Consider the following 52,622-nt stretch of genomic DNA (forward strand, 5'->3'; position numbering starts at 1 on the left):
AGGCCGGTCGGCGGTTGGAAGCGCGGCGACAGACCGAAGAGGCCAAGGTTGCCTTCTTTGAAAGACAGCTCGACGGTGACGCCGATCCGTTCGACGGTCGCCGTGACTGGGCCGAGCAGCAAGCGGGCGTTGACACTGGTTTCCGTGTCGATCCCCTCTTCGCCCACGTTGATGCCGATGTGGGCCGCATCCAACTTCAATGGGCCGACGGCCTGCTGCAACGGCAACGTGACGTGGAGTCCGCCGCTGCCGGAGAACGACAGTCCCTCTCTGCTGCTCCAGCGCAACGTGAGATCGAATGGAGCCTGGACAGACTCGCGCCCGACCGTGCCTTGGATGAAGTTGTCTGCCTCCGCGAGCGAGAGGTCGAAGCGGAGCCCCAGCAGCGCAAGCTCCACGAACGTCTCCATGCGGGTGGCCGAGGAGGCATCGAGGCCACCTGCGACGGAAAACTGTTGATACCGTAGGGCCGACCCTCCCGGTAGGCGGACCAACGGCTTGAGTTCGCCGATCGGTTGGCCGTGCCGCAGACCCAGCGTGAAGCGACCGTTGAGAGCATCGGCGAGCCCCGCTCCCTTGCGCAGGGTGAGGTCCTGGTCCGGCCTGAGGATGACGGCCAATCGCTTCAACACCTCCACGTTGCCGGACCATTCGATGCGGGTGTCTTCCAAACGGGGAAAGGGGACCGTACCTTCCGCGCGCCCTTGAATGATGGGGGCGAGGCCGAGTCCGGCATCACTCGCGCCTATCGACGTGGGAGCGGCGCCGAAGAGCGAGAGGCCCAACCGCACCCCGAATGCTGAGCCGCGTTCCTCGTGCAGGAAGGTGATGAGTTGCGGCGGTGCGTTGGAACTCGATTCAGCTCGTCCCAGCCAGGCCTCTTGCGCCGGCGGACTCAGGGGTTGGATACGACTCCGTAGCCCCAGTGTTTGCAACAGCTGGCTCAGCCTGGTGAGGAAGGTCATCGATTGGAAGTCGGGCGTATGCCAGCCGTAGGCCTCGGTAAAGAGCTGATCGGGGCTCGTCACCGCCACTTTGAAGAGGTGATAGTTGATCGTGGCACGCACATGTTCGACTTGGAACTTTGTTGGATCTGCGGCGTAGTAGGGGTAGTCGATGATGTTCAGCAGGTGCAGGGCGGCGTAAGTCAGCGGCGAGGCCTGCGCCAGAAAATTCGCGCCGAGAAAATCGAACAGCCGTCTCGGGAGTTGCTTGTGGATCTGCGTGCGATCTACGTAGTCGCCGAAGGACGCCAGTCTGCCGGGCAGGGTCTGCGCCAAGTCGTGAATCTGACGCGTGAGGGATTCGATCGCAAGCGCGAGGTCGGCGATGCGGCCAGCCATGGCCAGGTCGTCGTTCCATTCAGCATCGGACGCGCCGAGGACCGTGTCGAGCTTCGTCAGGAAATCGCTGAGGTTGAGTGCGGCCAAGCCGATGTCGTCGAGGCCTGGCGGCAGATCCCAGCCCAACAATTTTAGAAACGCACGCGCCTCCTCGACATCACCCTGGACGATGTCGAGGTGCGACAGCAGCCGCCCGATCCCGGCGGTGGCGTTCTGCACTAGATGATCGGCCACGGGAGCAGGTCCTTCTTGTCGTCGACCTTGCAGGTCTTGAAATCGAACTTCTGCGCCTTATTACGCAGGGTGGACGTGCGGATCTTGAGCGCCGCCAGATATTCCTTCGGGTCGGTCTCCGGCTTCCAGGGCAACAGGTGCGGCGCATGGCCGGCGGGGGGCGCCTGTTCGTTCTTGATCGCTTCCACATGCCGTATGGCGGCGGCGTCCCAATCGGCGACCCAGGTCGTGGCAGCGGGATCGGCCGGCAAGGTCTTGAGGTTGTCCGGCAGCGAGCTGAAACCTAAGTGCTCCTGCCACAACTGGTGGCGCAAGGCCTTGACCACACCGTTCTCCGGCAGGCCGGCGATGCCGCTGTACATCACCAGGTTGAGCTCCACGCTGCGCGACGGCTGACGTGAGCGGCTGGGGAGGGCGTGCCGGGCGGTGCGTGTGAAGACGTCGGCAATGAGTTGGGGAATGTCGGCCACGTCGCCCAACGTTTCGCGGATGGTCTCCAGCGTCTCCTTGAAGTCGAAGATCAGTTTGTAGGCGACGAAGAGCAGGACGAGCAGCGTCTTGAGGTCGAACAGGATCTGCTTGAAGACGAAGAAAAAGAGATACCAGAACAGCTCCCAAAGAAATTTGCCCGGATCGTTGGTGAGTTTTGCCTTTTCGATCGCGCGGTCGAGGATGGAGCCGGTGATGATGAGGCCGATCTCATGGTAGTTCATCGAGGTGCCGTCGAGGTTCGCGCTGCCCGCCGTGGCCCACACGTCGTCGATGATGGCGACCTTGCTGTGGACGTACACCGGCATGACGTCGTAGCGCCGCGGATTCCCCGCGCCGCCGCTGCCTGCTTTCTCCGATCGACTCCAAAGGGTGTAGACGCCCAGCTGATGCCCGCCCGCTTTGGCGGCGCTGCGGAGTTGATTGACGTTGTCGATCTGGCGATCCGGGTAGCCAGGCAGGTCGGGGCGCAGGTTCAGGACCAGGATGATCTGCAGGCGCGGCTTGGTGGTGTCTTTCATTCTCGCGATGAGCGCGTCGACGATCTCGGGCGAAGTGAAGTACTGGTTCTCGATATAGATGTAGTGTTGCGCGTTGGCGATGGCGCGCTCGTAGGCTTCGAGGATGCCGGTTTCACCGTAGGGCAGGTCCTCGTCGCTGGGATTGACGCGTTTGATCGAGCCGCCGGGCAGCGTGCGCAGGACTTGCACCGAGGCCACGTCGCCGTTCGGCGTGACAGGGAGGTCGGGAAAGGTCTTTGGCGGAGGGATGAGCATGGGCTTGCCGGTCGCATTCCAGATGCTCGCGAATGTCTTTTCGATGTGTGACACCGCCGGGCCCTTGAGGTCGGTGTTGACGTCGTGCATGAGCGAGCCCTTATGGCGCGCGTCGCGGATCGCATGGCTGGTGTCGCTGAAGTAGTACTGTTTGAGCGGCGATCCCATGAGGATGGCGTGGTCCCCATCCACCACGATGGCCTTGGCATGCAGCAGGGCGAAGCCCTTGTTGAAGGCATTGGTGCGCACGCCAGGCGTCTGCGCGAAAAATTCCGCCACCTCGGTCACGGTGTCCTCCGCAGACAACGGCAGGTTCGTGACTAGGATGTTCACCGGCTTTCCGCCCTTGTTCTTGAGCACCTCTTCCAGCGAGGGCTCTGCCGCCTGTTTGCAACCGGTGGAAGGCGGATTCAAGGGGTTGAAGCTGCTTTTGAATTTGGTGAGGAAGCCGTTGTCGACGTCGAAAAAGAGGGTCATCAGGTTGATGGATTCGGTGGCGCCCTCGGCGGCATCGGTCACCGCGGGAAACATCTTGGCCCCGTCGATCAGGTGGGTGATGCGATTGTGGTGATAGAGTGCGACCGGATTTCCGACGGCGGGATTCAACGTGGTGTGGGTGACGAGCCAGCCCTCGATGTTGTTGCGGTGGATGGTGATGGTACCGACCTCGTGGTTGGAGTCGGTGACATCTGTTGCTTCCTTGGTTTCGTGCAGGAGGCGAGTACCGAAAAGCGCCGGGTCTGTGTGGATGGGGCCGAATATCTGCGCGACGAGGTCGGGATTCCGATCGACCTTCCAGGTGCGGTAGGCGTCCGGCGAGTAGGAAATGAGAAAGGTGCCGTCGCCTTCTGTCTTGCCGACGCCCAGGACATCGTCTTCGCTGAAAAAGGGATCGAAGTCGAGAGCGCGAACGGTCAAGCCGGCAATGCCGGCCCCCTGCTCATCGATGACGCGCCCGTGGATGCTGATGTTGGCCATAGGTTCCGTCAGGTGGACGAAACCTACGCCGCTCGCGCGACCCTGTCAACCACTCAGACACGTGTGAATACGTGTATTTATGCGGGTCTGGAAACGTGGGGGGTATGTTGAAACAGGGCGCGGGGTGAGGGACACATTCGAATGGGCCCCATCATCCCGATCCCGGTCTCATCATCGGTTGTGACCGATCGCCCGAGCAGATCATTCGACAATCAATAAGGGGCAGTCAGCTGCCTGCCGTATCCGTTTGCCCAGGCTATATCGACGACTCGTTCGCTGGATTGCGCGACCGACATCTGCTCATCGAAGAGCGCGGGGTAGGACGCGGTCATCGTTGTTTGAAAGTCGGGCCAGCGATCTGCGGACACACCAGCTAAAGCTGCGAGCGACGCCAGATATTCCCCCTGACCGCGAGCAATATCCGCGCGGAGGTTTTCGTGCGTATGCGTCGCGAAGACGGTAGCTCGTTGTTTGGCTCTGAGAAGACGGCCGTCCGTCAAGGAGCCCGGTGTGGTGCTCGACGTGAATTCGGTGGTCGGATCGAGAAATTCCTTTGTGGCTCCGGTCGTGCCGTTGGTGAGTTGCGTCGTGGCATCGAACGGCGCTTTCGTCAACTCAACGGTGGCGTCCGTCATGCAACCGCCGAGGGTGAGCAGCAATCCGGCAATGAGTGCAACGCGTGCAGTGATCATATGAAGCCTCCTGGGTTCGCCCGATGTGTACAGACATGAAGTACCACATCGAATGCCAGGGCCGACCCTAGGAGGAGCCCTAGTTGGGGAGAGAATCGCACGGAGCTACAAATCGATTCACACTGCAGGCGGATTAATTGCCAGGAATGGAATGGCCGGTTTCCTCGGGTGCTTGAGTTAGGCTTCTCGGCGTGGCCCAACTCTTATCAGGATCATCAATTTTTAACTTCCGGATGCCTTCGGGGAATCGCCCCTGGATTTTTTCATACTCACTCCATACCTCGCTGTTCGGGTGTTTCCAGTCATGGATGTAATAGACCGAACGGATTTTTGCCTGCAGGAGTTCCTTAGTGCAGCCGAAACAAGGCCGCATGGTGGTGTAGACAATCCCACCTTCGACCGCGATTCCAAATCTCGCCGCCGATAAGAGAACATTCTGCTCTGCGTGAACGCAGATGCACACGTCATAGGCATTTCCCGAACCATACTTGTCCCTATTCAAGCAGCGATCACATCCACCTTCGTCGCAGTTTTTCATGTCTTCCGGAGTGCCGTTATATCCCGTGGAGACGATACGATCGTCCAAAACCAAGATGGCGCCGACTCGACTGCCCAGGCAACTTGCGCGCCCTCTCACCGCCATGGCGATGGACATGAAGTATTCGTCTCTTTCGGGTCTGCGCTTTGTGGTCATGGTGCTTCCAATCCTCAGACTTTATATTGGCATGTATGGAGTGATGGTCGAGTTTCGAAGGAGAAACGCCGCGTGTATCTGTTACCCTTCCTTTTTCGTTTGTGCAGACCGCCGATTTTGGAATCGATCGAATGGACGGCCAAACCATCCTTTCTCCGCCAGTCCAGCCTCATCCATCAGCGCGTCGTAAGACTTCTGGACCTGCTTTAGGAATTCTTTCTGATAAGGGTTGGTCGGGTGAAAGTAGTTCAGGAACTGTTTCTCACTGGGCTCAGCCGAAGGATTTTTGTCTATGTCCAGGCCAGATGACCTACGGCATCGGTCATACCAGTTCGTATCCTTTTGATAAAGGGTATCTTTTCTTGCCTGTTCCCAACGGTGTAGGACGGCCTTGAATTCTCCTACATGCATTAAGTAGTTCTTGCGCTCTTTGTAAAAATTTGAATCTTCATCCACATCCTCTGGCCTCAGATATCCGTAATTTTCAAGGATGGTTTTTTCGGCGGCTTCATTGTTCTGCCGAAATATACCCTCCATCGCAGTTACCCAGATATTCAATCGGGCTGGCCTGCGCGCTTCGTATTGCAAGATATCTCTCACGATATTCTCTGGCGTCTCCGGGTCACTTTCTTCATGGGTTTGCGTCCCATTCTCTGGCCTCTGAGGCGCATTTTCTCGTTTGATTCGATCCCGCTCTTCTTGCGTGAGAATGCCACTCTTGTCCTTGAAATTCTTCCATATGTCCTGGTTTGCCTGAAGACGGCCCAAGACTGGGGCATAGAACTTTTCAAGTCGTTCTTTTGCCCTCCTCTTCTTTTCCGTGGGGAGATCAATAAATAACCACCTACCAATTAGAGTTATTACAGAGGCTCCTAGCCCGGATAGCATAACTTCAGATAAGCCCATGTGACTGTCTTGGTTCGGGCTGAGACTGTCAACTTTCCCTTCAAGCTTTGTAATGTTGTCCTGAAGCTTTGAGATAGTTTGGGTCACGCCGGTGGCGGGTGTGTCCCCTTTAATCGTGAGAGCCAGTGCGTCGACAGTCGCGGTAAGGTGAGTGACATTACCGCCGAGACCCTGCACTTGAGTTTGTAGTGTGGCGACTTTTTCCGTTAGGCCTTGGATTGTCGTCTGCAGGTGGTGAGATTGGTGGGGGGGCTGTTTGAGGGTACGACCTTGAATGTCTTTTAGTGTGTCGATGGTGCTAGCAATGCTGGCGATCTCCGCGGAAAGGGCTGCGATGCTGCTTTGCAACTGTTCATATTGAGGCGAATGTTTGGGGGAATCTGATAGCCCTGCAGGCACTGGAAAGATTAGGATCCATGAGAGGAAAGTGAGAAGTAGGATCTTCGCTGCGAAAGCTGACAGGCGGCTGTGCTGGTTGATCGGGTGCACTCCCAACCTCAACCGTATTGGAAGAGTCTTATTCCACCAGGTGCTAAAAACGCAGTTCTAAACCGGACTGAGTTGCGCCGATTCTAATGCGAAGTTTGGTCATTCACAAGGGTATTATTGCGCTGGCCCGCATCGGTGAGCAGGCTCCTACACCATTTCCTTCGGCTGTGTTTGGTTTGCTTGGTTGATGGAGGGCGGAGTGCAATGTTCAAGCGCACTCATGGAATGGTAAGAAGCGAGAAGCGCTATTCGCCAACAGGCACAACTCATTGAAGCTGCCATGGGTAAAGCGTATTGTTCACGAACCGTCGTGACGCTATTGGGGTCAGGTCTTGAAATATGCAGATTGATGGCGTAGACTCCGCCGCATGGCCAGACCGTTGCGCCTGGAATATGCGGGGGCGCTCTATCACGTCACTGCCCGAGGCAATGCCCGCCAGGACATCTTCCTCGACGACGAGGATCGACGGCGGTTCTTAGGTGTGCTGGAGCGGGTCGTCGCCCGCTTCCATCTCGTGCTGCATGCCTACTGCCTGATGAGCAACCACTTCCACTTGCTGGCGGAAACACCTGAGGCCAATCTGTCCAGCGCCATACGCCAGCTCAATGGCGTCTATACCCAAGCCTTTAACCGCCGTCACGACCGGGTGGGCCATGTCTTACAAGGCCGCTTCAAGGCGATCGTCGTGGAGCGGGACAGCTATCTCCTGGAACTGGCCCGGTATGTGGTGCTGAATCCGGTGCGCGCGCGCCTCGCTCGCAAGCCGGAGACGTATGCCTGGTCGAGTTATCGGGCGACCGCCGGGCTCACGCCTGTTCCGCCCTATCTGACCGTGGAGTGGTTGCTCTCGCAGTTTGGGCGACAGCGGGCTGCTGGGGAGCGGAAGTATCGGGCCTTTGTCGCCGCGGGGATCGGGCAGGATGCTCCGTGGGAGCAGGTGCGGGGGCAGGTACTGCTTGGCAGAGAACCATTCGTCGAAGGGCTGCGGTCTCACTTGCAGGACAAGCAGGCGCTCACAGAGATTCCGCGCGCGCAACGCTTTGCTGCCCGTCCGACACTCAGTCAACTGTTTTCCGTGCGGCTCCACGCTAACCGTGCCCAACGAGACGCGGTCATTCGCCGGGCCTATCTTGAGCATGGGTACAGCCTGTCTGAAATCGGCCGCGCGGCGGGAATGCATTATTCGACCATCAGCCGTATCGTGAGCGCTGCGACCGGCGGGCATGCGCAGAACAAGATCTGAGCTCATTCGATCTCACGTTCTTCGGGTAGCTGTATCGCGTCACCACTCGGGTTAATATCGGCCACGACATAGCTGGAGAAAGAAAGGGGGCAGGAGTCCTTGTCTGATGAGCGCCTCTGTCAACCTGATCGTGTAATGACGAGTTGCCGGCCCAGAATTCAAAGGTCGGCCTGTTGAGGCCGTGGTAACGGAGATCCGTCAGTAGTATATTAAGCGCCGAGCGTGAACGGCTGCAGGGTGCTATCGTGATGGCCGTACTTGGAGGGATAGGGATGGATTGGAAACCCTACATTTCGACCGACCCGCAAATTATGCATGGCGCTGTGTGTTTTCGAGGCACGCGCATACCGGTATCGGTGGTGCTGGACAATCTCGCTGCAGGCGAAACGCTTGAGCGTATTCTCGATCAATACCCCTCGCTTCGGCCTGAGCATATTCCCGCAGCGATCGGCTATGCAGCGGACTTGGCGCGAGAGCGTATCGTTCCCATCCCCGCTTAAGCGTGTAGGATGCCCATCCGATTTAAACTCGACGAGAACCTTCCTCGCAATGCTGCAGTCTTAGATCGGCAGGCCGGTCACGATGTCCATACCGTACTTGCCGAGCAACTAGCCCGCATTATTCATGACCGCTTCTGCTCCAATCGCCGATCCGCTGCTGCAACGAGCCTTCGGCCGACGGGCTCGCCCCTCGGTCCCTCGACGTACTGCACGAGTACGCCTCGGGCCCTCACGGCTCCGCGCGCCGGTTTCGCGACGCGGCTCGACGATTTCGCGACGAACCGTCATGAATAATGCGGGCTAGGAGAGAACCCCGATCCACGGGTGTTTAGCGTCTCCCGAGCAGAGAAGAGAATTCTTGTCACATTCGATCTCGATTTCTCCGATCTCCGCGTCTATCCCCCCGCAAGTCACCATGGAATCTGGGTATTGCGTCCACACACGCAAAGTATCGAAAACACGCTGGCGTTGCTGCGATCCGCGTTGCGGGTTCTTGAAGCTGAACCTCCCCAAGGGCGGTTGTGGATCATCGAACCTGAACGGGTTCGGATTCATGAATAGCTGAGTACTGCTCACTCCAGCAAGGCACAAAGCAGTCCATTCTGTGGACATTTCGAAAAGCCCCCCCGTGTAAGAGAAGATCGCCATCGCCGTACTGTTTTGATCCTGGGCGATTCAGGAGGGCACCCCCTATGTCTTATCCGGCTGAGCGTGCTCGATGCGAGACGCCGTGGATATGCGAGAGGCGGTAGGGCGATGAGGGAGAGGCCGTGATGGCCGCATGCAAGGGCCGAGGACCGGCCCTTTTATCGCTTCCGGTGTGTGAACCGTTTGAGTGCTTCCTGATAGACCGCGAGATCTTCCCGTTTTCCAATGGCGACGACTTCAACCAGGATTTCTTGGTCGATGATCGGTACAGCATGCGGATCGATGTCTTCGCTGCCTAGCCCGCATTATTCATGAGCATGTCTGCTGCAATCGCCGACTCACTGCTGCGACGGGCCTTTGGCAGGCGGGCTCGCCCCTCGGACCCGGGTTCCTTCTCTTTCTTGCGTGCCCGCTGCGTGACCAGGCAATGGACCTCCATGTGAGATCGCAACCGGCATCGCTATGCGGCTCTGATCCTGTCCGCATACGTGTCGCACTGAGTTCGTACTCGGAACGCATTGAAACGATCACGATCATGGCGTATGGTTCACGAACCGGAGCGGCCTGTTCTGCGGGCTGACATTGTCGACCCCGGCTCTTGTGCAGGTCCGTCTAAGCATAGTGAGTTAGCCTTGCGGGGCTTGAGATGGGATGGCACTCAGCTTCTCAGTGATCGACACGACGATGCCTTGACGCTCGGTGCTCTCGATCAGGCTGAAGCCACAGTCGAGGGGGCCTTCGTGTGGACCCTATATCGTGAGTTCGCAACGGTCAGTCATGACCGAGAGGAACTTGCGATTGGAGTCATTGGCTATGACTGAAGTAGGCTGGTTAACGACCGAGTGCAGCGGACGTTCCGCTGCGCGGCCCGCCGCTGAGTCGGGGCTGTTCGCCGACAGAGGTAGTGCAACCCATGCTTCACCCTAATCAATTTACAGTCAACGATGCCTGGATTGGTTTTCGGCTCAATGATGCGCCTATTGTCACGGAACGAGACGGCGACTTTGATTGCCTCGCCTTGATGGATGCGGCCAGTTGCTACATTGTCGGTATGGAAACGTATTCCGCCCGCGCTACGGGTCCGTCCAAGGTAGAGTCGCGCCGCCTGTTGCAGCAAGGGCATGGCCGCGCAGGCACATGGCCTTCAAAGCTGTTCGTGGCGGAAGGACAGATTCCAGACGCGTTGTGTCAGGAAGCCGCTCGCCTCAACATCGAGGTGGTCATTGTTCCGGAGGATGACCTGCTCGTGTTCATCGGCGACGCATGTGATGGGTTTAAGGAACGGTTTGGACGAACACAGTGACGCATAACAATCCGTTCGAGCGGCGGGGGAATCAGGGACGGTGCGGTTGTGTAGAAGCGTGACGTGATCGGAAGTTCGCCGTGCGATCTCAGGAGGAGGGGCCGCCTGTCGGTAGATGCAGCGGAAAAGTGTCAGATGTCGGTGCGTTTTGAAAGAGCCTGCACCCTTGTCCCTTGGCGACGTATCGCAAGGTGACCAAGAACAACTCAGCGCGTGAAGCAACCCTGGCAAGCGAGGTCGGTTTGCTAGACATTGGGCTCGAATGCGATTAGCATGACCCTAGTGCAATTGTGATGAGGAGCGTATGACAGAGCTGATCTTCATAGTTGAAGAGGCGCCGGAGGGTGGTTTCGTTGCTCGATCCCTGGGGCCATCGATTTTTACTGAGGCCGATACACTCGCCGAACTTCCAGCAAAAGTTCGCGATGCGGTCCGCTGTCATTTTGAGGAAGGAGCCGCTCCCAAGGTGGTTCGTCTCCATCATGTTCGGGAGGAAGTCATTGCCGTATGAGGCTTCCTCGGGATTTGTCGGGAGGCGATCTCGCCCAAATTCTTCGGAAGGTAGGTTATTCAATCACCCGACAAACCGGCAGCCATCTTCGACTGACGACTATTGAGCATGGCGAGCACCATATTACGATTCCGCAACACAGTCCTCTTCGCATTGGAACACTCTCCGCAATCCTCGCCGAAGTCGCGGCACACTTCGAACTGACTCGTGAGCAGCTCACCCGGCAACTCTTTGAGTGACGAGCATGGGTGTGGACGAGCTTCTCTTTCGCGGCATTAACGGCGTGGCCGGGCAATCGAGCCTGCTCGATTGGGTTGGCATCGAATTAGCCAAGCCGGGCAATCTGCTGTATCCGATCCTGCTGGCCGCAGCCTACTGGGCCTGGGTCAATTGGCGCGAATGTGTCATCGGCGGGGCGATGTTAGCCGGGGTGGTCGGCGCGACGGATGCGCTGGGGACGCAGCTGAAGGGGTTGGTTCAACGCCCGCGCCCATGTGTGACGCTTGCCGATGTGCATCAGTTGCTCGGCTGCGGCGGGGCCTTTTCCTTTCCCTCCAATCACGCTGCCAACACGGCCTCGGCCGCGGCGTTTTTTCAAGTCCTGTATCCACGATCAGGTTGGATCAGCTGGCCCTTGGTGGCAGCGATCGGCATTTCTCGGGTGTACATCGGGGCCCATTATTTCACGGACGTGTTGGGGGGCTGGCTCGTGGGCGGGGTGATCGGTGCTGGCGTAGCCTGGTTCCTGCGCCGCTGGTCTCGCTTCCGGCCGGTTACTGTAACGGCGTCTCGCCCGGGGGCCGAAGCCGGCTCACTTTCCTGACGCAGCTACTGCGCCAGGCAGGCGAGGAGGGAAGCCCGCCAGAGTGCCTGGTCGTACTCGCGTCCGATCAACACCAGAACATGGTCCGGTTCGTCGAGCAGCATCACCGGGGCGATGGTGCTGGTGCGGGGCGGAAAGAACTGAAACTCCTGCAGTTCAGGTTCACCGGCAAAGCGAAAAAATCCCTTCGCGCGTTCTATTCCCTCCGGCAAGGACTTCGTCCATTCCATGAACTTTGTGCGATCGAGCGGCTTCGGTAGCCGCACCGTGGTCACCATCGGGTGGTGCGGTGCGCGCGCTTCGTGCCTCTCGTCCGCAGCGAGTCGTTTTCCGAACGACACGTTCGTCGGGACGGTACGTGTTGCGGGTGCGGCGAGCAGGGTTGTCACGTCGAGCCGGGCGTGATTGGTTTCCCATAGCCGGCCGTAGGGATTCAGGCGTGTGATGTTCTCGCGGAACTGTTCCCAATGACCGGGGATGTAGAGGTCGCGTTTGTTCAGGATCAGATCATCCGCATACCGGATGGCGTTTCGCGTGACGAGCTCCGCCATGCCGGTTTCCGGCAGCGGCACTGGGTGCAGCATGGCAAAAATCCGTTCGAGTTTCGCCATGCGTGAGACATAGACGTCCGTCACAGCGTCCACGACCTCCGCCGGGTCCGCCATGCCGGAGCATTCCAGCACGATCACCGTGGATTCGTAGTCCTGTACCAATTGGGCGATGCTCCAAGCGAGATCGTCTTTTGTATCGCAGCAGATGCAGCCGCCGGCCAGGTTCAAGACCTGTTCCGCGATGGTGCCGGCTCGTGGGCCGTCGATGCTGACCTCGCCCGCTTCATTCATCAACACGCCGACCTTGTGCCCCCGGCTGTTCCAATGTTCGAGCAGGCGCATGAGCAAGGTCGTCTTCCCGGCGCCGAGCGATCCGCAGAGGATGTAGAAAGGGATGGGTAGAGTCTGTGTCATGCAGCCCATTGTAGCCGCTGAGATCGCGTGACGGCTAGGTGGTGGACAAGGGGGAAGGCGGCGGATTTTTTCACCATCCGCCTAGTGGTGGCTGTGGAGAAATTCGGGATGCGAATGTTGGTCGTGGAGTTTGGAGAGATCGCAGTGGACGGCTTCGGGATGGCAGCATTCCGTTTCGAGTTGGATGGTCAGGTGTTTGATCTTGAATTCACTGGTCACCCGATGCCGGATCGCCTGGAGCAGGTCGGTCGTGAGGGCTTGGTCTCCACCGTCGACCTGCACGTGTGTGGTCATCATGATGAGGCGTGGTTCGACGGCCCAGATGTGGAGGTCATGGACGTTCTTCACACCGGGGATGGATTCGATGGTGGCCGCCACGAGCGCCGGGCTCACGCCGGGCGGGGTGGACTCCAATAGGACTTCAAGTGATTCTTTAAAGAGTGGCCAGGCCCCCCGAACAATCGCGATGACGACGAAGAGGCTCACGAGGGGGTCGAGTATCGACCAGCCGGTCAGCATGATGATGCCGCCGCTCACCACGACCCCGAGTGAGACCCAGGCATCGCTCAGCATATGCCAAAAGGCGCTGCGAATGTTCAGGTCGTCCTTCGCGCCATGTTGCAGCAGGAGGGCAATGGAGAGATTCGCCGCGAAGCTGATCAAGGCGATGAGCATGACCCATCCACCGGGGACCGGGACTGGAGTCAGAAGGCGTTCGAGGCTCACGAGTGTGATGCCGCCGGCGGTGAGGAGCAGGATGAACGAATTGAGAAACGCGGCGACGATCCCGGCCCGGTGGTAGCCGAAAGTGCGGCTGTCGGTGGCGGGCCGGGCCGTCAGGACATGCGCATACAAGGCCAGGAACAGGGAGCCTTGATCGACAAGGTTGTGCCCCGCGTCTCCGATCAAGCCGATGCTGTTGGTGAGAAAGCCGCCGGCAAATTCCGCGACGACGATGACGGCGTTGATCGCCAGCGCGATTCTGAGTTGGGAACGGAGTTCATGGTAGGTGTGAGGGACCATTGGCTTCAGTGTCTCACGAGAGGCCGAGGAGGGCAAGCCGGGGCGGGCTCTTCATGACCCCGGTGCGGATCGGCGCGTGGGATCGGTCAGGCTTGTTATGGGCCAGGGGGGGATGCAGGGACTGGTGTGGGGTTACTGCGCGGCTGCGAGGGCTTTGAGTTCCTCGCCGGTGATCGTTTCTTTTTCAAGCAACATCTCAGCGGCATGCCGCAGGGTGGCCTCCTGGCTCTTAATGAGGTCGCGCGCGCGTAGGTACTGCTCGTCGATCAGGAGCCGCACTTCGCAATCAATTTCCCGCGAGGTCTCTTCGCTGTAGTCCCCCGGCGTTTGGGAGGGACCGGTTTGCAGAAAGATCGACTGACGGTCCCGCTCCAAGCTGACCTGCCCCAGCTTCTCGCTCATGCCATAGGCCTTGATCATGCTCTTGGCGATGTCAGTGGCCTTGCGCAAATCGTCCTGGGCCCCGGTGGAGACCTCGCTGTAGATGACTTCCTCCGCCGCGCGTCCGCCCAGGAGGATGGCGATGCGGTTCTTGAGTTCGGATACGGTCATGAGGAAGCGGTCTTCGGTCGGGAGTTGCATCGTGTAGCCGAGCGCGGCAATACCTCGAGGAATAATTGAGATTTTGTGGACCGCGTCGCCGCCTGGGATGGAGAGGGCCATCAACGCATGGCCGACCTCGTGATGGGCGACCCGGGCCCGTTCCATTTTATTCAGGACCCGATTCTTCTTTTCCAAGCCGCCGATGACGCGCTCAACCGCCTCCTGTAATTCCGACATGCTCACTGTGTCCTTACCGCGCCGCACGGCCAGCAAGGCTGCTTCGTTGAGGAGATTCGCCAGGTCGGCGCCGACGAAGCCGGGTGTCATGGCTGCGATGGTGTCGAGGTCCGCCTGATTGGCGAGCGTAATGGTGCGCGCGTGGACTTTCAGGATGGCGAGGCGGCCGATCTTATCGGGACGGTCCACGAGCACCTGACGGTCGAAGCGGCCGGCGCGAAGTAATGCGGGGTCCAGGATCTCCGGTCGGTTGGTGGCGGCCACCAGAATGACGCCGACGCGGGAGTCGAAGCCATCCATTTCGACCAGCAGCTGGTTCAAGGTCTGTTCCCGTTCCTCGTGGGCCATCGGTCCGACCCCGCGGGCCTTGCCCAGCGCGTCGAGCTCATCGAGGAAAATGATGCAGGGTGCCTTGCCCTTGGCCTGCTCGAACAGGTCGCGGACGCGGGCGGCGCCCACGCCGACGAACATTTCCACAAACTCCGACCCGCTGATGGAAAAAAACGGCACGCCGGCTTCCCCGGCCACGGCCTTAGCCAGCAAGGTCTTACCTGTGCCCGGGGGGCCGACGAGCAAAATGCCCTTTGGAATCTTGCCGCCGAGACGCCGGAACTTTTCCGGCGTCTTGAGAAATTCGATGATCTCTTCCAGTTCTTGCTTCGCTTCGTCGACGCCCGCCACATCGGCGAAGGTGACCTTCACCTCGTTCTCGACATAAATTTTGGCTTTGCTCTGTCCGACCGTCATGAAGCCTTGGCTCTGGCCCATGCGGCGAAGTAGGAACCACCAGACTCCGAAGAACAGGACGATCGGCAGGATCCAGGACAACACGTCCCGAAACAGGGTGCTTTCGATCATGCCCGTCACCTTGACCTGGTGTTGCGCGAGGCTGCGCAGGAGATCCGGGTCTTCGATGCGAATGGTATGGAAGACTTTATCTTCCTTCATCTTGCCGTGGATGACTTGCGGCGAGACCGTCACCTCAGTGACCTTGCCCGCCTCCACGGCGCCTTTGAATTCGCTGTAGGGGATTTCAGTGGGATTAAAGAGCGTGGGCAGAAAGGTCTGGATCAGGATCAGGACCCAGAGGGCAATGAACATGTACCAGATGGAGAATTGTCGTTGTTTCGGGTCCATCGTCCTTCAAGCTGGTCGGGTGTGGCGCTTCGCAGATCCGATGATGCATATCCGATTCGCTCAGTGCGCCGGATCTCCTGTCACCACACCATGAAAGCACTGACTCAGTCAATGGGGGTCAATTCTTTCTGCTTCTGAGTCGTTCGGAGAGCACCGGATATTGAGCGGTTCCCATCCCGAAGTTGCCGGTCGCGACGTCGGCCGCGATCACGCGTACCGAGATGCCGTCGGGCGCGTCTTTGGACAGCGGCACGAAGAACGGCGCCTCGAACCGGCTCTTCTCTCCGGCATAGAACATCTGCAGCCGCTCGACGATGCGGTCCCCGATCAACAGTTCGGCATAGATATGAACTTTTCGGGAATCCCAGTCGCTGTGTGGTCTCACCAGGGCGCCGGAGAGGGTGCGGACCGAGGCCCGCAGCATGACATCTTCTTTGGCAATCAACGGTTCCCCGGGTTTGGGTGATTCGACTTGGACCAGATAGCCATAGAGGTGCAGCACGATGCCGTCGTTGGTCAGATCGTGACCGGGAATCAGCAGCACCGTTTTGCTTGCGCGCTGCAGGGCGTTGGGGTAGGCCAGCGGTCCTTCGGCGGTGATTTCCACCAGGGTGGGTCGTGCCAATTCGAGCGTCGCGCTGAACGCGGCGGCGGGGCGGCCGCTATAGAGCGGTTCGTCCATGAGATGCGGGGTGCGCATGATTTGCGTTTGATCGCCGGGTTCTCCCTGCTGCAGGCCGGAGGCGAGCAACTGCCCGGTCGCCACGTCGGTGATGGTGACGCGCGCGCCGCCGACGTCATGCCCCAGGACCAGGGATCGGTGCGCCACAACGCGCACCAGCACGGTCGTGGGCAGGGGATCGTTGTAGTGGGATGTACTCTCGATCTCGGATTCGGAGGGTTCCGGCGTAAACGCGGCGCTCACGCTGCTCAACAGCACGAGAAAGCCGGTGCCGATCAGCCGGGTGAGGGAGCCGTAGTTCATTTCACTTTGGTGCCGGGGTCGACGTCTTCGACAAACGTGGCGAGCCCCCGTACTTCGCTGTCGCCTGCCGCGAGGACCATGCCCTGCGATTCGATGCCCATGAGTTTGGCCGGTTTTAGATTGGCCACAATCACGATGGTTTTCCCGATCAAGGCTTCCGGCTCGTATTTCTTGCCGATGCCCGCGACGATCTGCCGTTGCTCGGTACCGAGGCTGACTTGCAGCTTGAGCAGCTTTTCGGATTTCGGCACGCGTTCCGCTGCCAGTACCTTCGCGGCTTTGAGCTGCACCTTCATGAAGTCGTCGATGGTGATCTGCGCCGGTTGCGCAGCGGCCGGGGCGGCAGTCGCCGGAGCCGGGGCTTGTGGTGCAGCGGGGGCTGTGGTCGGGGCAGCGGCAGTCGGTTGCGGGGATGCGGGTGTCTCACTCACGGGTTTGGCTCCTTGTGGTTTGGATTCGATGCGGGGGAACAGCGAGGCGCCTTTGTGGATTATGCTGCCGGCTAGCGGCGCATCCCAAAGACCCGCATGTGGTGCCAGTGGCTGGGAAAGGTCCAGCGACAATCCCAGTTGATGGATCATCTGCGCCGAGGCGTTCGGCATGAACGGGTGGAGCAACAACGCCAGCAGTCGAAGGGCGCGAGCGGAGGTGTTCAGCACCGTGTGTAATTGCGGCCGGGCCTCCGGTTGCTTCGCCAATTTCCACGGCGCGCTCTTGTCGATGTATTCATCGCAGAGCCCATTCAGTTCTTCGATTGTCAGCAGCACGTCGCGGAACAATAGGGCGTTAAAACCGGTCTCGGTTTTCTCGGGCAGCTGATTGGCTAAATTCTCGATCCGTTGTTCCAGTTCGGGCAGCACGGCCGGGCCCCGGTCGGGGATCACGCCGGCGCAGGACCGTTCGATCATGGTGAGTGTGCGGCTCAGGAGGTTGCCGATTCCGTTCGCGAGTTTGGCGTTGACGGTCGTGACGAGAGCGCTGTGCGAAAAATCTCCATCCTGCCCGAACGGCACTTCGCGCAGCAGAAAGTAGCGGAAGGCGTCTGCGCCGAACTGGTCGACCATCTTGTTGGGATCGACGACATTGCCGCGGCTCTTGGACATCTTCTCGCCATCCACCGTCCACCAGCCGTGGGCAAAGATCGAGTGCGGCAACGGCTGTCCAAGTGCCATCAACATCGTGGACCAGTAGACGGCATGCGTCGTAAGGATGTCCTTCCCGACTAGGTGCACATCGGCGGGCCAGTAACGCACACCGGCCGGTAAGCCCTGGGGCAGGTATTCGAGCGCCGAGATGTAATTGACCAGCGCATCGAACCAGACGTAGGTGATGTAGTCCTTGTCGAACGGCAACTCAATGCCCCACGACAGTCGCGATGTGGGTCGCGAGATTGAGAGGTCGCCGAGCTTTTGCGTTTGAAGAAATCCCAGGACTTCATTGCGGCGTGATGCGGGACGAATGAACTCTTCGTGCTGCCGGATGTGATCGATCAGCCGGTCCTGGTATTGGCCCATCTTGAAAAAATAATTGTGTTCGCTCAGCTGTTCGATGGGCCGTTTGCAGTCCGGACAGAGCCCGCCGACGACATCTTTTTCTGTCCAGAACCGTTCATCGTACGTGCAGTACCATCCAGTGTAGTCTGCCTTGTAAATTAACTGCTTATCGTATAGCTGTTGAAGGTATCGTTGAACCACGGCTTGGTGGGGTTTGTCGGTGGTCCGGATGAACGCGTTGTGGGAAATGTTCAACCGTTGCCAGAGGTTTGTGAACTGCGGCGCGAGGCGGTCGCAGTGGGTCTGCGGATCGACGCCGGCCTTGGCTGCGGCCTGTTGCACTTTCTGTCCGTGCTCATCGAGGCCGGTCAAAAAAAACACGTCGCGTCCGCGTAATCGCCAGTAGCGTGCGAGGACATCGGCGGCGACCGTGGTGTAGGCGTGACCGATGTGCGGCACGTCGTTGACGTAATAAATCGGTGTCGTGATGTAGAAGGTGTTCGATGTCGTCATGTGTTGTGAATCGAAGATAGCAAGATGCTGATGCTCAAAGCTAGCTGGCCGTTGAGAAAGGCCGCCAGCGGCGTTCTCGGTTGTGCGCCTCCCTGCGACGTACCGCAAGGGTACGCCTCAGTCGCCGTGCGCCCTTTCTGAACAGCCTGTTCTATGAGGGTTCGCATGGACGGGCTGCAAAGTTATCGTGACCGGTCGGCAGTGTCGGGCGGGGTCAGGAGCTGTCGGACCCGCAGCAGGGTGGTTTCGAGGGCGATTTGAATGTTCAGGTTCCGGTGCGCTTGGCGCTCCAGTCTGTCGAGGTCCCCTATCAAATTCAATAGCTCGTCGATGTCGATGCGATCGGCCAGCTTCTGCATGTCTGCCCGCTGATCGAGGTTGAGCACATGGTCGGCGCCGGCACCGACCGCAATGAGCAACACATCGCGTAACCAGCGCAACAACCAATCGAACGCTTCGGGGCCGCGGTCTCCTTTGGCCAGTGCTTCCGCGGTTGCGAGTACGGTGGAGAATGACTGAAGGCCTTTGGCCGAAAAGATGGCGGCGAACTCCTGCTGGTTGGTGCGTGCCTGTTCGAGATCGCATTCTAACGCGCGCCCCAGTTGCCCGTCGCTGAGGACGGCGAGAAAGCGCGCGTCGGCGGGCGGGAGTTCGCGTTTGAGGATGACGGCGGCTTCGACCTGCGTTTGCGCCGGGGGCGTCAGTCGCAAGGATTGGCAACGGGAGCGAATCGTGGCCGGGAGTGCATAGGGCCGGCTCGACACGAGAATGAAGAGGCTGTGATCGGGGGGCTCTTCCAATGTTTTCAGCAGGGCGTTGGCGGCGCCGATGGTCATGCGATCCGCTTCATCGATCAGGCAGATTTTTCTATTCCCAATCAGCGGACGATAGATCATCTGATGCTCGATGTCGCGAATGGATTCAATCTTGATTTGGGGATTGGCCATTTCCTGATCGGGCTCGATCACCAGAAAATCCGGATGGGTACGTGCATCCACCTGGCGGCAGGCCCGGCAGGTACCGCAGGCGTCCGGCCCGCGATCGTCCGACAGGGTTTCGCAGAGGAGGGTTTGTGCCAAGCGCAAGGCCAGCAGGCGCTTGCCGATGCGGTCTTCACCGTGGAAGAGATACGCATGGGCCAGGCGGTTCTGCAGGATTGCCGAACGCAACAGGCTCTTGGCTTGCTCGTGTCCGATGATGTCAGCGAAGGGCATGAGGGACCTGTGCGGTGTGTGGGGGTGTGGTGCGTGGCGCGGCCGAACGGCCGTTCTGCTGTCGGAGCCGGTTCAGCATCGGTGACACGATGCGGGCGACGGCTCGGGCGACGCTATCCTGCGAGGCGCGCGCGGAGACGATCTTGACGCGTCGGGGATGGCGCTTCGCCAGGTCGAGAAAGCCCGCGCGGACTTTCTGGTGGAACCGGAGAGACTCGCGGTCGAGCCGATTCGTCTCGCTGGCGGATCGTCGCCGGGCTAGGCCGGTGGCCACGGGAAGATCGAACAGCAGCGTGAGGTGAGGCGTCACGGCGTGGGTCGCCAGCCGGTTGAGTCGTTCGAGCATGGGCACATCCAGGCCCCGGGCGTACCCCTGATAGGCGAGCGTTGAGTCGCTGAATCGGTCGCAGAGCACGATGGCCCCGCGCGCGAGCGCCGGTTCGACCACCTGGGCCACATGTTGGCGCCGAGCGGCGAACACCAGAAAGGCCTCGGTTTCGGCCGCAACCGGTTCGTCGGCGCGATCGAGCAGGGCGGCACGGATTTTTTCCGCGAGCGGAGTGCCGCCCGGCTCTCGGGTTTCCACGGTGCTATGCCCCTGCCGGCGGAGGTATTCTCCCAGGAGGCGGGCCTGGGTGGATTTCCCGGACCCCTCGATACCCTCTAGGGTGATGAACAGACCTCGTGGTGGCTGATGGCGTCGTGTCATGGTTTGGGCCTGAAAAGTTCGGAGAGAAAGAGGGCGGAATCCTATTCCAAGTGATTGAAAATAGCAAGAAAAGGCTTGCGACGACCGGCACAAGCCCAGTATCATGACGCTCTACCCAGGACCCCTCAGCCGCGCATGGTGAAAGCTTCGTTAAAACGGTATTTTCTCACCGGTTTGCTGGTGATGATCCCCATTTGGGGCACCATCCTGATTCTGAAGACGCTGTTCATCAGTTTGGATGGGATTCTCGGCGACGCGGCCGCCCGGTTGGTGACTCCAGGGTACTACGTACCAGGCTTGGGTATTGTCGCGCTCATCCTGCTCATTTTCATGACCGGGTTGTTCGCCGCGAATTTCATCGGCCGCCATGTCGTGCGGCAGTGGGAGGGGCTCCTCAATCGTGTGCCGGTGGTGCGCGGGATCTATTCCACGATCAAGTCGATGATGGACATTTTGTCCTTTGCGGAACGCGAGACCTATCGCCGGGTGGTGCTGATCCAGTTTCCCAAGAATGGTCACTACTGTTTTGCGTTCGTGACCGGCGTGACGAAGGGCGAAATGCAGCAACTGTCCCCGGACCCCCTCGTGCACGTCTACGTGCCGACCTCGCCCAACCCCACGTCCGGGTATTTCCTGCTGGTGCCTGAGCGTGAAGTGATCGCTGTGGACATCACAGTCGAAGAGGCTATGAAGCTGATTGTGTCGGGTGGACTCTATACCCCGAACCCATCGTCTGGTGTCTCCTCCCCCGGCGGCGGCAAATCGTGGGCGCCGATCAAGCAGCCCGATGCACGCGTACAGGTCGGTTGATCGCGGCTTCACTCGACAACCCTCTGCCGAATACGTATGGTGAGAATGCTATGACTCATTCATCGCACGACAACGCATTGTTTTCCTCCGTGCCCGGGCTCGGCGTCATCATCATGGCGGCGGGGCTTGGCAAGCGCATGAAGTCGTCGTTGGCCAAGGTCCTGCATCCGGTCGCCGGGCGTCCCATGGTGTTGTATGTGCTCGATATCGCCTGCGGCCTGGCGGAGCAGGGCGTGGCGGTGGTCGTCGGACATCAGGGCGCGGAGGTGCGCAAGGTCGTCGAAGCGGTCGGCGGGCAGGTGGCCGTCGCGGAGCAGACGAAGCAGTTGGGGACCGGCCATGCGGTGCTGCAAGCGCGACCGGTGTTTACGGGCGTCGCGCACCGCCGTCCCACCCGGTACCTGATTCTGAACGGCGATACGCCGTTGTTGACGGAAGCGACGGTACGGGACCTTCTCGCGATGCATGATGCGCAGGGCGCGGCCGTGACGCTGTTGACCGCCGTGCTCGCCGATGCTTCCGGCTATGGGCGCGTGATCCGGCAGCGCCGCGAAGAATGGCCGCAGGGGGCTGCAGACAATCGGGTGCAGAGCATCGTCGAGGATAAGGACGCTTCCGAGGCCGAACGGCTCGTGCGTGAGATTAACGTCGGGACCTATGTTGTCGACGGGGAATTTCTCTTTCCGGCCCTCGACAAGCTCGATCCGCGCAATGCGCAAGGCGAATATTATCTGACCGACATCGTGCAGATGGCGGTGCAGCAAGGGCGCACCGTATCGGCGTTGCGCCTGCGGGACATCGATGAAGGATTGGGGATCAACAGCCGCGTGCAGTTGGCTGAAGCCGAGGGCGTGATCAGGCACCGGATCAGGGAACGTTGGCTGGAGGCCGGGGTCACCCTGCGGGATCCGGCGTCCACGTGGATCGATGCCGGAGTAACGATCGGCCGCGACACGGTCTTGTACCCGAACGTGACGCTCGAAGGCCGCACGGTGATCGGCGAAGAGACGATCGTGCATTCGGGGGTGCGGATCACCGATTGCCGCATCGGCAACCGGGTGGAGATTCTGGACCACTGCATCTTTCGCGAGTCGCAGGTGGAGGACGACTCGCACCTCGGGCCGTTCGTGCATTTGCGTCCCGGCGTGGCCGTGCGGCGCAAGGGGAAGGTGGGCAATTTCGTCGAAATGAAAAAGGTGGAACTCGGCGAGGGATCGAAGGCCAATCACCTTAGTTATCTCGGTGACGCCACCATCGGTAGCGGCGTAAATATCGGCGCCGGAACAATCACCTGCAATTATGACGGTTACAGAAAGTTTCAGACGGTCGTCGGGGACGGCGTGTTTATCGGCAGCGACGTGCAATTGGTCGCGCCGGTGACCGTCGGGCAGGGCGCCGTGATCGCCGCCGGCGCCACCGTGACGCAGGATGTCCCGGTTGATGCACTCGTGATTGCGCGGGTGCCGCAAGTGACGCGCGAGGGATGGGCGGCGAGGCGGCGCGCATTGCAGAGCGGGCAGACCCCGCCCCCTGCGCCGAAGCCCGTGTCGCCGGTGAAGACCCGTATGAGTGCGAAGCCCGCGAAGGCGGCATCGAAGCCGAAGGCTGCGGCTCGTTCCATCAAAAAGAAGCAACCGGCAGTTCAACGTTCGAAACGGAGGTAACGGCGACCTATGTGTGGCATCGTTGGCTACGTGGGAAATCAGGATGCGGTCCCGATTTTGTTGAACGGGTTGTCGAAGCTGGAGTATCGCGGGTATGACTCGGCCGGCGTGGCGATTCAACGCGGGGAGAAGATCGAGATTCGCCGCAGCGTCGGCAAGTTGATCAATTTGCAGAAGTCGCTGGAGCAGAAGGCCGTTGCCGGTATGTGCGGCATCGGCCATACACGCTGGGCGACGCATGGCAAGCCCTCCGAGCAGAATGCGCATCCGCATCGCTCCGAGAGCTGCGTCCTTGTTCATAACGGCATCATCGAAAACTACGTCGAACTCAAGCAACGTCTCCTCAAGGACGGGTACAAGTTTCAGTCCGAGACGGACACCGAAGTCGTGGCGCATCTCATCGATACGCACATGACGAAGGGCAAGCTGTGCTTGGCGGATGCGGTCCGCGCGACGGCCAAGGAAATTCGCGGGAGTTATGCCATCGCGGTGATCTCGGAGCACGAGCCTGGAGTTCTGATTGCGGCGCGATCCGGTTGTCCGCTGGTGATCGGCCGCACGGCCGATGCGTCGTTCGTCGGGTCGGATGTGATGGCGATGTTGTCTCACACCAGGGATGTGACGTTCCTGGAAGAAGGCGATGTGGTCGAAGTCACGGCGGGAGGTGTCGTCTTTACGGATCTCGACGGCCGGGCCGTGACGCGCAAGAAGACGAAGGTGACGTGGGATGCCTCCGCGGCTGAAAAGAGCGGATATCCTCACTTCATGTTGAAGGAGATTCACGAACAGCCCCAAACGATTCTGGACACCATTCGGGGTCGCTACTCCTATGAAAGCGGCGAGGCGGACCTGCCGGATATCGGCCTGACGCCGAAACAGTTTGCCGACGTGGGACGCATCTGGATCGTGGCCTGTGGCACCAGCTGGCACGCGGGCTTGGTCGGAAAATATTTGCTGGAGGAAATGGTCCGCACGCCGGTGCAGGTCGACATCGGCAGCGAGTTCCGATATCGCGATCCCTTGATTGAAAAGAATGATCTGTTCATCACAATCTCGCAATCGGGGGAAACGGCCGATACGCTGGCCGCCGCCCGGGAAGCCAAACAAAAGGGCGCGCGGGTCGTGTCGATCGTCAATGTGGTGGGCAGCACGCTGGCCCGGGAGTCCGATGGTGTGCTGTATACGCATTGCGGTCCTGAGATCGGGGTGGCTTCCACCAAGGCATTCACGAGCCAATTGGCGGCGTTGTATATGCTGGCCTTGCACCTCGGCCGGGTGCGTGGGGTGTTGAGTGTGGCGGACGGCAAGGCCTGGCTCGATCGTTTGGTTACGTTGCCGACGCTGGTCAAACATGTGCTTGGCCGCGAGGCGGAGATTCTGGCGATTGCCAAGCGCTACTATAAGAAGCCAGACTTCTTGTATCTGGCGCGCGGCATTAACTTTCCCATCGCGCTGGAGGGGGCGCTCAAGCTCAAGGAGATTTCCTATATCCATGCGGAGGGTTATGCCGCGGGGGAAATGAAGCACGGACCGATCGCGCTGATCGATAAGGACATGCCGGTGGTGGTATTGGCGCCCCGCGACCGGTTATATGAGAAGACGGTCAGCAACCTCATGGAAGTGAAGGCGCGTCGGGCGCCGGTGATTGTGTTCGTGGCGGAGGGCGAACGCGAATTGGGGAAAATCGCCGATGCCGTGTTCACGATTCCCGACGTGCATCCGCTGCTGTCGCCCATTCTGTTCACGATCCCGTTGCAGTTGCTGGCCTATCACATCGCGGTGCTGCGTGGGGAAGATGTGGATCAGCCGAGGAACTTGGCGAAAAGCGTGACGGTCGAATGATGTGCAAAGGAGGGGCTCCCGTGCTCGCGCAACGCGCGGCCTGAGAAGGCCCTCGTTGGACGCGCGCAGTAGAGCCCCTTCCTTCGCACCGCACCCTCCAATAAGAATTAAGGAGTGTAGAGTGGAGATCACGAAGCAAGAAGTCGAAAAAGTGGCCAAGTTGGCGCGGCTGGCGTTGAGTGAGGCGGAAACCACGGCCTTCTCGCAACAGTTGAATCAGATTGTGGCCTACGTCCAGAAGCTCAAGACGTTTTCTACGGACGGCGTGGAGCCGACGTCGACGGTGCTGGGACAGACCAATGTGTTTCGTCCGGACGCCGTCGAGGCGTCGTTGTCGCCTGAGCAGGCGGTGGGAAACGCTCCCGATGCGGAGGCGAGCTGTTTCCGGGTTCCGAAAATCATCCAAGAATCCTAAGCGAGCGAAGGAGTACGAGCCGACTATGTTTCGACAAATGTTGCGGGCAAAGATACATCGGGCGACGGTGACCGAGGCCTGTCTGGAATATGAGGGGAGCCTCACGGTGGATGAAGATCTGCTGGATGCGGCGGGCATTTTGCCGTACGAAGCGATCGTCTGCTCCAATCTCAACAACGGCGAGCGGTTCATGACCTACGCCATGAAGGGGAAGCGGGGGAAGGGTGAGATTGTGTTGAACGGACCGACTGCCCGCAAGGCGGCGGTGGGCGATCAGATCATTATCTTCTGCTACGAGTATTACAGCGACGAGGAGATCAAACGGCATAAACCCAGGATCATCCAGGTCGACGGCAAGAACCGGATCACGCGTAAGGTTGTGAAACGCTGATGTCATTGATGTCGATACATAAGTTGACGCTGGCGGAGTTGCAGCGGCGGTTTACCGCCGGTGATGTGACGGCCACGGAAATTGTACGCGCCTACTTTTTGCGGGTGGCGCATGTCGAGCCCAAGGTGAACGCGTATCTGACGCAATGCAAGGATGCGGCGGTCGCGCAGGCGGAACGTCTTGATCAGGCGTTGAAGGGGTGGCGCAAAACCACGCCGATGATGGGCATGCCGCTCGCGGTGAAGGACAATATCTGCACGGAAGGGGTACGCACGACTTGCGCGTCGCGGATGTTGGAGACCTTTGTGCCGCCCTACGACGCGACGGTGGTCGCTAAATTGCGCGCACAGAACTATCTGTTGCTCGGGAAAACGAATCTGGACGAATTCGCAATGGGCTCGTCCACCGAAAATTCGGCGTTCGGGGCCAGCCGGAATCCCTGGAATGTTCAGACCGTTCCGGGTGGATCGAGCGGCGGCTCGGCAGCCGCAGTGGCGGCGGATGAATGTGTGGCGGCGTTGGGTTCAGATACCGGAGGGTCGATTCGTCAACCGGCGGCGTTTTGTGGCGTCGTCGGACTGAAACCGACCTATGGCCGGGTGTCCCGCTACGGACTGGTGGCGTTTGCCTCTTCCCTGGATCAGATCGGGCCCATCACGAAAGATGTGACGGATGCGGCGATCCTCTTGGGCGCGATTGCCGGCCATGATCCTCGAGATTCGACCTCGGCCAACGTGCCGGTTCCGGATTATCTCAAGGCCTTGCGGCGAAAAGATTTGAAGCGCCTCAAGGTGGGCGTGCCAGCAGAATACTTTGCCGACGGCCTCGAGCCTGAAGTGGACCAGGCTGTTCGCACGGCCATCGAAGGGCTGCGGGAACTTGGCGCGGACATCCGCGAGATCAAGTTGCCGACGACGGATGCGGCGGTTGCGACCTACTATGTCATTGCGACCGCAGAAGCCAGTTCGAATCTGGCCCGTTACGACGGGGTGAGGTTCGGGCGGAGAGCCGAAGAGAGCAAAGATTTGTTGGATATGTATTTGCGGACCAGGGCGGAGGGATTCGGGGCGGAGGTGAAACGCCGGATCATGCTCGGGACCTATGTGTTGAGCGCTGGCTACTACGATGCCTATTACGGAAAAGCGCAGGCGGTGCGGACGCTGATTCGGCGGGAGTTCGAGTCGGCATTTGAAAACGTCGATCTGATCGTGACGCCGGTGACTCCGACCACGGCCTTCAAGTTCGGCGAAAAGTCTCAAGATCCGTTGCAGATGTATCTGTCTGATATCTACACGATCTCGGCGAATCTGGCCGGTCTGCCCGCTATTTCGTTGCCCTGCGGATTCAGTAAGGCCGGGCTGCCGATCGGGTTGCAGCTCATCGGACGGCCGTTTGAAGAGGAAACCCTGTTGCGCGGGGCCCATGCCTACGAGCAGGCTACCAACTGGCGGGCCAAAAAGCCTGTGGTTCGGTCGGCCTGATAAGGGAGTCCCTATGATTGTCGAAGTTGCCGCTATTCTCGTGGCGATTGCCTTTGCGGTGCTGGTCGGGTATCTGGTGCCGCTCTTGATTCAAGTGCGCAAGACGGTTGCGGAAGCCGAGACGCTCGTCACCAAGCTCAATGCGGACCTGCCGACGCTGGTGACGGAGCTCCGGGCGATGAGTCAAAACTTGAACGACCTGACGGAGCAGGCCCGCGGCGGGGTCGAACATGCCGCTGTGTTGCTGCACGCGGTGGGAGAGGTCGGCGAGTCGGTCAATCACATGCATAGTTTGGTGCGAGGCTCCGGCGGGACATTGTTGGCGAATGTGGCCAGCGTGGTGGCCGGGCTTCGTGCGGCGAAACAGGTCGTCACGGAACGTTTCAAAGAGGGAGGACATCACAATGGCGGATAATCATCATGGTCCATCATCGGCGGCAGTGTTGTTGGGATTCTTGAGTGGCGCCGCGCTGGGCGCGGTGGCGGCCATCCTGTTGACGCCGCGTACCGGGCAGGAGTCGCGGGATCTGTTGCGTGGCTACGCGCGGCGGGCGGAGGACGGGCTTCGGGATCTGGTCGAGGATGCCGGTGAGCGGTTTGAAGGCGCGGTGGAAGAAGGCCGTGACTTTATTGAATCGAAAAAAACCGTGTTGCGCGAGGCCTTCGATGCGGGGCGTGACGCCATGCGGCGGGAGCGGGAGCAGTTCACCAAGGGAGAGCAGGGTTGAGCGTGGCCTACGAAGTCGTCATCGGTGTGGAAGTGCATGCGCAGTTGCGCACGCAGTCGAAGTTGTTCTGTCCTTGCGGAACCACGTTCGGTCGAACGGCCAATTCACAGACCTGCCCCGTCTGCCTGGGATTACCCGGAAGCCTGCCGGTGATCAATGACAAGGCTGTGGAGATGGCGGTGCGCGCCGGACTGGCGATGAACGGGACGATCGGCATGCGGAACCGATTTGCGCGCAAAAACTACTTTTACCCGGATTTGCCGAAGGGCTATCAGATTTCCCAATATGAGGCGCCGATCTGCGAGCACGGGTGGCTTGAGATCGTTGCGGGCGGGGCTCGTAAGCGTGTGCGTATCCGGCGGGCCCACTTGGAAGAAGATGCCGGAAAGAATCTGCATGAGGCCGACAGCGGCATGAGCCTTGTGGACCTGAACCGGGCCGGAACGCCACTGCTGGAGATCGTCACCGAGCCGGATTTGAGTTCGTCCGAAGAGGTGGTGGCATACCTGAAGGCCTTGCGCGAGCTCCTGATGTATCTCGATGTCTGCGATGGCAACATGGAGGAGGGCAGTTTCCGGTGCGAGCCGAATCTCTCGCTCCGTCCTGTCGGACAGACGGCCTATGGCACCAAAGTGGAGTTGAAGAACATCAACTCGTTCAAGTTCGTGAAGGATGCGGTTGATTACGAAATCAAACGGCAAACCAAGGTGCTGACTGAGGGGGGGAAGATCTACCAGGAAACCAGGCTCTGGAATCACGAACGTGGTGAAACGGCGGTGATGCGCAGCAAGGAGGAGGCGCATGACTACCGATATTTTCCTGACCCTGACCTGGTGCCGCTGGAGATCTCGTCTGAACGGATCGAGCAGTTGCGCAAGGAGTTGCCGGAATTGGCCGCGGCGAAGCAGGAGCGGTTTACTCGCGAGTACGGCATTCCCGAATATGACGCCGGTATCCTGACTTCCAGCAAAGCCTTGTCGGTGTACTTCGATGCCTGCGTCGCGCTGTACCCCCATCCTAAGACGGTCAGCAATTGGGTGATGGGCGAGTTGTTGCGTGAGTTGAATCAGGCCGGCATTGAGGCGGACGCTTCGCCTGTCACGCCCGAACGACTGGTTGACCTGCTGACGTTGGTTGATCAGGGTGTCGTGAGCCTGAAGGTGGCCAGAGATATATTCCCGGATGTGTATGCCTCCGGCAAGGCGCCGGCGCAGATTGTTCAGGACAAGGGTCTCACGCAGGTGTCTGACGAGGGGGCCTTGTCGACGATTATTGAGGAAGTCTTGAAGAAAAACCCTGCTCAGGTGGCTCAGTTTAAAGAAGGCAAACAGCAGGTGCTGGGGTTTCTCGTCGGACAGGTTATGAAGGCGTCCGGTGGCAAGGCCAATCCGGGCAAGGTGAATGAGCTGTTGAAAAAGATGCTGGGGTGAGCGCGGTGCCGATGTGACGGGCGATCAGATGACAGCAGTGATGATGTAGTGGGCGTATTTGGAGGAGAATACGAGCATGAGCGGAATCAGAAACGTGAAGGCGCGGCAGATCATCGATTCACGAGGCAATCCCACGGTAGAGGTCGAGGTGCTTTTGGAGAGTGGTGCGCATGGGCGGGCGGCAGTGCCCTCGGGTGCCTCAACCGGCGAAAAAGAAGCGATCGAGTTGCGCGACGGAGACAAGAAGCGTTGGATGGGAAAGGGTGTCTCCAAAGCGGTGGTGAATGTCAGCAAGACCATTGCGCCGCGCTTGTTGGGTATGGAGGCGTTGGATCAGGCTGCGGTCGATCACGAAATGATTGCGCTCGACGGCACGAAGACCAAAGGCAAGCTGGGCGCGAATGCCATTCTCGGGGTGTCGTTGGCGGTGGCTAAGGCTGCGGCAAATGAGACCGGCCAGCCGTTGTACCGGTACCTGGGCGGAACGAATGCGCGGGTGTTGCCGGTGCCGCTTATGAACATCATCAACGGCGGGGCGCATGCCGACAATCGGCTGGATCTGCAGGAGTTTATGATCATGCCGGTGGGGGCTCCCCGCTTCAGTGACGCCTTGCGCATGGCGACCGAGGTGTTCCATACGCTGAAGTCCCTTCTGAAGAAGAAGGGATTGAATACGGCGGTGGGTGATGAGGGTGGATTTGCGCCGGACCTGCAATCGAACGAAGAAGCCTTGGCCTTGATCATGGAAGCGATTGAAGCCGCAGGTTATCGCCCCGGCCAGGACATTGCCCTGGCCTTGGATTGTGCCGCCAGCGAGCTCTACGAGAAGGGCCGGTATCGGCTGGAGGCAGAAAAGAATCCGGAGCGCTCTTCGGAGGAAATGGTGTCGTACTACGGGAAACTGCTGGACCGGTACCCGATTCTGTCGATCGAGGACGGCTTGAGCGAATTAGATTGGAAGGGTTGGAAGATTCTGACGGAAAAACTTGGCACACGCGTGCAGTTGGTCGGGGACGACATTTTTGTGACCAACGTGGATATTTTTGCCAAGGGAATTGCCGAGGGGATTGGGAATTCCATTTTGATTAAACTGAATCAGATCGGGACGCTGACGGAGACGTTGGATGCCATCGAACTCGCGAAGCGCTCCGGCTACACGGCGATCATTTCGCATCGCTCAGGCGAAACGGAAGATACGACGATTGCGGATGTGGCCGTCGCGACGAACAGTGGCTTGATTAAAACGGGATCGTTGTCCAGGACGGACCGTGTGGCAAAATACAATCAGCTGCTTCGCATCGAGGATGAGCTGGGTGCCGCGGCCGTCTATCGGGGTCGTGCGGCTGTTCCATCGAGGGCATAACCAACGTGATCATTAAGCCGAACCGTGGGCGTGACTGGCTGGATTGGCAGCGGAAGGTGTGCTCTGCCGGGAAGTGGGTGGGGCTCGGAGCGCTGGTCTTCATGATGGGCGCGCTGCTGTTCGGTGAGATGGGTATTCCGCGGTACATGCATTTGCGCGAGCATGCGGAGCAACTGGATCAGGAGCTGGCTGATTTGCAGCGATTGAATGGCGAGCTGCGGGCCGATCTCGACCGTGTGCAGTACGATTCGACACGGATCGAGGAGTTGGCTCGAGAGCGATTGGGGTATGTGCGGAGGGGAGAGACCGTGTATCAAATGGCACCGAACGGAGAAAAGGAACGGCCTTCGACCGTCAGAACACCATGAAGTTCGGCAGTGTGGCGATCATTGGGCGGTCAAACGTGGGGAAATCCACGCTCTTGAATCGCCTCTTGAAAGAAAAGATTGCGATCGTGTCCGACAAGCCGCAAACGACCAGGACGCGAATCCTGGGAGTGGCCCATGTGGACGGTGCGCAGATCGTCTTTCTCGACACACCCGGATTCCACGAGCCGCGCCATTTGTTGAACCGCCGCATGGTGCGTACGACGCTGGATACCTTTGACGATGCCGATGTGTTGTACGTCGTCGTCGAAGCCACGGCCCAGCCGGGGCCAGGTGATTTGGCCGTGATCGAGCACGTGAAACAGGCGGTCGCCAAACAGGCGCGTCCGGTGGTGTTGGTGATCAATAAGGTCGATCTGGTGAACAAGGCGCGATTGCTTCCCTTGATGGAGCAGTACCTGCGGATCTTCCCCTGGACGGAGATTGTGCCGGTGTCGGCCCAGACCGCCGATAATACGGATCGGTTGTTGACGGTCACCGTGTCACTGCTGGAGGAGGGAGAGGGGACGTACGGTGAAGACGTGATTACGGATCAGTCGATGCGGACGTTGGCGGCCGAGCTGGTGCGAGAGAAGATCCTGCAGCAGACGTATGAGGAGATTCCCCATTCGGTGGCGGTTGAAATCGAAAAGTTTGTGGAGACGAAGAAGCTGATCAAGATCGGTGCCGTCGTGCTGGTTGAAAAAGAGTCGCAGAAGGGCATTCTGATCGGCAAGCACGGAGAGCGGCTTAAGCAGGTGGGGACGGCGGCACGGGAAGATATGGAACGGCTGTTCGGGATGAAGGTATTTTTAAAGGTGTGGGTGAAGGTGCGCGAATCGTGGCGAGAGGACGAGCAAACCCTCGCGGAGCTTGGCTATTAACGATCTCACTATCCAACCGTCGGAACCGGCGCGACTTCCCGACAAGGAGCCGCTCGGGAAAGATGTGTCTCGGGAAGCCGTCGTCAGCGGTCAATCGAAGTCCGACGCGCGTCTGGTGTCCATTCAACGGCTCCTGCGCCGCGGTGCCATCACGAATTTGGCGAAGATGTTGGCGCGGATGCATCCGGCGGACATTGCGAATGTCATCGACCACCTCTCGTCGTTAAAAGAAAAACGTGAAATCTTCGAATTGGTGCGCGGAGACGTCAAACGCGGCCAGGTGCTCAGCGAGTTGGACGGCGAGAGCATCACGCTGGTGTTGTCCGATTTGCTGCCTTCCGATGCCGCCTGGCTGCTCAAGGATCTCGGTTCCGACGATATCGCCCACATTTTGAGTGTGATTCCCAACGATCGCGCGAAGGACATCTTGGCGCTGATGCGGACGGAGGACTCCACCGAAATTGCCGACCTCTTGAAGTATCCGAAGGGGACGGCCGGCGGCATCATGACCACGGAGTTTTTCGCCCTCTCGGAAGATGCCACCGCGCAGGAAGCCATTCGCCGCCTGCAGCAGGCGACCGATGCGGAGATGGTGTTTTACATCTACGTGACGGACAAGGACGACCGGCTGGTCGGAGTGCTGTCGCTGCGTCAGTTATTGACCGTTCCGCCCGCGACCCCGCTCAAGAACATTATGACCCGTGACCTGATCAGTGTGGCCGTGGACATGGATCAGGAGGAGGTCTCGCGCCAGGTGGCGAGTTATAACCTGCTGGCCATTCCGGTCGTGGAGCGGGACGGGAAATTGGTCGGGATCATCACGGTGGACGACGTGGTCGACGTCATCCGGGAGGAAGCCACCGAGGACATGTTGAAGATGGCCGGGGCCATTGAGGAGGACTCGATGTTCAAGTCTTCCAGCATGGTCGCGGCCCGGGTTCGTCTCCCCTGGTTGTTTACCAATCTCGTCGGAAGTTTGTTGTCCGGCATGCTGCTCTGGTTGTTCCGCTACACGATTCAGGAAGTCGTGGCCATTGTCAGCTTTATCCCGGTCATTGCGGCCATGGGCGGCAACGTCGGTCTCCAGTCATCCACGCTCATCATCCGCGGTCTGGCGACCGGCATGGTCGAACTGACTGATGTCTGGAAGATTTTCTTTCGTGAAGCGAAGATCGCCTTCCTGATGGGCATCGCCTGCAGTCTGATGCTGACGATTGTCGGGTGGTTATGGCACCAGGTGTTTCTTGGGATGGTGGTGGGCGTGTCTCTCATTACGGCATTCCTCGTCTCGACGAGCATGGCTACGGTGATGCCGATCGTGTTGAAACGAATGGGCGTCGATCCCGCCGTTGCGGCCGGACCGTTTGTGACGACGGCCAACGATATCACCGGTATTGCCATTTATCTCACGCTGGCGACGATCTTCCTCGAGCAGATTCGATAACGATGCGATGTCGAACTTCTCGGTTCCGGCTACTCCTCGACGCAGGGTGGTGACATGCCGCTGGTAAAGACGGCCGCGATCGTGCTGCATAGCCGGAAGTGGGGCGATGCCGATCGGATCGTCACGTTCTACACCATGCGATTTGGCAAACTTCGAGGGGTTGCGCGGGGTGCGCGCCGGCTGAAAAGCCGGTTGGGTGGTATGATTGAGCCGTTTACGCTCTGTCAGCTCGATTTGTTCGAAAAGCCCGGCGACTCGCTCTACCGGATTTCGCAGGTGACCATCGATGAGCCGTTCTCAAGGTTTCGTGACGATCTCACGTTGATGACCGCGGCCGGCCGCATGGTCAACCTGGTCAATGCCGTGATGGCGGAAGGCGATACGGAGCCTCGTGTCTTCGACATGTTGGCGTCCGGGTTGCGCATGCTGTTGGATAGTCGCGATGCGGCGTGGACGACGTTGTTGTTTCAGATCCGTTTGCTGGGCATGACCGGATTTCGACCGCAGACTGAGCAATGTGCCACCTGCGGGCAGGTCCGTCAGGGGCCGCTCCCGCAATTCTCCCCATTGGCTGGAGGGATGGTGTGCGAACGGTGTGCGAGTCGTCAGCCGTTTCGATGTACGGTCTTGTCCCGCGGGAGTGTCGCGTTTCTTCATCAGGCGTTACAGATTCAGCCTGCCTTGCTGAGCCGGTTGCACGCGGCCGGTCAGGTGCGGGCCGAGGTGGAGTCGGTGATCGAGAGTTATGTCACCGTGGTGGCGGGGCGGCGATTGCCGCCGGTCGATTTCCTCACCGGCGGAGGTTCCGCCTGAGCGAATCACACAACGATGGACACAAGGGGGTTCGTCAGGTCTCGGCATGAGGGGGCAGTGATCGGTATGAGTGCATTGGTTCTCGAACCCACGGACATGGAGTGGGTGGACAAGGGCGTGTTGAGTATCACGTGGAGTGACGGCCACAAAGCCCGTTATCCGGTCCGGTATCTTCGGCAGCATTGCCCTTGCGCCGCCTGTACCGACGAATGGACCGGAGAACTGCGACTAAAGCCGGATGATGTGCCGATGCTCATCATGCTGCAGGATATTCAGCCTGTCGGACGGTACGCGTTTCAGATTACGTGGAGTGATGGGCACGACACGGGGATCTATTCCTATGCATTTCTTCGCCGGTTATGCCAGTGCGATCTCTGTCAGCCCGTGAAGCCGGTGGAGCCGCGTTCCAGGCGATTGCTGTAATCGCCTCGGCAATGGTCGTCAGCAAGCGACAGGGGAGGCGCAGCAGATGAGCATCCGTCGACTGATCGGTGTGGGTGTGTGGATGTGGCTTGGCCTGGTCTCTGTGGCCTGTTCGAGCATGCCGCCTCTCGATCATCAAAAGCAGCTAGTCCGATCGGGCGACTTTCGGATTCAGCAACTGACGCCAAGGGCCTTTGTGGAAACCTGGGGCGAGCCCACGTACACGCACCAGCAGTTCACGCACTTTTTCGGGATGCAGGACGGACGATTGATTCCTCAGGCACGTCTCGCGCTTGGCGAGTCCCCGCAGGGGTGGGAAACGGGATTGGCTGCCGGCGATGCGTTGTTCCTCGCCTACGCCGATCGCGGCTACTACCTGGTGTTTCTCGAGGGTGTGCTCGTCTACTATGAGGCCATGACAGCCGAGAAGGTGCATGCAGTCGGGAAGACCTGGAAGTACGAGTCGCAGTTCAAGACGCGACTGGAATCGTCGCCCGGCCTGAAATAGGTCCGCCACTGCTTATGGAATCCACGTTTCCTCAACGTCCTCTCAAAATCTGCATGGTTGCGTCGGAAGTCGTCCCCCTGGCCAAAACCGGTGGCCTGGCGGATGTCGTCGGTGCGCTCGCCGTTGCGTGTGCCTCGCTCGGGCACGATGTCGCCGTGGTATTGCCCGCCTATCGCCAGGTAGATGCGCTCGGTTATGAGATGGCTGATCTCTGTACCCTGTCGATTGCCATCGGGGACGGGATGCTTGACCCTCGCATTCAAGAGGTGTTCATTCCTGCGCTGCGGGTTTCGGGTCCCGGGCGCTTGCGTATCTTCTTAGTTCGGCATGATCCGTTTTTCTCGAGGCCTGGTCTGTATCAGGAGGCCGGCCGTGATTATCCGGACAACCTCGAGCGGTTTGTGCTGTTTTGCCGAAGTGTGATGGAACTGCTGCTGCATCTCCATCGCACGGAACAGTGGCAAACGGATGTGTTGCATCTTCACGACTGGCAGGCGGCACTCTGTGCCGTCTATCTGCGGAACCTGTATCACGAGCAGCCCTCGCTCAGTCGGACTCGAAGCGTATTGACGATTCACAATCTGGGCTATCAAGGATTGTTTCCTGCAGAACAGTTTCCTGTGACGGGACTACTCGGCAGTCTGTTTACGCCTGCTGCGCTTGAGTTTTACGGGCGGGTGAATGTGTTGAAGGGGGGGCTGGTGTTTGCCGATCGTCTGACCACGGTGAGTCCGACCTACAGTCAGGAGATTCAGACCGCTGAATACGGGTGTGGCCTGGAAGGGGTGATCACCGAGCGAAAATCGGTATTGTCCGGGATCGTCAATGGCATTGATGCGGATCTGTGGGACCCGATGACCGACCACTATCTGCCGGCGCCGTACACTTCCTCCGACCTGACCGGAAAGCTTCGTTGTAAGCAGGCGCTTCAGCGCGAACTCGGGCTTCGCGTGCTCAAGGGTCCGCTTTTGGCCGTGATCGCGAGACTGACCAGTCAGAAAGGCATTGATCTGGTTATCGATATTGTGCCGGAACTGATGGCGCTCAACGTTCAGATCGTGATTCTCGGGACGGGTGATCCACTCTATGAACGACAGGTGCGTGAACTGGGGGAGCGGTATCCTGGTCGAGTGACCGTGCGCAATGTGTTTGATGAAGGATTAGCTCATCGCATTGAAGGCGGCGCCGACATGTTTCTCATGCCGTCTCGTTATGAGCCATGCGGCCTGAGTCAGCTCTACAGTCTACGTTATGGAACCGTGCCCATCGTGAGAAAGACCGGTGGCTTGGCCGATACGGTGGTGGGCTACACGCCGACCAGCTTACAAGAGTCGCGAGCGACTGGGTTCACGTTTACAGATACCAACTCGACGTCCCTATTGACGGCTGTTCTGCTGGCGCTCTCTGTCTACCGGAAAAAGGCAGACTGGCAGCGTCTCATCAAAGCGGGGATGGAGCAGGATCTGTCATGGACCCGCTCTGCGTCGATCTATATCCAGCTGTTTCAGGAACTGGTTTCGGGCGAGAGGACGGGCACGTAGGATGAAAATTCGGCAGACAACGGCCTAATGAAGTGCCGCCTGCAGGGTAAGTGCGAGATGCGAGAGCCGCTCCCTTGCTTGTGCTGTGTAGTAGGAGTAGTCGGGGCCCGCATGGCTGTTCAACACCTCGCGAAATTGGTCCATTGCCAGATCTGATTCTCCAGCGGACAGTGCCAAGTCTCCCGCATGCAGGCTGCATGACGCCGCCATAGCCTGAATATCAACCGCCAGGCGCGAAGCAGGTTGGCTGACCATAGACTTCAATTTCGTCGGCAGCAAATTGTCGAGCGGTGAATGGGGAAGTTGAGCCATGCTCACGTCGTGCAACTTGCTCGCATCCAGAAGTGCGGTCTGAGTTTCGTCGGTCGAGAGGCAATGTGTATAGGTGCTCCAGACGTCCATGAACCGAACGTTGTCGTAGCGAACGGGGGTTGTCATCGGGCTGGACTGGCACCCGACGGTCGTGAGCGCGAGGACCAGGATCCCGACTAGACTGGTAATCCCCTTCCGCATCTGATTGAGTCCTTTCCGGAGTGTGGAATCGAGAGCCCCTGTTCTTCCTACAAGTTGAGCAAATGTCGGACCAGGAGTGCAGTTTTATAAGGCATTGAAAGATTGAGTGATACCTGCGAGTTTTGTGCGGGGCCTGTCTCAATAATATTCCACTGTGTGGAATAGAACACGAAAGCTGAGCGGCGACTTCATCCCAATGGCACCGAGCGAGACGCTCCTGGTGGAAACACGCCGAAGACTGGGGAAGTGACCTGGACCAGGAAAGTGCTGAAATGGGGAGCCTTGCCATCTAGTGTCCTGTCTCTGAAGTTCGCTGACAAAATCGGGCCATGCTGGCCAGGATGTCGTCGGCGGTCTTGGTCCATGTGAAGGGTTTGGGGTGTGTATTGGTGACTGTGATGTAGTGCCGGATGGCAGCCTTGAGGGCTCGGACACTAGGGTGCACGCCCCGGCGCAGTTGGCGTTCGGTGAGCAGCGCAAACCAGCGCTCGACCAGATTGATCCAGGAGGCGCTGGTAGGCGTGAAGTGCAGATGGAAGCGCGGCCGCTTCAGCAACCATCGGCGGATCAAGGCCGTTTTATGCGTCCCATAGTTGTCGAGGATCAGATGCACGTCCAACTGCGCGGGGACATTCGCTTCAATCGTGTCGAGGAACTGTCGGAACTCCTGCGCCCGATGCCGTTGATGGAGTTGCCCAATGACGCGGCCGGTTTTGACTTCCAAGGCGGCGAAGAGCGAGGTCGTGCCATGGCGGTGGTAATCATGCGTCCGACGCTCGACCTGTCCCGGGCGCATCGGCAGCAGGGGGCGCGTACGGTCCAGGGCTTGAATCTGGGCGTTCTCATCCACGCACAAGACCAGCGCTTTGTCTGGGGGCTGCAGATAGAGTCCCACAATATCGCGCACCTTCTCGACAAACAGGGGATCGGCCGACAGTTTGAACGTCTCCGTACGATGCGGCTGCAGGCCGAAGGCCCGCCAGATGCGCTGCACCGTACTGCGGCTCACCCCGCTCGTTTGCGCCATGGCGCGGGTACTCCAGTGCGTCGCGTGGGTGGGCCTCATCTCCAGGGTCTGGGTGACAATCCGTTCCACGGCCGCATCCGTCACCGTGCGTGGTGCGCCGGGGCGGGGCTCATCCAGCAGCCCATCGAGGCGGTGGGTCATAAAGCGCTGCCGCCATTTGCAGACCGTTTGCGGCGCCACACGGACGGCACGGGCGACGGCGAGATTCGTCTGCCCATCGGCACAGGTCAGAATAATCCGGGCCCGTTGCGCCAATGCCTGAGCGGTTTTCTGGCGGCGCGTCCACTGCTGCAAGGTCTCTCGTTCGGTCGTCGTCAAGGTCAGCGGAGCTGTCGGTCGTCCAGTTCGCATGGCGTCCTCCCTTCGATACCTGAGGACACCAGCGATGCACAACTTATTCCACGAACTTCAGAGACAGGACACTAGCAGGTCGAGGGCGGCTTGGTGTAATACTCCCTAGAGAATCTTTGGCGGTGACTGTATGGTGCGCGTGTGGGGCAGCAAGGAGCCTCGCCTCCTTCGTGAGTGGTTCCAAAAGCTGAAGGGTCAGAACGATACACTACACTCGCCATCTCGGCACAGGCACCTGTTCCGTCGGGTCAAGAGTCCAGACATCCATTGAGGAAAGGTTCCTCCGCACATGAATTTGAGACAACCGCTGACCAAAACTCGTCAATTTCGCACGCTGCTTCAGTCTGAGCAGCTGGAGTTCATTTGTGAAGCGCACAATGGCCTGAGCGCAAAAATTGTAGAGGAGGCAGGCTTTGCTGGGATCTGGGCCAGCGGGCTATCTATCTCGGCCCAGTTTGGGGTGCGCGACAATAATGAGGCCAGTTGGACGCAGGTGCTGGAAGATCTGGAGTTCATGTCCGATGCTACGAAGGTGCCGATCCTGCTTGATGGAGATACGGGATATGGGAATTTCAACAACATGCAGCGTCTGATCCGGAAACTGGAGCAGCGCAACATTGCCGCAGTGTGCATTGAGGACAAACTGTTTCCTAAGACAAACAGTTTCCTGAAGGGTGACGCGCAGCCGATGGCGGACATGCAGGAATTTTGCGGCAAGATCAAAGCCGGCAAGGATGCGCAGACTGATCCGGACTTTTGCATCATTGCGCGGGTCGAGGCGTTCATTTGCGGGTGGGGATTGACTGAGGCGTTGCGTCGGGCGGAGGCATATCACCAGGCCGGGGCCGACGGCATTCTCATTCATAGCGCGCTTTCGGTCCCTGATGAGATTCTTGCCTTCAAGCGGGAGTGGGGTAGTCGCTCCCCCGTCGTCATCGTTCCCACGAAGTATTATTCGACCCCCACGGACGTCTTTCGCCAACATGGTTTTTCGATGGTGATCTGGGCCAATCACATGTTGCGAGCGGCGGTGGCGACGATGCAAAAGACCGCCCGAGCGCTCAAGGAGAGCGAGAATCTCCTGTCCATCGAGGACAAGGTGGCACCGGTGTCAGAAATCTTTCGGCTGCAAAATGCCGCGGAACTACTGGAGGCAGAGGAACGCTATCTTCCGCGCGGCGCTGAGGGCACATTGGCGGTGGTGCTTGCGGCGTCACGGGGAGAAGAGTTGGGGGAATTGACCGCGGATCAGCCCAAAACTATGGTGAAGGTTCAGGGGGGGCCGATTCTGTCCCACATCGTCGATGCCTACAACGCGGTTGGGATCAAAGATATTCTCGTGGTGCGAGGATACAAGAAGGAGGCGGTGCGTCTTCCCAATTTGACGTATGTCGATAATGCGGAGTTCGCGGAGAACGGTGAGCTGGCCTCCTTGTCACTGGCGTTGCAATCGAGGAAGGAACATTTCCAGTCGACGATCATTTCCTACGGTGACGTGTTGTTCAATAAGTATATCCCGCAGGCGTTGTGCCAGGAATCGGATGATTGTGTGATCTTCGTCGACAGTAACTGGCAGGATCAAACCAGTTATGCCCGTTTGGGTGGGTTTGCCGAGTGCACCTTGCCGAATTCACGGAGGGCATTCAATGCAAAGGTCCATCTTAAACAACTGGGGAGTGCGATTCCCCCTGGTTCGATCCACGGCGTCTGGATGGGATTCCTCAAGCTGTCTCCCAACGCAGCTGCGATGGTCGATCAACTTCTCCTGGAGATACTCGCCCGCCCGGGTAATCGTAAGGCTAGCATTCCACAGTTGCTTCAGGAGTTACTCAAACGGGACTATCCGATTCGGGTGTTGTACACCGTCGGACATTGGCTGGATATCAATAGTCTTGATGATGTGATTCAAGCCGGCAACTTTTGATGCGTGCCGACCCTGATCAGTCTTTGGTTGAGTTGGAAAGAGGCAGGTCACTGATGTGCTGGTACTGACCATCAGCTCGTTGTGCAGTCATTCCTTTGGAGAACATAGGGCATGATCGATCCACAGAAATTTGTCGAGTGCTTACAGGACAACGATGTCGATTTTTTTACGGGGGTGCCGGATTCACTGTTGAAGGAACTGTGTGCCTGTCTAGAATCTGTGCCGCCAGCAGGACAGCATGTCATCACCGCCAATGAAGGGGGCGCGGTTGCTCTCGCACTCGGCTACCACCTCGCAACGCGGAAGATTCCTCTGGTGTACCTGCAGAACTCTGGGTTGGGGAATATCATTAATCCGTTGTTGTCGTTGGCTGACGCCGAAGTCTATTCCGTTCCTATGTTGCTCGTCATCGGCTGGCGGGGAGAACCGGGCATTCACGATGAGCCTCAACATAAAAAGCAGGGGCGTGTCATGCTCGCCATGCTTGAGGCGATGGAAATTCCCTATGCCATCCTGGGGCCGGAATTGGAGGACTCTGCGGCCACACTTGAGTGCGCCATGGCCACCGTTCGGAAGGCCAGCGCGCCGTTCGCGTTAGTGATTAAGAAGGGAACATTCCAACCCTTTACGGGGCTAGGCGGTGAGAAGGCGACGTTTGAACTCACTCGGGAGGAGGCCATTCAGCACGTGCTAGAAGCGTTAGGCGATCGCGACATTGTCGTCGCCACGACCGGTATGGCTTCTCGGGAAGTGTACGAATACCGAGCTCGCAAAAACCAAGGACATCACCGGGATTTTTTGACTGTGGGAGGAATGGGGCATGCTTCCCACATCGCTCTTGGGTTGGCGCTCAAAAAGCCTGATCGATCCGTTTATTGTTTAGATGGGGACGGTGCGCTCCTGATGCACATGGGTGGGCTTGCCATTACCGGAGTGTTGAAACCTCGCAATCTGAAGCACATTGTCTTAAACAATGGAGCTCATGATTCAGTTGGTGGGCAGCCGACGGTGGGGCTGACTGTCGACATTCCTGGGATTGCACAAGCTGCCTTCTATGGGCAGGTGTCGCGAGCTGAAACGCGCGATCAACTACAGTCCTGTGTAGTCGGGTTGAAACATGCGCCAGGACCTAGTTTACTGGAGATTCGTGTGCGCCGTGGCGCCAGGAAAGATTTGGGCCGACCAGCAGGGACTCCAGTTCAGAACAAGAATTCATTCATGAATTTTGTGGCGGGCTAGGGCTTGTTCCAGCGGGCACATGGAGTCTCCCGTAGAAGTGGGTTGGTTCAGTCACGTATCTGTTCGAAATTACGGGTGCGGGAGGATATCAAGCCAAAGGAGAGGCCCTGTTTCAACCGTTTTGGGCACATGACGTCTCAGAGGAAGTGATGTCGGCTGAGGTACGTGTTTACAGGCGAACGGTTTAGAGATTGACTAGAACCTATCTCAAAATTACTTCAGGAGCATGGTGATCGAGGCGAGCTGCACAAACCCCAGAAAATGAGTGGCGTAATATTCCCAACGAACCAGGAGCCGTCGCTTCCATTGGAGCCACGCAAAGAACCGCTCCACAAGCCACCGACGTTGATAGCGCCGTAGCTGGCGTCCGTCTTGAGTCTTGCGTTTGCGCGTGGAGCGGTGCGGCGCCATCATGTTGACGCCGTCGTGTCGGAGGTCGTCATCGAGTCCATCGCTGTCGTAGGCGCGGTCGCCAATGAGATGTTCCGGCTTGGCTTCCAGCATGTAGAAGTTGAAACTGAGTTGCACCAACGTCACTTCATGATGATTCGCGGCATGCGTACTGACCGAGAGCGGCAGCCCATGGCGATCGACAATCGCGAGGATCTTCACGCCTTTGCCACGGCGGGTTTTCCCGATCTCTTTGCCGCCGCCCTTCGCCATGGCGAACGTGGCATCGATGAAGCGTTCACGCTCGTCGATCGCCCCTTCCTCGCGCAAGGTATTGGCAAGTTGCGTGAGAATCTCCCGCAGCACGTCGCGTTCGCACCACTGCTGAAATCGGCGATGCACGGTCTTGTAATTGGGAGAGCACTGCGGCAGCAGATGCCACTGGGCGCCGGTGTTCAGAATCCAGAGCACGGCTTCCAAAATCGCGCGGGCAGGCACCGGTTTGCGTCCGGGACGGCCTTCGGGAATATGTTCCTCGGGACAGTGTTCCCGAATCCGCTCCCATTGGTCGTCGCGCAGGCGCAGCATGCGGGCACATTATAGGGAGTTTGTGCTTCGACACAACCATTTTGAGATAGGTTCTAGATACCTTAGCGTAGCGGGGGCAATGCCCAACACGTCTGCCGGCTAGGTTGTGGCCGTGAGGAGTTGAACGTTAGGAGCGAAAGACTTGGACAAGAACTCCCGTTCGGGTGGTGGAGTTTGTTTTCCGCATGATGTGTTTGATGTGTTCCTTGACGGTCTGTTCGGTAATTTTGAGAGCGTTCGCAATTTCCTTGTTCGTCCACCCCTTCGCGAGGTTTTCGACTACCGATTGCTCTCTGTTCGTGAGCTGGAATCGTTCTTTAGCCTGGTCGGTACCGAGCTTCTGCCGCCGCCCTAATTCTTCCAACGTCACGACTAAGCGCGCATATTGGACTCCGCCACGATCAGGCAGACCGAAGCCTCGAAGCAGCACTGGTTGGTTAGGGTTCCCAGCGATTCGCTTGACCTCAAACTGCTCCCAATCTTTCGCTTCAGTACGAACTTGAAGTGCCTTGATAATTTCCGCGCAGAGTTCGGTAAGAACTGATGGAAGCACTCCTTGTGCCGCTTTGGCTGGTACGCCTCCGTTTTCTGCCATATTGATGAGTTTCGACAATTCGGTAGCTTGTCGGTTCATGTGCAACAACTGCATTGAAGAAGACAACACGACAATTCCCGCACCTGCACGTTGGTCGGCCAGATTATCTGCGGGTTCCTGAGAGGGGATAGCATTGAGAGTCACGGTGATACTCCGTAAGGTTCGTAATCTCGCTAGACAATTGATCGGTTTCTGATAACCTAAAGCATGTGCGCGTTACTAGTAATGCTACATAATACTTTCGAGGTAGTCAAATTATACTTCTGAGGGAGTCATCTGTACATCATTGGTATTGTTCGTCGCGGCTGGTACTTCTATACTCCTAATCATCTAGCGAACCCATTGATCGGTCTGATTAGCTATTCGTCAACGTTTTGCTCCGTTAATCGTATGGTGTGTGATCGGTGCCTCCCTGGCTGTTAACTGAAAGTCTGTGCGAATATTTATAAAATTAAACAATGGCTTATCCTCCTGTCCGGGAAGTAGTTTGACTGAACGAGTTGGTGCCCCACAGAAGCACTAGTGCGAGTGCGATTCCATTTTTGAGTCAAAGTCCAAACAAAAATCATGCCGGTCTGACCACGTGATGTGTCTCCTCGTTGCTGGGATGCAAACAGTCATACCGATTTCTGCAGAAGGGCTGCCGAATAAATTTTACGGTTGTTGTAAGTGGCTAGATGGAATTTCCTCAGGAGAATTAAGTCATGAATGTTATGATTGTGCTTAGTGCGATTGTCCTTTCGGGAAATTTTGTCGGTGTTGCACTCGCTGATCAGGTCGATCAGGTGCCCAAGCCTGTGCTTATCGCGGCCGCTTCTTCGGCGACAGCCTCTTCTAGTGCGCGTCATGGAGGGGAAGGAGCCGAAAAGTCTTCCCTTACAGTGACTCCAGATTACATTATGGGACCCGAGGATGTGCTCGAAATCACAGTGTGGAAGAATGCGGATTTGTCTAAACAGGTTCAGGTGCGGCCGGACGGAAGAATATCGCTCCCCCTCATTGGCGATGTGTCCGCTGTGGGAAGAACAGCGGCGCAGTTGACGGAAGAAATCTCTGCGCGATTAAAGTCTTACATGGAAAATCCCACCGTCTCCATTCTCGTCCGTGAGGTCAATAGCTATCAAATTTATGTGCTCGGTGAGGTGAATGCGCCCGGGAAGTATCCCTTGAAAAGTAAGACGACTCTGTTGCAGGCGATCACGATTGCTCACGGGTTTACTCAGGTGGCAGCGCGCAACAAGATCGTCGTGTTTCGTTTTGGAAAAGATGGCGAAGGGTTAAACAAAATCAAGGCGAGTTACGATGACATTGTGCTCAGAGATGGTTCGGATCAAAACATTGAGCTCAAGCCTGGTGACCAGATAGTCGTGCCTTCGGAAACGATGGTGGTGTTGCCATCAAGATAAGGCTCAACAGCGCGGCACTGTTTTCGGAACTACGAGGTAAAGGAGTTGGGAAATTGAAAACTTTCGGTTGCAGATGGTTCCATGGGGGGGTATGTATTGCTGTCAGCTCCCTTCTGACCCTCTCGGGTTGCTGGATCGGCGGCGAGCAGATAGATTTCAACGTCACGTATATTCCACCAAATGAGTTCTTGTTGGGACCTGAGGATGTCCTTGTTGTCAATGTGTGGCGAAATCAGGAGCTTTCGAGGGAAGTGATTATTCGTCCAGATGGAAAGATTTCGATGCCTTTGATCGGTGATGTTCAGGCTGCAGGAATGACATCAAATGTTCTGGCGAAACGAATTGCCGATGGTCTTGCCGAATTCATGTCTAATCCCACGGTTTCGGTCCAAGTCAAAGAAGTGAACAGTTATTATGTCTATGTGCTTGGGGAAGTTTCAAAGCCTGGAAAGGTACCTTTAAAGTCCTATGCTACGGTGCTGCAAGGTATTTCGCTGGCCGGAGGGTTTACAACGTTTGCTTCAAGAAACAAAATCCATGTTCTTCGTGTTGTGCCCAACGGTCAGGGGCAGCCAAAGCAGGTTCAGATCCCCGTGCCTTATGAGGATATCATTCAAGGCAAAAATTCGGAGGGTAACTTCTTCCTTAAGGCTGGTGATGTCATTGTTGTGCCATAGCCAAGTTTTGAGAATGTGGAAATTCACTCTGTGGGCTGTGGCCTTAGTCTTCACGAATTTCTTGGGCTTGTCGGATTCAGCTGCCCAGCAAATTCGGGTTGTGCCGTCCATTTCGGTTCTCGAGCAATATGACAGTAACGTTTTCTTTACGCCGAAGTCACAGCTTGCGCCTGGGACAAAGGCCGATGATCTCATCACCACCCTCACGCCTCAGTTAAACTTCATGCAGGTCAATTCCCTCGTGAAGGCGAATCTATCAGTCGGGGCGGTCGTTCAAAAATTTGTTAACAACTCAGCTCTTGACAACGTAGGGTTCAATGCGAGTGCCGGAATCGATCTCGCACAAGCGGTGAACAGAGTGTTGCCGAGGATGCGAGGGTTTCGAATTTTCGGGACGTATCAGTACGCTCCGTCGGCGCCAGCATTTGGAGCGGGTGGTGTAGGAGGTGGTTTCGGCGGTGGTGGATTTGGTGGAGGTGGGTTTGGTACTGGCGGCTTTGGAGTTACGGGTCCAGTTGATTCTGGCCTGCTGACTCAACGAATCAGGACCACCATGTTTAACATAGGCCTTTCTAATTCCTACTCGCTCTCTCCCACGACCGATTTTCAGACGAATTACACGTATTCTCAACTGAGCTTTGGGGGGAATTTAGCGCCGACTTCGACTGCATCAGGGCAGCCGCAGAATACAGTATTTGATACGCAAACCCATTCTATTTCAGCTGGCCCCACATCCAAGATCTCCGCAGTTGATACCTTAACCGTAAAGTACACGTTTACTCAAATGTCCCAGGGACAGTTTGGAGATTTTGCGACGCATAGCGGCGCTGCAGGGTGGGGGCGCAGCTGGACAAAAGAATGGAGTTCCTCGGTCAATGGAGGCCTGACATTGATCGAACCCATTCCAGATGCATCTGTGAGCGGGGGACAGAGAAGAGTGCCAGCGACAATGATGCCGACGGGGGGATTTAGTTTGAGTTATGTGTCCGGCTCATCTTTCCTTCGTAAGCTGGGAAGCGAAATTCAGGAAGCTACGGGAAGCACAGGAGGGGGTGTGATAAGTAGTGGTGGCTTCCTCCCGCTTCTCGCTGGAATGAATATGCCAGGAGGAATCGCTGCCCCGGGATCGTATCGTGTTACTCTCATGTACAACTTAGGCGTATTTCCAAGTTTTGTTCAGACGGCCGGGCCTATCTACACACACACAATAATGCTGGCAAGTATGGCCGGAATTACAGACAGGTTGAGTGTCCAGGCGCTCTTTAATTATGCAAAAAGTAGCTTTACCTCGGAATCCATCGGAACGAATTTCACTACTTACGGTACCACTGTAGCGCTTAATTACCTCATCACGCCCATGTTTACCGCTCGGCTCAGTCACCAGTGGTTGATGTTTGACACTCAAACGAGTGGAGTGAGCGCGGGCGATCTTGGCTTCTCAAAACAGGTAATTTTGTTGGGCTTTACGTATGCGTATTCTCCCCGTGGCGATTTCTTTCGAGCTGGTGCCTTTTGGGAAGGTATGTCCGGCGCTTCTTCGTCTGCTGAGTCAGGAGTAGGTAAGTCTGGATCAGGAGGGGTGGATATAAAGAAATGAACACGCGTACGTTGTCTCCGGAGGATTATTGGCGTGCAATTGTTAGCCGCAAGTGGCTAGTAATTACTACGATACTTGTTTCGTTGAGTATTGCAGGGGTGGTTTGTGCTCTGATACCGAAGGTGTACCTCTCAGCCACGAAAATGTGGTTCGAAGGGGCCAAAATAGAGGAGTCGATTGTAAGCGGCCCCAATCCTGCTGGCGGTGTATACACGCCTACGTTGGATGACCGGGTCATGGAGGTACGACAGTTTGTAATGGGGCGAAAAACGCTCGGCCAGATTGCGGGCGAGTTTGGACTTTTCGGGTATGAAAAGGATCATCCCGATGCAGCAGAATCAGAAAACGCCATCCGTGCCATGCGCGGCTCCATCAAGGTTGAACCGACGAAGGACAAGTTATTCATTACCCTGTCATTCTCAAACGAGGACCCAATCATTGCCAGAGATGTGACGTCACGACTCAGTGATCTTTTTATCGAAGAAACGCTGAAGGATCGGGAACGGGGTGTTGAGGCAGCGGAAGACTTTCTTGGTCTTGAGTTAAAGCATGCGAAGGCAGAACTAGAGGTCAAAGAGAAGATTATTTCAGAGTTTAAGCAACAGCACTTGGGAGAGTTGCCTCAGCAAATTGATGCGAACCTGCGCAAATTGGATCGTCTTCAGGAAGATATGCGTTCTCAAGGTGAGCAGTCCCAGAGTCTATCCAATCGTCTGGTCCAACTTGACAAGTCAATTAAGGATTACGAGGAGACCGGGGAAGTCAGTGGCGATTCTCCAATCGGGACATCCAGCAAAAGAAGTAAAGATCCGCGCTTAGGGAGAATTAAGGAGTTGGAGCGGCGGTTGGTAGAGCTTTCCTCGATGTATAAGGATACGTATCCTGACCTAGTCCAAGTCAAGGAGGAGATACGAAAGCTAAAGGAGATGACCTCGGCTCAATATCGTGACCTCTTGCCGGAAACTGAGGCAGAGGATGAACCGATAGCAACGAAGAAATCCAAGCGAAAAGCGATTGATCCATACCACGCTGAGTTGTTAAAGCAACGGGACGAGATAGTGCTCGAATTAGATGCAGTGAAGCGCCGTCAAGCTCATATCGCCGTTGAGATGTCACAATATGAACGAAGAGTTGAACATACTCCCGAGCGGGAACAAAAATTGAAGACGCTTGAGAGAGATTATGAAAATCTTCAAAAAAATTACCAGTCGTTATTGGATAAGAAACTGACCGCCGGCATGCAGAAGAGTTTGGCGCAGGGACGTAAGGGAGCAAAGTTCAGCATCGTAGATCCAGCATACACACCGGTCGTGCCTGTGATCCCAAATATTCCGCTGATCATGGCCGCAGGACTTGTTCTGGGTTGTGCATTGGGTTTTGGGGGGGCTGTTGGATTAGAGCTGATGGGGAGAGGGTTCCGTTCCGCAGAGGAAGTTGAGATCACACTAGGCCTTCCAGTGATTGCCTCTATCCCGCTGTACGAAAGTGCATTTGGTGGGGCCATGCAAACCGTCAGAGCGTTGTCCGGCAAGAAGCGTGGTTCTTCACTGATGCTACCGGGTAGCGGGAAGCAGAGCGGCGATGATATGCAGGTTGCTGGTGGCCTGCCTGCCGCATCTGTGAGGCAGAGGGGGCAGAATGGGCAGTTGCATGCTCCAACCCCAGGGTTAGAGCTGGTTTCCATGTGGCGACCGCTCTCCTTCGTGGCAGAGCAATATCGCGTCGCAGCTACCAGGCTTGAATTGATGACTGGCGACCGAAAAAGCACGGCTATTGTCGTGACCAGCGCAGTAATGGGGGAGGGAAAGTCTTCGACAGCACTTAATTTGGGTTATGTACTTGCTAAGGACCTTGATCGAAGAACGATCGTAATTGATTGTGATCTCAAGCGACCGATGCAACATATCTATGCAGGCGTCTGGCAGCATCCGGGACTGGTGGAAGTGCTGCGAGGTACGAAGGCGATCGAGGATTGTGTGCAGCGGCTTGGGGAATCGGGTCCGTGGATTCTTCCAGCAGGATCAGTTGGCGACAACCCGGTAGGATTGGCCAAGATGCATCAGTTGTCTGATTTAGTCGCCGAACTTAAGGAAAAGTTCGACTATGTCATTATAGACGCGCCGCCCGTACTACCACTCGCCGATATGCAAGTTCTTGCAAGTACGGGGGACCTTATTGCCTATGTGGTGAAGGCAAGCATGACAGGGCGAGATGTTGTGCAAAAGGCACTCAAGGCTCTTGGAGAGAATACCAACCTTGGGATCATATTGAATGGCCTTGATGCTCACACCACTCCGTATTACATGCAGCAAGAGTATTACCGCGAAGCGCACCATGAACAGCTCAAGTAAATCAGATCAGGAGACAGGTCTAGAGTCTTTGTCCTCCCGGCAACCGCTTGTGTCAGTCTCGGTTAGTTTCCCTAAGTTTACGAGGCGGGTCTTGATCCTTGGGGTTGGGCCTCTGGCAAGAGACTTGTGTCAAACTCTACTTGCGAAACGGGCCGGTTTTACTGAAGTTGTTGGGTTTCTAGACAAGGATGCGAGTCGTGTCGGTGAGCGCTTAGTGAACCCCACCATTATTGGGACCTATGACCAATTGTTTGAGATTGCTGAGCGGTATCAAGTTCATACAGTGGCAGTCTGCTTGGAGGATCGGCGCGCGGTACTACCTGTTCAGACCCTTCTAGACATGAAGGCTATGGGGAGAGACGTGGTTGATGGTCACTATTTATATGAGGAGGAGTCCGGGCGCCTCTCTATTGATCACCTCAAACCAAGCGCCTTGATTTTTTCAACCGGTTTTCGTCGTCGCCTTCTCACGATGCTATTCAAGCGCGCTTTGGACGTGGTTGTGGCAATAGTTGGAATGATCGCATTGTTACCAGTCGTTCTAGTTTTGTCTGTGCTCATCAAATTAGACTCCTCCGGTCCAGTATTTTATCGACAAATGCGTGTGGGGTTGCGTGGGCGCCCATACATGATTTGGAAGTTTAGATCCATGCGTCAGGATGCTGAACAAAGCGGTGCACGATGGGCATCCAACGAAGATCCACGTGTGTCCAGAGTTGGTCGTTGGATCAGGAAGTGGAGATTGGATGAACTTCCCCAACTGATTAATGTTTTAAAGGGAGAAATGAGTCTTGTCGGGCCAAGACCTGAGCGACCTGTGTTTGTTCAAGAGCTGAGAAACACGATCCCTTATTACGATTTGAGGCATACGGTTCGTCCAGGAATTACCGGTTGGGCGCAGACACGCTTTCGTTACGGCGCTTCGAAGGAGGACTCGCACGTAAAGCTGCAATATGATCTGTTTTATGTCAAGAATCTGTCCCTAGCCTTGGATTTTCGCATTGTAGTTCATACAGTGAAGGTTATGTTCATGGGTGAGGGGGCGCGGTAGAAGGTGCACATGCCTGATACGATTGCCAAACATTGCCTTTCATTTGATGTCGAGGAACACTTTCAAGTCTCCGCTTTTGAATCTCCCATGAGGCGGCGCCATTGGGATCAGTATGAAAGTCGCGTGGAAGCTAACACCGAAAAGTTGCTGGAACTATTGGGCAACAGACAGATACGGGCGACGTTTTTTGTGCTTGGGTGGGTGGCGGAGAGATATTCCTCCTTGGTTCGTCAGATTGCATCAGCGGGGCACGAAGTGGCTTCACATGGATATGCCCACGAGCTCATAACGGCTCAAACTCCGGCCGCTTTTCGTGACGATATTCGGAAGGCGAAGGGGATTCTGGAAAGTATTTTGTCGCAACCGGTGTTGGGCTATCGTGCGCCAAGTTTCTCAATCACGAAGGACACAATGTGGGCAACTCAAATTCTCGTCGAAGAAGGGTATGTTTACGATTCCAGTATATTTCCTGTTGTGCATGACCGATACGGTGTTCCTTCTGCTAACCCGGATGTACATCAATTGTCGACGGCCTCCGGCCTTCTCTGGGAAGTCCCTCCTTCAACGGTCAAATGTCTGGGTGTACGTGTGCCTGTTGCTGGTGGAGGGTATTTTCGGCTTTACCCGTACCCACTGCTCCGTACACTACTACGTAAGCTAGAAAGGAAGGGCTCGCCTTTGGTCATGTATATGCATCCATGGGAGTTTGATCCAAAGCAGCCAAGAATGGAAGGTTCTATCCTATCACGCCTTCGACACTATATGAACCTTGATAAGACGGAATTTAGGCTGCGAGCACTTCTCCAAGATTTCGCATTTTCCCCCATACGGGAAGTGTTTCCTCAAATTGCGCAGTACCACGGTATACAAATGAAAGCCTCTATGAAGGTGGAAGGGACTTTTCCCCCCGTAAGCCCATCAGATGTTCTCCTGAATTGAGGATGATGACTCTCGCGTCTTTGCCGGGAATGCCAGTGTCTGCGTTGGTCGGAATTAGGGGCCTGTGGTTCCTCACACATTGTGCATCGGTTCTTCCATCGTTTGACTTTTAAGAATGCGTGGTTCGGGTCACGGGCTCGTCTACGTTTCTCTCCTATCCAGGCTGGGTGTCTATCCATTGATAAAGCCTTCGGCAACGTTGGCACCACTTGCCGTAGATCACTGGGGGCATGAGCAGCACAACATTACTTAGGGTTTTTTCGTGGCTGTGCTACTCTTGTAATGTGACGTATTTGAGGCGGCAGGTTGCATCGACGATGCCCGCAACGTTGTCAATCGTCTAGTATGAGGCTGTATCAATAGGAACATAGGCGTGCACAGCGAGTTTTATATCCCATTATGATGTTTCGCGATTTGGAGTGATCATGGAGTCTGCGTTAGCGCAAGTGGATTCTGGTACCGTAGTGATCGAACCACGTGAGGGCTACATTCAAGTCGGGTGGCGTGAGCTATGGGCTGCTAGAGAACTGTTTTACTTTTTGGCCTGGCGAGATCTTAAGACGCGCTATGCGCAGACTGTCATTGGGGCCAGTTGGGCTCTGATGCAACCACTCCTCAGCACACTAATCTTCACTCTTGTGTTTAGTTATTTGGCAAAAGTTCCCTCAGATGGCTTGCCATACCCTCTCTTTGCGTTTGCGGCAATTCTGCCTTGGTCTTTATTCGCACGGAGTCTTGAGCGCAGCACATTAAGTGTTGTTACAGAAGGAGGCCTTATAAAGAAGGTCTACTTTCCCAGGCTAATCATTCCAATTTCTGCCACGTTTATCAATCTAGTAGATTTTGGTGTCGGGTTGCTGATTCTGGTCGGGATGATGGCGTGGTATCAATTGGTACCACAGTGGACGGTTATCTTCCTACCTCTGCTTGTAGCTGTTGCCTTGCTTGCGGCTCTCTCCGTGAGCCTTTGGCTTTCAGCGCTCAACGTAAAGTATCGGGACGTGGCTTCTGTGGTTCCACTGATTACACAGCTGTGGATGTTCGCATCCCCTGTCCTTTACCCCGCATCGTTGGTCCCAGAGCCTGTGCGGTGGTACTACGGCCTGAATCCAATGGCTGGTGTCATTGAGGGATTCCGGTGGGCGCTACTTGGAAAGGCTGCTCCTGACTGGAGCATGGTGAGCGTAAGTTTGGCTGTTGTGTTGGTCCTGTTGATCGGAGGTGTCATGTTTTTTAGGAGGGTGGAGCGAACCTTCGCCGATGTAATTTAGATGGGCGATACCGCGGTCAGCGTAAATGGTTTGTCGAAGCGGTATCGACTGGGCGCAACCCATGCCTCAGAGGGCTCTCTCGCCGGGACCCTCTCCCAGGGGCTCCGGCGGCTGATGGGGCGTCGCCCCGCCGTCGCAGGGCCAACGGGCGA

General features: G+C 57.3%; 48 protein-coding genes and 2 pseudogenes. 34 read left to right on the forward strand and 16 right to left on the reverse strand.

What is annotated here, in order from left to right:
* The 5 genes and pseudogenes from KJA79_RS11385 to KJA79_RS11405 all read right to left on the reverse strand — a co-directional run.
* Positions 1–1,577 (reverse strand): annotated as a pseudogene (locus tag KJA79_RS11385) (DUF6603 domain-containing protein); the annotation flags it as partial.
* Positions 1,562–3,820: a phospholipase D-like domain-containing protein gene (locus tag KJA79_RS11390; RefSeq protein ID WP_213042171.1), complete on the reverse strand. Its 2,259-nt coding sequence runs from the start codon at positions 3,818–3,820 to the stop codon at positions 1,562–1,564. The gene KJA79_RS11390 and the pseudogene KJA79_RS11385, both read right to left, overlap by 16 nt.
* 212 nt (positions 3,821–4,032) lie before the next feature.
* Positions 4,033–4,512: a DUF3015 family protein gene (locus tag KJA79_RS11395; RefSeq protein ID WP_213042172.1), complete on the reverse strand. Its 480-nt coding sequence runs from the start codon at positions 4,510–4,512 to the stop codon at positions 4,033–4,035.
* A gap of 133 nt (positions 4,513–4,645) precedes the next feature.
* Positions 4,646–5,206, reverse strand: coding sequence for a deoxycytidylate deaminase (locus KJA79_RS11400; protein WP_281412682.1), 561 nt, complete (start codon positions 5,204–5,206; stop codon positions 4,646–4,648).
* Positions 5,207–5,287: 81 nt separating this feature from the next.
* Positions 5,288–6,601, reverse strand: coding sequence for a hypothetical protein (locus tag KJA79_RS11405; RefSeq protein WP_213042174.1), 1,314 nt, complete (start codon positions 6,599–6,601; stop codon positions 5,288–5,290).
* A 368-nt stretch (positions 6,602–6,969) separates the two neighbouring features.
* On the opposite strand from KJA79_RS11405, the gene KJA79_RS11410 reads away from it, so the two are divergent.
* The 8 genes and pseudogenes from KJA79_RS11410 to KJA79_RS11445 all read left to right on the forward strand — a co-directional run bounded on the left by KJA79_RS11410 (position 6,970) and on the right by KJA79_RS11445 (position 11,630).
* Positions 6,970–7,845, forward strand: coding sequence for an REP-associated tyrosine transposase (locus KJA79_RS11410; protein ID WP_213042175.1), 876 nt, complete (start codon positions 6,970–6,972; stop codon positions 7,843–7,845).
* Positions 7,846–8,117: 272 nt separating this feature from the next.
* Positions 8,118–8,345, forward strand: coding sequence for a DUF433 domain-containing protein (locus KJA79_RS11415; protein ID WP_213042176.1), 228 nt, complete (start codon positions 8,118–8,120; stop codon positions 8,343–8,345).
* 309 nt (positions 8,346–8,654) lie between these two features.
* A pseudogene (locus KJA79_RS23170) lies at positions 8,655–8,906 on the forward strand (DUF5615 family PIN-like protein); the annotation flags it as partial.
* A 212-nt stretch (positions 8,907–9,118) separates the two neighbouring features.
* Positions 9,119–9,292: a hypothetical protein gene (locus KJA79_RS11425; protein ID WP_213042178.1), complete on the forward strand. Its 174-nt coding sequence runs from the start codon at positions 9,119–9,121 to the stop codon at positions 9,290–9,292.
* A 614-nt stretch (positions 9,293–9,906) separates the two neighbouring features.
* Positions 9,907–10,296 (forward strand): hypothetical protein, encoded by a 390-nt coding sequence (locus tag KJA79_RS11430; RefSeq protein WP_213042179.1) that lies wholly within the window; start codon positions 9,907–9,909, stop codon positions 10,294–10,296.
* 304 nt (positions 10,297–10,600) lie between these two features.
* Positions 10,601–10,807 carry a type II toxin-antitoxin system HicB family antitoxin gene (locus tag KJA79_RS11435; RefSeq protein ID WP_213042180.1) on the forward strand — a complete coding sequence of 69 codons (207 nt, stop codon included), beginning with the start codon at positions 10,601–10,603 and terminating at the stop codon, positions 10,805–10,807.
* Positions 10,804–11,046 (forward strand): type II toxin-antitoxin system HicA family toxin, encoded by a 243-nt coding sequence (locus KJA79_RS11440; protein ID WP_213042181.1) that lies wholly within the window; start codon positions 10,804–10,806, stop codon positions 11,044–11,046. The genes KJA79_RS11435 and KJA79_RS11440 overlap by 4 nt, the downstream gene beginning before the upstream one ends.
* 5 nt (positions 11,047–11,051) lie before the next feature.
* Positions 11,052–11,630 carry a phosphatase PAP2 family protein gene (locus KJA79_RS11445; protein WP_213042182.1) on the forward strand — a complete coding sequence of 193 codons (579 nt, stop codon included), beginning with the start codon at positions 11,052–11,054 and terminating at the stop codon, positions 11,628–11,630.
* Positions 11,631–11,635: 5 nt separating this feature from the next.
* Here KJA79_RS11445 and KJA79_RS11450 read toward each other — a convergent pair whose 3' ends face one another.
* The 7 genes from KJA79_RS11450 to tmk all read right to left on the reverse strand — a co-directional run bounded on the left by KJA79_RS11450 (position 11,636) and on the right by tmk (position 20,449).
* Positions 11,636–12,595 carry a CobW family GTP-binding protein gene (locus KJA79_RS11450; protein WP_213042183.1) on the reverse strand — a complete coding sequence of 320 codons (960 nt, stop codon included), beginning with the start codon at positions 12,593–12,595 and terminating at the stop codon, positions 11,636–11,638.
* An 81-nt stretch (positions 12,596–12,676) separates the two neighbouring features.
* Positions 12,677–13,618: a cation diffusion facilitator family transporter gene (locus KJA79_RS11455; protein WP_213042184.1), complete on the reverse strand. Its 942-nt coding sequence runs from the start codon at positions 13,616–13,618 to the stop codon at positions 12,677–12,679.
* 132 nt (positions 13,619–13,750) lie between these two features.
* Positions 13,751–15,535, reverse strand: coding sequence for an ATP-dependent zinc metalloprotease FtsH (gene ftsH, locus KJA79_RS11460; RefSeq protein ID WP_213042185.1), 1,785 nt, complete (start codon positions 15,533–15,535; stop codon positions 13,751–13,753).
* A gap of 118 nt (positions 15,536–15,653) precedes the next feature.
* A complete protein-coding gene (locus KJA79_RS11465) occupies positions 15,654–16,520 on the reverse strand; it encodes a hypothetical protein (RefSeq protein WP_213042186.1) in 867 nt (288 codons plus the stop codon).
* Positions 16,517–18,526, reverse strand: coding sequence for a methionine--tRNA ligase (metG, locus tag KJA79_RS11470; protein WP_213042187.1), 2,010 nt, complete (start codon positions 18,524–18,526; stop codon positions 16,517–16,519). The genes KJA79_RS11465 and metG overlap by 4 nt, the downstream gene beginning before the upstream one ends.
* A gap of 182 nt (positions 18,527–18,708) precedes the next feature.
* Positions 18,709–19,740, reverse strand: a complete 1,032-nt coding sequence (holB, locus tag KJA79_RS11475) for a DNA polymerase III subunit delta' (protein WP_213042188.1) — start codon at positions 19,738–19,740, stop codon at positions 18,709–18,711.
* Positions 19,727–20,449, reverse strand: coding sequence for a dTMP kinase (tmk, locus tag KJA79_RS11480; RefSeq protein WP_213042189.1), 723 nt, complete (start codon positions 20,447–20,449; stop codon positions 19,727–19,729). Before tmk ends, holB begins: the two co-directional genes overlap by 14 nt.
* Positions 20,450–20,584: 135 nt before the next feature.
* Here tmk and KJA79_RS11485 point away from each other — a divergent pair, with 135 nt between their 5' ends.
* The 17 genes from KJA79_RS11485 to glgA all read left to right on the forward strand — a co-directional run bounded on the left by KJA79_RS11485 (position 20,585) and on the right by glgA (position 36,551).
* Positions 20,585–21,259: a DUF502 domain-containing protein gene (locus KJA79_RS11485; protein WP_213042190.1), complete on the forward strand. Its 675-nt coding sequence runs from the start codon at positions 20,585–20,587 to the stop codon at positions 21,257–21,259.
* A gap of 50 nt (positions 21,260–21,309) precedes the next feature.
* Positions 21,310–22,923, forward strand: a complete 1,614-nt coding sequence (gene glmU, locus KJA79_RS11490; RefSeq protein ID WP_213042191.1) for a bifunctional UDP-N-acetylglucosamine diphosphorylase/glucosamine-1-phosphate N-acetyltransferase GlmU — start codon at positions 21,310–21,312, stop codon at positions 22,921–22,923.
* A 9-nt stretch (positions 22,924–22,932) separates the two neighbouring features.
* The gene (gene glmS, locus KJA79_RS11495) at positions 22,933–24,765 is read left to right on the forward strand and encodes a glutamine--fructose-6-phosphate transaminase (isomerizing) (protein WP_213042193.1); all 1,833 of its coding nucleotides are present in this window, start codon (positions 22,933–22,935) and stop codon (positions 24,763–24,765) included.
* Between the two features lie 121 nt (positions 24,766–24,886).
* Positions 24,887–25,180, forward strand: a complete 294-nt coding sequence (gene gatC / locus KJA79_RS11500) for an Asp-tRNA(Asn)/Glu-tRNA(Gln) amidotransferase subunit GatC (protein WP_213042194.1) — start codon at positions 24,887–24,889, stop codon at positions 25,178–25,180.
* 25 nt (positions 25,181–25,205) lie between these two features.
* Positions 25,206–25,571, forward strand: coding sequence for an aspartate 1-decarboxylase (gene panD / locus KJA79_RS11505; RefSeq protein WP_213042195.1), 366 nt, complete (start codon positions 25,206–25,208; stop codon positions 25,569–25,571).
* An 8-nt stretch (positions 25,572–25,579) separates the two neighbouring features.
* Positions 25,580–27,052: an Asp-tRNA(Asn)/Glu-tRNA(Gln) amidotransferase subunit GatA gene (gatA, locus tag KJA79_RS11510; RefSeq protein ID WP_246507602.1), complete on the forward strand. Its 1,473-nt coding sequence runs from the start codon at positions 25,580–25,582 to the stop codon at positions 27,050–27,052.
* Between the two features lie 13 nt (positions 27,053–27,065).
* On the forward strand, positions 27,066–27,467 hold the full coding sequence (locus KJA79_RS11515; protein ID WP_213042197.1) for a DUF948 domain-containing protein: 402 nt from the start codon (positions 27,066–27,068) through the stop codon (positions 27,465–27,467).
* Entirely contained in the window at positions 27,457–27,780 is a 324-nt protein-coding gene (locus KJA79_RS11520) for a YtxH domain-containing protein (protein ID WP_213042198.1), read from the forward strand. The genes KJA79_RS11515 and KJA79_RS11520 overlap by 11 nt, the downstream gene beginning before the upstream one ends.
* 2 nt (positions 27,781–27,782) lie before the next feature.
* Positions 27,783–29,210, forward strand: a complete 1,428-nt coding sequence (gene gatB, locus KJA79_RS11525) for an Asp-tRNA(Asn)/Glu-tRNA(Gln) amidotransferase subunit GatB (RefSeq protein ID WP_213042199.1) — start codon at positions 27,783–27,785, stop codon at positions 29,208–29,210.
* Positions 29,211–29,286: 76 nt separating this feature from the next.
* On the forward strand, positions 29,287–30,573 hold the full coding sequence (gene eno, locus KJA79_RS11530; protein ID WP_213042200.1) for a phosphopyruvate hydratase: 1,287 nt from the start codon (positions 29,287–29,289) through the stop codon (positions 30,571–30,573).
* Positions 30,574–30,578: 5 nt separating this feature from the next.
* On the forward strand, positions 30,579–30,941 hold the full coding sequence (locus tag KJA79_RS11535; RefSeq protein WP_213042201.1) for an FtsB family cell division protein: 363 nt from the start codon (positions 30,579–30,581) through the stop codon (positions 30,939–30,941).
* A complete protein-coding gene (gene era / locus KJA79_RS11540) occupies positions 30,938–31,822 on the forward strand; it encodes a GTPase Era (RefSeq protein WP_213042202.1) in 885 nt (294 codons plus the stop codon). Before KJA79_RS11535 ends, era begins: the two co-directional genes overlap by 4 nt.
* A complete protein-coding gene (mgtE, locus tag KJA79_RS11545) occupies positions 31,812–33,266 on the forward strand; it encodes a magnesium transporter (RefSeq protein WP_246507605.1) in 1,455 nt (484 codons plus the stop codon). The genes era and mgtE overlap by 11 nt, the downstream gene beginning before the upstream one ends.
* Positions 33,267–33,320: 54 nt before the next feature.
* Positions 33,321–34,079 (forward strand): DNA repair protein RecO, encoded by a 759-nt coding sequence (gene recO / locus KJA79_RS11550; RefSeq protein WP_213042203.1) that lies wholly within the window; start codon positions 33,321–33,323, stop codon positions 34,077–34,079.
* Positions 34,080–34,145: 66 nt separating this feature from the next.
* Entirely contained in the window at positions 34,146–34,502 is a 357-nt protein-coding gene (locus KJA79_RS11555) for a gamma-butyrobetaine hydroxylase family protein (RefSeq protein ID WP_213042204.1), read from the forward strand.
* 46 nt (positions 34,503–34,548) lie between these two features.
* Positions 34,549–35,010, forward strand: coding sequence for a hypothetical protein (locus KJA79_RS11560; RefSeq protein ID WP_213042205.1), 462 nt, complete (start codon positions 34,549–34,551; stop codon positions 35,008–35,010).
* Positions 35,011–35,063: 53 nt separating this feature from the next.
* The gene (gene glgA, locus KJA79_RS11565) at positions 35,064–36,551 is read left to right on the forward strand and encodes a glycogen synthase GlgA (RefSeq protein ID WP_213042206.1); all 1,488 of its coding nucleotides are present in this window, start codon (positions 35,064–35,066) and stop codon (positions 36,549–36,551) included.
* Between the two features lie 24 nt (positions 36,552–36,575).
* Here the strand turns inward: glgA and KJA79_RS11570 are convergent, their stop codons facing one another.
* Together KJA79_RS11570 and KJA79_RS11575 are read right to left on the reverse strand one after the other, a co-directional pair.
* Positions 36,576–37,064 (reverse strand): hypothetical protein, encoded by a 489-nt coding sequence (locus tag KJA79_RS11570; protein ID WP_213042207.1) that lies wholly within the window; start codon positions 37,062–37,064, stop codon positions 36,576–36,578.
* Positions 37,065–37,353: 289 nt separating this feature from the next.
* Positions 37,354–38,442, reverse strand: coding sequence for an IS630 family transposase (locus KJA79_RS11575; protein ID WP_213042208.1), 1,089 nt, complete (start codon positions 38,440–38,442; stop codon positions 37,354–37,356).
* Positions 38,443–38,731: 289 nt separating this feature from the next.
* On the opposite strand from KJA79_RS11575, the gene aepX reads away from it, so the two are divergent.
* A complete protein-coding gene (gene aepX, locus KJA79_RS11580; RefSeq protein ID WP_213042209.1) occupies positions 38,732–40,366 on the forward strand; it encodes a phosphoenolpyruvate mutase in 1,635 nt (544 codons plus the stop codon).
* A 111-nt stretch (positions 40,367–40,477) separates the two neighbouring features.
* The gene (gene aepY / locus KJA79_RS11585) at positions 40,478–41,605 is read left to right on the forward strand and encodes a phosphonopyruvate decarboxylase (protein WP_213042210.1); all 1,128 of its coding nucleotides are present in this window, start codon (positions 40,478–40,480) and stop codon (positions 41,603–41,605) included.
* A gap of 213 nt (positions 41,606–41,818) precedes the next feature.
* Here the strand turns inward: aepY and KJA79_RS11590 are convergent, their stop codons facing one another.
* Both KJA79_RS11590 and KJA79_RS11595 read right to left on the reverse strand, forming a co-directional pair.
* Positions 41,819–42,583 (reverse strand): IS5 family transposase, encoded by a 765-nt coding sequence (locus tag KJA79_RS11590; RefSeq protein WP_213042211.1) that lies wholly within the window; start codon positions 42,581–42,583, stop codon positions 41,819–41,821.
* 127 nt (positions 42,584–42,710) lie between these two features.
* On the reverse strand, positions 42,711–43,322 hold the full coding sequence (locus KJA79_RS11595) for a response regulator transcription factor (RefSeq protein WP_213042212.1): 612 nt from the start codon (positions 43,320–43,322) through the stop codon (positions 42,711–42,713).
* 560 nt (positions 43,323–43,882) lie between these two features.
* Between KJA79_RS11595 and KJA79_RS11600 the strand changes: the two genes are divergently transcribed.
* The 7 genes from KJA79_RS11600 to KJA79_RS11630 all read left to right on the forward strand — a co-directional run bounded on the left by KJA79_RS11600 (position 43,883) and on the right by KJA79_RS11630 (position 52,470).
* Entirely contained in the window at positions 43,883–44,584 is a 702-nt protein-coding gene (locus tag KJA79_RS11600) for a polysaccharide biosynthesis/export family protein (protein ID WP_213042213.1), read from the forward strand.
* Between the two features lie 53 nt (positions 44,585–44,637).
* Positions 44,638–45,261 (forward strand): polysaccharide biosynthesis/export family protein, encoded by a 624-nt coding sequence (locus KJA79_RS11605; protein WP_213042214.1) that lies wholly within the window; start codon positions 44,638–44,640, stop codon positions 45,259–45,261.
* Between the two features lie 13 nt (positions 45,262–45,274).
* Positions 45,275–46,858 (forward strand): porin family protein, encoded by a 1,584-nt coding sequence (locus tag KJA79_RS11610; RefSeq protein WP_213042215.1) that lies wholly within the window; start codon positions 45,275–45,277, stop codon positions 46,856–46,858.
* Positions 46,855–49,209 carry an AAA family ATPase gene (locus KJA79_RS11615; protein WP_213042216.1) on the forward strand — a complete coding sequence of 785 codons (2,355 nt, stop codon included), beginning with the start codon at positions 46,855–46,857 and terminating at the stop codon, positions 49,207–49,209. Before KJA79_RS11610 ends, KJA79_RS11615 begins: the two co-directional genes overlap by 4 nt.
* Positions 49,193–50,260 carry a TIGR03013 family XrtA/PEP-CTERM system glycosyltransferase gene (locus tag KJA79_RS11620; RefSeq protein ID WP_213042217.1) on the forward strand — a complete coding sequence of 356 codons (1,068 nt, stop codon included), beginning with the start codon at positions 49,193–49,195 and terminating at the stop codon, positions 50,258–50,260. The genes KJA79_RS11615 and KJA79_RS11620 overlap by 17 nt, the downstream gene beginning before the upstream one ends.
* Positions 50,261–50,269: 9 nt before the next feature.
* Positions 50,270–51,199, forward strand: a complete 930-nt coding sequence (locus KJA79_RS11625) for an XrtA system polysaccharide deacetylase (protein WP_213042218.1) — start codon at positions 50,270–50,272, stop codon at positions 51,197–51,199.
* Between the two features lie 425 nt (positions 51,200–51,624).
* The gene (locus tag KJA79_RS11630) at positions 51,625–52,470 is read left to right on the forward strand and encodes an ABC transporter permease (RefSeq protein WP_213042219.1); all 846 of its coding nucleotides are present in this window, start codon (positions 51,625–51,627) and stop codon (positions 52,468–52,470) included.
* Positions 52,471–52,622: the final 152 nt, after the last annotated feature.

Source organism: Nitrospira defluvii (assembly GCF_905220995.1).
GTDB classification, from domain to species: domain Bacteria; phylum Nitrospirota; class Nitrospiria; order Nitrospirales; family Nitrospiraceae; genus Nitrospira_A; species Nitrospira_A defluvii_C.

Bases quoted from the DNA above. Each gene is read 5' to 3' on its own strand.
- KJA79_RS11425 (WP_213042178.1), top strand. From the start codon at position 9,119: ATGGCCGCATGCAAGGGCCGAGGACCGGCCCTTTTATCGCTTCCGGTG.
- glgA (WP_213042206.1), top strand. From the start codon at position 35,064: ATGGTTGCGTCGGAAGTCGTCCCCCTGGCCAAAACCGGTGGCCTGGCG.
- KJA79_RS11610 (WP_213042215.1), top strand. From the start codon at position 45,275: ATGTGGAAATTCACTCTGTGGGCTGTGGCCTTAGTCTTCACGAATTTC.
- KJA79_RS11400 (WP_281412682.1), bottom strand. From the start codon at position 5,206: ATGACCACAAAGCGCAGACCCGAAAGAGACGAATACTTCATGTCCATC.
- KJA79_RS11395 (WP_213042172.1), bottom strand. From the start codon at position 4,512: ATGATCACTGCACGCGTTGCACTCATTGCCGGATTGCTGCTCACCCTC.
- KJA79_RS11445 (WP_213042182.1), top strand. From the start codon at position 11,052: ATGGGTGTGGACGAGCTTCTCTTTCGCGGCATTAACGGCGTGGCCGGG.
- KJA79_RS11615 (WP_213042216.1), top strand. From the start codon at position 46,855: ATGAACACGCGTACGTTGTCTCCGGAGGATTATTGGCGTGCAATTGTT.
- glmS (WP_213042193.1), top strand. From the start codon at position 22,933: ATGTGTGGCATCGTTGGCTACGTGGGAAATCAGGATGCGGTCCCGATT.
- era (WP_213042202.1), top strand. From the start codon at position 30,938: ATGAAGTTCGGCAGTGTGGCGATCATTGGGCGGTCAAACGTGGGGAAA.
- glmU (WP_213042191.1), top strand. From the start codon at position 21,310: ATGACTCATTCATCGCACGACAACGCATTGTTTTCCTCCGTGCCCGGG.
- recO (WP_213042203.1), top strand. From the start codon at position 33,321: ATGCCGCTGGTAAAGACGGCCGCGATCGTGCTGCATAGCCGGAAGTGG.
- KJA79_RS11430 (WP_213042179.1), top strand. From the start codon at position 9,907: ATGCTTCACCCTAATCAATTTACAGTCAACGATGCCTGGATTGGTTTT.
- KJA79_RS11440 (WP_213042181.1), top strand. From the start codon at position 10,804: ATGAGGCTTCCTCGGGATTTGTCGGGAGGCGATCTCGCCCAAATTCTT.
- ftsH (WP_213042185.1), bottom strand. From the start codon at position 15,535: ATGGACCCGAAACAACGACAATTCTCCATCTGGTACATGTTCATTGCC.
- KJA79_RS11485 (WP_213042190.1), top strand. From the start codon at position 20,585: ATGGTGAAAGCTTCGTTAAAACGGTATTTTCTCACCGGTTTGCTGGTG.
- eno (WP_213042200.1), top strand. From the start codon at position 29,287: ATGAGCGGAATCAGAAACGTGAAGGCGCGGCAGATCATCGATTCACGA.
- KJA79_RS11590 (WP_213042211.1), bottom strand. From the start codon at position 42,583: ATGCTGCGCCTGCGCGACGACCAATGGGAGCGGATTCGGGAACACTGT.
- KJA79_RS11465 (WP_213042186.1), bottom strand. From the start codon at position 16,520: ATGAACTACGGCTCCCTCACCCGGCTGATCGGCACCGGCTTTCTCGTG.
- KJA79_RS11520 (WP_213042198.1), top strand. From the start codon at position 27,457: ATGGCGGATAATCATCATGGTCCATCATCGGCGGCAGTGTTGTTGGGA.
- KJA79_RS11600 (WP_213042213.1), top strand. From the start codon at position 43,883: ATGAATGTTATGATTGTGCTTAGTGCGATTGTCCTTTCGGGAAATTTT.
- KJA79_RS11450 (WP_213042183.1), bottom strand. From the start codon at position 12,595: ATGACACAGACTCTACCCATCCCTTTCTACATCCTCTGCGGATCGCTC.
- KJA79_RS11555 (WP_213042204.1), top strand. From the start codon at position 34,146: ATGAGTGCATTGGTTCTCGAACCCACGGACATGGAGTGGGTGGACAAG.
- KJA79_RS11435 (WP_213042180.1), top strand. From the start codon at position 10,601: ATGACAGAGCTGATCTTCATAGTTGAAGAGGCGCCGGAGGGTGGTTTC.
- KJA79_RS11575 (WP_213042208.1), bottom strand. From the start codon at position 38,442: ATGCGAACTGGACGACCGACAGCTCCGCTGACCTTGACGACGACCGAA.
- KJA79_RS11625 (WP_213042218.1), top strand. From the start codon at position 50,270: ATGCCTGATACGATTGCCAAACATTGCCTTTCATTTGATGTCGAGGAA.
- KJA79_RS11630 (WP_213042219.1), top strand. From the start codon at position 51,625: ATGGAGTCTGCGTTAGCGCAAGTGGATTCTGGTACCGTAGTGATCGAA.
- KJA79_RS11570 (WP_213042207.1), bottom strand. From the start codon at position 37,064: ATGCGGAAGGGGATTACCAGTCTAGTCGGGATCCTGGTCCTCGCGCTC.
- KJA79_RS11515 (WP_213042197.1), top strand. From the start codon at position 27,066: ATGATTGTCGAAGTTGCCGCTATTCTCGTGGCGATTGCCTTTGCGGTG.
- KJA79_RS11410 (WP_213042175.1), top strand. From the start codon at position 6,970: ATGGCCAGACCGTTGCGCCTGGAATATGCGGGGGCGCTCTATCACGTC.
- KJA79_RS11390 (WP_213042171.1), bottom strand. From the start codon at position 3,820: ATGGCCAACATCAGCATCCACGGGCGCGTCATCGATGAGCAGGGGGCC.
- metG (WP_213042187.1), bottom strand. From the start codon at position 18,526: ATGACGACATCGAACACCTTCTACATCACGACACCGATTTATTACGTC.
- holB (WP_213042188.1), bottom strand. From the start codon at position 19,740: ATGCCCTTCGCTGACATCATCGGACACGAGCAAGCCAAGAGCCTGTTG.
- aepY (WP_213042210.1), top strand. From the start codon at position 40,478: ATGATCGATCCACAGAAATTTGTCGAGTGCTTACAGGACAACGATGTC.
- gatA (WP_246507602.1), top strand. From the start codon at position 25,580: ATGTCGATACATAAGTTGACGCTGGCGGAGTTGCAGCGGCGGTTTACC.
- tmk (WP_213042189.1), bottom strand. From the start codon at position 20,449: ATGACACGACGCCATCAGCCACCACGAGGTCTGTTCATCACCCTAGAG.
- panD (WP_213042195.1), top strand. From the start codon at position 25,206: ATGTTTCGACAAATGTTGCGGGCAAAGATACATCGGGCGACGGTGACC.
- KJA79_RS11620 (WP_213042217.1), top strand. From the start codon at position 49,193: ATGAACAGCTCAAGTAAATCAGATCAGGAGACAGGTCTAGAGTCTTTG.
- aepX (WP_213042209.1), top strand. From the start codon at position 38,732: ATGAATTTGAGACAACCGCTGACCAAAACTCGTCAATTTCGCACGCTG.
- KJA79_RS11560 (WP_213042205.1), top strand. From the start codon at position 34,549: ATGAGCATCCGTCGACTGATCGGTGTGGGTGTGTGGATGTGGCTTGGC.
- KJA79_RS11415 (WP_213042176.1), top strand. From the start codon at position 8,118: ATGGATTGGAAACCCTACATTTCGACCGACCCGCAAATTATGCATGGC.
- KJA79_RS11455 (WP_213042184.1), bottom strand. From the start codon at position 13,618: ATGGTCCCTCACACCTACCATGAACTCCGTTCCCAACTCAGAATCGCG.